The 46,852-nt window shown below is 64.9% G+C and carries 41 protein-coding genes; 16 read left to right on the top strand and 25 right to left on the bottom strand.

Annotated elements, in window-relative coordinates:
• From sthA to QMX85_RS15355, 10 genes are all read right to left on the bottom strand, one after another.
• Positions 1-980 (bottom strand): Si-specific NAD(P)(+) transhydrogenase (sthA, locus tag QMX85_RS15400; protein ID WP_282342264.1); only part of this gene is annotated, 980 nt, incomplete at its 3' end.
• Between the two features lie 171 nt (positions 981-1,151).
• Positions 1,152-1,382 carry a (Na+)-NQR maturation NqrM gene (gene nqrM, locus QMX85_RS15395; RefSeq protein WP_282342262.1) on the bottom strand — a complete coding sequence of 77 codons (231 nt, stop codon included), beginning with the start codon at positions 1,380-1,382 and terminating at the stop codon, positions 1,152-1,154.
• On the bottom strand, positions 1,379-2,305 hold the full coding sequence (locus QMX85_RS15390) for an FAD:protein FMN transferase (RefSeq protein WP_282342270.1): 927 nt from the start codon (positions 2,303-2,305) through the stop codon (positions 1,379-1,381). Before QMX85_RS15390 ends, nqrM begins: the two co-directional genes overlap by 4 nt.
• Before the next feature lie 88 nt (positions 2,306-2,393).
• Positions 2,394-3,617: an NADH:ubiquinone reductase (Na(+)-transporting) subunit F gene (gene nqrF / locus QMX85_RS15385; RefSeq protein WP_282342260.1), complete on the bottom strand. Its 1,224-nt coding sequence runs from the start codon at positions 3,615-3,617 to the stop codon at positions 2,394-2,396.
• A 16-nt stretch (positions 3,618-3,633) separates the two neighbouring features.
• Positions 3,634-4,242 carry an NADH:ubiquinone reductase (Na(+)-transporting) subunit E gene (nqrE, locus tag QMX85_RS15380; RefSeq protein ID WP_273233035.1) on the bottom strand — a complete coding sequence of 203 codons (609 nt, stop codon included), beginning with the start codon at positions 4,240-4,242 and terminating at the stop codon, positions 3,634-3,636.
• Positions 4,242-4,916 carry an NADH:ubiquinone reductase (Na(+)-transporting) subunit D gene (locus QMX85_RS15375; protein WP_273233138.1) on the bottom strand — a complete coding sequence of 225 codons (675 nt, stop codon included), beginning with the start codon at positions 4,914-4,916 and terminating at the stop codon, positions 4,242-4,244. The genes nqrE and QMX85_RS15375 overlap by 1 nt, the downstream gene beginning before the upstream one ends.
• A complete protein-coding gene (locus QMX85_RS15370) occupies positions 4,913-5,701 on the bottom strand; it encodes a Na(+)-translocating NADH-quinone reductase subunit C (protein ID WP_282342256.1) in 789 nt (262 codons plus the stop codon). The genes QMX85_RS15375 and QMX85_RS15370 overlap by 4 nt, the downstream gene beginning before the upstream one ends.
• Entirely contained in the window at positions 5,694-6,902 is a 1,209-nt protein-coding gene (locus QMX85_RS15365; RefSeq protein ID WP_282342254.1) for an NADH:ubiquinone reductase (Na(+)-transporting) subunit B, read from the bottom strand. The genes QMX85_RS15370 and QMX85_RS15365 overlap by 8 nt, the downstream gene beginning before the upstream one ends.
• Positions 6,903-6,906: 4 nt before the next feature.
• Positions 6,907-8,244, bottom strand: coding sequence for a Na(+)-translocating NADH-quinone reductase subunit A (locus QMX85_RS15360; protein WP_282342252.1), 1,338 nt, complete (start codon positions 8,242-8,244; stop codon positions 6,907-6,909).
• A gap of 290 nt (positions 8,245-8,534) precedes the next feature.
• The gene (locus QMX85_RS15355; RefSeq protein ID WP_282342250.1) at positions 8,535-9,983 is read right to left on the bottom strand and encodes a glyceraldehyde-3-phosphate dehydrogenase; all 1,449 of its coding nucleotides are present in this window, start codon (positions 9,981-9,983) and stop codon (positions 8,535-8,537) included.
• 156 nt (positions 9,984-10,139) lie between these two features.
• On the opposite strand from QMX85_RS15355, the gene mfd reads away from it, so the two are divergent.
• Both mfd and QMX85_RS15345 read left to right on the top strand, forming a co-directional pair.
• Positions 10,140-13,583, top strand: coding sequence for a transcription-repair coupling factor (gene mfd / locus QMX85_RS15350; RefSeq protein ID WP_282342248.1), 3,444 nt, complete (start codon positions 10,140-10,142; stop codon positions 13,581-13,583).
• A gap of 47 nt (positions 13,584-13,630) precedes the next feature.
• Positions 13,631-14,146, top strand: a complete 516-nt coding sequence (locus QMX85_RS15345) for a CsiV family protein (protein WP_282342246.1) — start codon at positions 13,631-13,633, stop codon at positions 14,144-14,146.
• Positions 14,147-14,214: 68 nt separating this feature from the next.
• On the opposite strand, the gene QMX85_RS15340 is transcribed toward QMX85_RS15345, so the two are convergent.
• The 4 genes from QMX85_RS15340 to QMX85_RS15325 are packed head-to-tail and all read right to left on the bottom strand — an operon-like array spanning position 14,215 to position 17,263.
• Positions 14,215-14,958, bottom strand: a complete 744-nt coding sequence (locus tag QMX85_RS15340; RefSeq protein WP_282342245.1) for an S-methyl-5'-thioinosine phosphorylase — start codon at positions 14,956-14,958, stop codon at positions 14,215-14,217.
• A 9-nt stretch (positions 14,959-14,967) separates the two neighbouring features.
• Positions 14,968-15,966, bottom strand: a complete 999-nt coding sequence (nagZ, locus tag QMX85_RS15335; RefSeq protein ID WP_282342268.1) for a beta-N-acetylhexosaminidase — start codon at positions 15,964-15,966, stop codon at positions 14,968-14,970.
• Positions 15,967-15,988: 22 nt separating this feature from the next.
• Positions 15,989-16,513 carry a L,D-transpeptidase gene (locus QMX85_RS15330; protein ID WP_282342243.1) on the bottom strand — a complete coding sequence of 175 codons (525 nt, stop codon included), beginning with the start codon at positions 16,511-16,513 and terminating at the stop codon, positions 15,989-15,991.
• 42 nt (positions 16,514-16,555) lie between these two features.
• On the bottom strand, positions 16,556-17,263 hold the full coding sequence (locus QMX85_RS15325; protein ID WP_282342241.1) for a TetR/AcrR family transcriptional regulator: 708 nt from the start codon (positions 17,261-17,263) through the stop codon (positions 16,556-16,558).
• A gap of 231 nt (positions 17,264-17,494) precedes the next feature.
• Between QMX85_RS15325 and lexA the strand changes: the two genes are divergently transcribed.
• Both lexA and sulA read left to right on the top strand, forming a co-directional pair.
• The gene (gene lexA, locus QMX85_RS15320) at positions 17,495-18,103 is read left to right on the top strand and encodes a transcriptional repressor LexA (RefSeq protein WP_282342239.1); all 609 of its coding nucleotides are present in this window, start codon (positions 17,495-17,497) and stop codon (positions 18,101-18,103) included.
• Positions 18,104-18,115: 12 nt separating this feature from the next.
• Positions 18,116-18,586 carry an SOS-induced cell division inhibitor SulA gene (sulA, locus tag QMX85_RS15315; RefSeq protein WP_282342238.1) on the top strand — a complete coding sequence of 157 codons (471 nt, stop codon included), beginning with the start codon at positions 18,116-18,118 and terminating at the stop codon, positions 18,584-18,586.
• Between the two features lie 101 nt (positions 18,587-18,687).
• Here the strand turns inward: sulA and QMX85_RS15310 are convergent, their stop codons facing one another.
• From QMX85_RS15310 to QMX85_RS15280, 7 genes are all read right to left on the bottom strand, one after another.
• Positions 18,688-18,921, bottom strand: a complete 234-nt coding sequence (locus QMX85_RS15310; protein ID WP_090231356.1) for a hypothetical protein — start codon at positions 18,919-18,921, stop codon at positions 18,688-18,690.
• Positions 18,922-19,217: 296 nt separating this feature from the next.
• Positions 19,218-19,742 carry a DUF6586 family protein gene (locus QMX85_RS15305; protein ID WP_282342235.1) on the bottom strand — a complete coding sequence of 175 codons (525 nt, stop codon included), beginning with the start codon at positions 19,740-19,742 and terminating at the stop codon, positions 19,218-19,220.
• Positions 19,743-19,848: 106 nt separating this feature from the next.
• Positions 19,849-22,470, bottom strand: a complete 2,622-nt coding sequence (topA, locus tag QMX85_RS15300; protein WP_282342233.1) for a type I DNA topoisomerase — start codon at positions 22,468-22,470, stop codon at positions 19,849-19,851.
• A gap of 119 nt (positions 22,471-22,589) precedes the next feature.
• Positions 22,590-22,823 (bottom strand): DUF1653 domain-containing protein, encoded by a 234-nt coding sequence (locus QMX85_RS15295; RefSeq protein ID WP_090231292.1) that lies wholly within the window; start codon positions 22,821-22,823, stop codon positions 22,590-22,592.
• A gap of 90 nt (positions 22,824-22,913) precedes the next feature.
• Positions 22,914-24,089, bottom strand: coding sequence for an acetyl-CoA C-acyltransferase FadA (gene fadA, locus QMX85_RS15290; RefSeq protein WP_273233011.1), 1,176 nt, complete (start codon positions 24,087-24,089; stop codon positions 22,914-22,916).
• An 18-nt stretch (positions 24,090-24,107) separates the two neighbouring features.
• The gene (gene fadB, locus QMX85_RS15285; protein WP_090231294.1) at positions 24,108-26,255 is read right to left on the bottom strand and encodes a fatty acid oxidation complex subunit alpha FadB; all 2,148 of its coding nucleotides are present in this window, start codon (positions 26,253-26,255) and stop codon (positions 24,108-24,110) included.
• A 356-nt stretch (positions 26,256-26,611) separates the two neighbouring features.
• Positions 26,612-27,046, bottom strand: a complete 435-nt coding sequence (locus QMX85_RS15280) for a hypothetical protein (protein WP_282342227.1) — start codon at positions 27,044-27,046, stop codon at positions 26,612-26,614.
• Positions 27,047-27,130: 84 nt separating this feature from the next.
• Between QMX85_RS15280 and QMX85_RS15275 the strand changes: the two genes are divergently transcribed.
• Positions 27,131-27,571 (top strand): universal stress protein, encoded by a 441-nt coding sequence (locus QMX85_RS15275; RefSeq protein ID WP_090231296.1) that lies wholly within the window; start codon positions 27,131-27,133, stop codon positions 27,569-27,571.
• 37 nt (positions 27,572-27,608) lie between these two features.
• Here QMX85_RS15275 and QMX85_RS15270 read toward each other — a convergent pair whose 3' ends face one another.
• Both QMX85_RS15270 and QMX85_RS15265 read right to left on the bottom strand, forming a co-directional pair.
• Positions 27,609-28,325, bottom strand: a complete 717-nt coding sequence (locus QMX85_RS15270; RefSeq protein WP_282342223.1) for a hypothetical protein — start codon at positions 28,323-28,325, stop codon at positions 27,609-27,611.
• 20 nt (positions 28,326-28,345) lie between these two features.
• A complete protein-coding gene (locus QMX85_RS15265; RefSeq protein ID WP_282342222.1) occupies positions 28,346-30,247 on the bottom strand; it encodes an ATP-binding cassette domain-containing protein in 1,902 nt (633 codons plus the stop codon).
• Between the two features lie 162 nt (positions 30,248-30,409).
• Between QMX85_RS15265 and QMX85_RS15260 the strand changes: the two genes are divergently transcribed.
• Complete coding sequence (locus QMX85_RS15260) at positions 30,410-32,338, top strand: transglycosylase SLT domain-containing protein (protein ID WP_282342220.1); 1,929 nt, start codon at positions 30,410-30,412, stop codon at positions 32,336-32,338.
• A 48-nt stretch (positions 32,339-32,386) separates the two neighbouring features.
• Here QMX85_RS15260 and QMX85_RS15255 read toward each other — a convergent pair whose 3' ends face one another.
• Entirely contained in the window at positions 32,387-33,190 is an 804-nt protein-coding gene (locus QMX85_RS15255; protein ID WP_282342219.1) for an MOSC domain-containing protein, read from the bottom strand.
• Positions 33,191-33,318: 128 nt separating this feature from the next.
• Complete coding sequence (locus tag QMX85_RS15250) at positions 33,319-34,251, bottom strand: chemotaxis protein CheV (protein WP_273233004.1); 933 nt, start codon at positions 34,249-34,251, stop codon at positions 33,319-33,321.
• 228 nt (positions 34,252-34,479) lie between these two features.
• Between QMX85_RS15250 and QMX85_RS15245 the strand changes: the two genes are divergently transcribed.
• The 10 genes from QMX85_RS15245 to xdhB all read left to right on the top strand — a co-directional run bounded on the left by QMX85_RS15245 (position 34,480) and on the right by xdhB (position 46,705).
• Entirely contained in the window at positions 34,480-35,553 is a 1,074-nt protein-coding gene (locus QMX85_RS15245; protein WP_282342216.1) for a methyl-accepting chemotaxis protein, read from the top strand.
• A 24-nt stretch (positions 35,554-35,577) separates the two neighbouring features.
• Positions 35,578-35,943, top strand: a complete 366-nt coding sequence (locus QMX85_RS15240) for a response regulator (RefSeq protein ID WP_090231302.1) — start codon at positions 35,578-35,580, stop codon at positions 35,941-35,943.
• A 1-nt stretch (position 35,944) separates the two neighbouring features.
• Positions 35,945-36,262 (top strand): STAS domain-containing protein, encoded by a 318-nt coding sequence (locus tag QMX85_RS15235; protein ID WP_273233002.1) that lies wholly within the window; start codon positions 35,945-35,947, stop codon positions 36,260-36,262.
• A 13-nt stretch (positions 36,263-36,275) separates the two neighbouring features.
• A complete protein-coding gene (locus QMX85_RS15230) occupies positions 36,276-38,468 on the top strand; it encodes a chemotaxis protein CheA (RefSeq protein ID WP_282342212.1) in 2,193 nt (730 codons plus the stop codon).
• A 10-nt stretch (positions 38,469-38,478) separates the two neighbouring features.
• A complete protein-coding gene (locus QMX85_RS15225; RefSeq protein ID WP_282342210.1) occupies positions 38,479-40,122 on the top strand; it encodes a methyl-accepting chemotaxis protein in 1,644 nt (547 codons plus the stop codon).
• A gap of 12 nt (positions 40,123-40,134) precedes the next feature.
• Positions 40,135-40,641, top strand: coding sequence for a chemotaxis protein CheW (locus QMX85_RS15220; RefSeq protein ID WP_090231306.1), 507 nt, complete (start codon positions 40,135-40,137; stop codon positions 40,639-40,641).
• On the top strand, positions 40,641-41,450 hold the full coding sequence (locus QMX85_RS15215) for a CheR family methyltransferase (protein WP_282342208.1): 810 nt from the start codon (positions 40,641-40,643) through the stop codon (positions 41,448-41,450). The genes QMX85_RS15220 and QMX85_RS15215 overlap by 1 nt, the downstream gene beginning before the upstream one ends.
• A 21-nt stretch (positions 41,451-41,471) precedes the next feature.
• A complete protein-coding gene (locus QMX85_RS15210) occupies positions 41,472-42,584 on the top strand; it encodes a chemotaxis response regulator protein-glutamate methylesterase (RefSeq protein ID WP_282342207.1) in 1,113 nt (370 codons plus the stop codon).
• Between the two features lie 283 nt (positions 42,585-42,867).
• Positions 42,868-44,325, top strand: a complete 1,458-nt coding sequence (xdhA, locus tag QMX85_RS15205; RefSeq protein WP_282342205.1) for a xanthine dehydrogenase small subunit — start codon at positions 42,868-42,870, stop codon at positions 44,323-44,325.
• Complete coding sequence (xdhB, locus tag QMX85_RS15200) at positions 44,318-46,705, top strand: xanthine dehydrogenase molybdopterin binding subunit (RefSeq protein WP_282342204.1); 2,388 nt, start codon at positions 44,318-44,320, stop codon at positions 46,703-46,705. Before xdhA ends, xdhB begins: the two co-directional genes overlap by 8 nt.
• The last annotated feature ends 147 nt before the right edge of the window (positions 46,706-46,852 follow it).

Below are 46,852 nucleotides of genomic sequence, written 5' to 3'. Positions count from 1 at the left end.
GAGCGGCCCTGGTCGTAGGCGGCGCTGGCCAGCGCCGGCCAGCCGATCACGTCGCCCGCGGCATAGACGTTGGAAGCGCTGGTGCGGTAGTGCTCGTCGACGTCGATCTGCCCGCGGCTGTTGACCTTCACGCCGATGTTCTGCAGGCCGAGACGGTCGGTGTTGCCGGTCCGCCCGTTGCACCAGAGCAAGGCGTCGGCCTTGATCTTCTTGCCGGACTTCAGGTGCAGGATCACCCCGTTGTCCAGCCCCTCGATGCGCTCGTACTCCTCGTTATGGCGAATCAGCACGTTGTTGTTGCGCAGGTGATAACTCAGCGCATCGGAGATTTCGTCGTCGAGGAAGCTGAGCAACTGGTCGCGGTTGTCGATCAGGTCGACCAGCACGCCAAGGCCGCTGAAGATCGAGGCGTATTCGCTGCCGATCACCCCAGCGCCGTAGATGATCAAGCGCCGCGGCGTGTGGTTCAGCTGCAGGATGGTGTCGCTGTCGTAGACCCGCGGGTGGCTGAAGTCGATGTCCACCGGGCGATAGGGTCGCGAGCCGGTGGCGATGACGATCTGCTTGGCCACCAGCCTTTCCACCACGCCGTTCAGGCAGACCACTTCGACGGTCTGCTCGTCGGCGAAGCTGGCGGTGCCGAAGAAGGTGTCGATGCGGTTGCGCGCATAGTAGCCGGTCCGCGAGGCGACCTGCTTGGCGATGACGCGCTCGGCGTCCTTGAGTACGTCGGGGAAAGAGAACCAGCGCGGCTCGCCGATCTGGCGAAAGATCGGGTTGGTGTTGAACTGCATGATCTGCCGGACGGAGTGACGCAGCGCCTTGGAGGGTATGGTGCCGAGGTGGGTGCAGTTGCCGCCGACCAGGGGACGGTCGTCGATCACCGCGACCTTGCGCCCTGCCTTCGAAGCATTCATCGCCGCGCCTTCACCCGCGGGACCGGAACCCAGTACCACCACGTCGTAGCTGTAGACCGCCATATTTACTCCTTGAACGAGTCGGAACGCGTCACGCCTCCCGACAGGGTCGCGGCGCCAGGGGCTACCGCTTCTTTCGATGCCCGCTCCCCCGGCGACCACATCGCAATGCCCGCTGGCAGCAGGTTCACGAGCGTCAGGCTGGAACGTAGGCGAATCGATTCGCGCAGCACATTAGCGCTTGGTGGCGTCGTAGGCGAGCGTCGCGTCCACTACATCGTCGGCGCCGCGGTTGACCTCTTCGCAGATCTGCCGGTCACCGCTACAGATCGAGCACTCTTTCTCGATACCTAGCGCGGCGATGCCGCCGCAGGAGCCGGCGAGCGGCTTGCGCCCGGCCATCACGCCGATCGCCATGCCGCCCACGACCAGCAACATGACGGTGAATGCAGCGAGCCAGATCATGGTTCGTCCCCCTGCTCCACCAGCAAACGATCGAAGGCGGAGCTGCTATGGGTAACGAAGCCGTCACCCTGGTGAGTCACGAAGAACGCGGCGATCTGCTCGCGTTCGGCGAAAGCGGCGCCGGCTTCGGGACCGAGCACCATGAGCAGGGTAGACAAGCCGTCGGCACGCAATGCTGCACGGTCGATGACGGTCACCGCGGCCAGCGAATGGCGAATCGGTGCCGCGCTGCGGGGGTCCATGGTGTGCGAGTAGCGCTGGCCGTCCTGTTCGAAGTAGTTGCGGTAGTCCCCGGAGGTGGAAACGCCGTAACCATCCAGCGCAAGGATCTTCTGCGCGACCCGGGCATCGGTCTGCGGCGCCTCGATCGCGATGCGCCAGGGCGAGCCGTCGGGTTTGCGACCAACCGCCTTGAGCTCGCCGGTGGCCTCCACCAGGTAACTCTTCACACCCAGCTGCTGCAACCGCGCCGCGATGCGGTCCACGGCAAAACCGGCGGCGATACTGTTGAAGTCGACCTGGATCGGGCCGTCCTTGCATAACCGGTCATCCCGGATGTTCAGCCGCTGGTGGCCGAACTGCGCACGCACCGCCTGCAGCTCGTCTGCGCTCGGCACCCGGTCACCCTTCGCCCGCGGGCCGAACCCCCACAGGTTGAGCAAGGGCTCCACGGTCAGGTCGAAGGCACCGTCGCTGGCTTGGGACAGCGTCTCGCCAAAGCGCACCAGTTGAAGTACGTCGTCCGGCATCTTCTGGCAGGTGCCAGCCGGTGCATCGTTGAACCGCTCGATGTCCGAGTCGTCGCGGTAGGTCGACATTTGCCGATCGACGTCGGCGAGGACGCTCTCCACCAGCGGCTGCAATTCCTGCACCGAGGGCATGCCGCTGCCGCGCACGTACTTCACCGAATAGGTGCTGCCCATGGTCGGCCCGCCGAAACTCTCCAGCGAGCCGCCACAGCCGGCGAGCGCCGTGATCAGCACCAGCAGAACGGCCAGGCGCAACGGCGATCTAGCCACCGAAGTCGTCCAGCAGGATGTTCTCGCGCTCGACACCCAGCTCCGTCAGCATCTTGATCACCGCGGCGTTCATCATCGGCGGGCCGCACATATAGAACTCGCAGTCCTCGGGGGCCGGATGGTCCTTGAGGTACTGCTCGTACAGCACGTTGTGGATGAAGCCGGTGTAGCCACTCCAGTTATCCTCGGGCTGCGGATCGGAAAGCGCCAGGTGCCAGGTGAAGTTCTCGTTCTCCGCCTGCAGCCGGTCGTACTCCTCCACGTAGAACGCCTCGCGCAGCGAGCGCGCGCCGTACCAGAAGCTGATCTTGCGCTTGCTGCCCAGGCGCTTGAGCTGGTCGAAGATGTGCGAACGCATCGGCGCCATGCCGGCACCACCGCCGATGAAGACCATCTCGGCCTCGGTGTCCTTGGCGAAGAACTCGCCGAAGGGCCCGTAGACCGTGACCTTGTCGCCCGGCTTGAGGTTGAACACCCAGGACGACATCTGCCCCGGAGCAATGCCCTGCTTGCCTGGAGGCGGAGAAGCGATACGGATGTTGAACTTGACGATGCCCTTCTCGTCCGGGTAGTTGGCCATGGAATAGGCGCGGATCACCGGTTCTTCGACCTTAGACACGTGCTGCCACTGGTTGAAACGATCCCAGTCGCCGCGATATTCCGGCTGAACGTCGAAGTCCGTGTAGGAAACCTCGTGCGGCGGACACTCTAGTTGCACGTAGCCGCCGGCGCGGAAGTCGACGCTCTCGCCCTCGGGCAGGCGCAAGGTCAGTTCCTTGATGAAGGTGGCGACGTTGGGATTGGACTCGACGGTGCACTCCCACTTCTTCACGCCGAAGACCTCTTCCGAGACCTCGATGCTCATGTCCTGCTTGACGGGGGTCTGGCACGACAGGCGCCAGCCTTCTCGGGCCTGGCGCTTGGAGAAATGCGACTCCTCGGTGGGCAGCATCTCGCCACCGCCGGACTCGACGATGCACTTGCACTGCGCACAGGTGCCGCCGCCGCCGCAGGCCGACGAGAGGAAGATGTTGTTCGCCGCCAGGGTCTGCAGCAGCTTGCCGCCGGCCGGCACGGTGATGGTGCGCTCGCCGTTGATCTGGATACTGACGTCGCCGCTCGATACCAGCTTGGCACGGGCCATCAGGATCACCGCCACCAGCGACAGGACGATGGCGGTGAACATGCCGATGGCGAGGAAAATCTCGTAATTCATCTGTGCGTCCCTTCCGTTACAACTGCACGCCGGAGAACGACATGAAACCCAGCGACATCAGGCCGATGGTGATGAAGGTGATACCCAGCCCCTGCAACCCCTCCGGCACATCGCTGTACTTGAGCTTCTCGCGGATACCGGCGAGCAGCGCGATGGCGAGCGCCCATGACAACCCGGAGCCCACGCCGTAGACGGTGCTTTCGGCGAGGTTGTAGTCACGTTCGACCATGAACAGCGAGCCGGCCATGATCGCGCAGTTCACCGTGATCAGCGGCAGGAACACGCCGAGCGCGTTGTAAAGCGAGGGCACGTACTTGTCCAGGAGCATCTCGAGGATCTGCACGATGGCGGCGATCACCCCGATATAGCTGAGCAACCCGAGGAAGCTGAGGTCCACCTCCGGGAGCCCGGCCCAGGCAAGCGCGCCATCCTTGAGCAGATAGGTGTAGATCAGGTTGTTCGCCGGCACGGTGATGGTCTGCACCAGCACAACGGCGATACCCAGGCCAATGGCGGTTTCCACTTTCTTCGAGATGGCGATGAAGGTGCACATGCCCAGGAAGAAGGCCAGTGCCATGTTCTCGACGAAGATCGAGCGCACCAACAGGCTGACGTAATGTTCCATCAGTACGCCTCCTCGCGGGAAACCTGCGGCGCGATGCGGTAGCTCGGCGCCTCGCGCTGTTCCTTCTTCCAACTACGCAGCGCCCAGATGATCAGCCCGATCAGGAAGAACGCCGACGGCGGTAGCAGCAGCAGGCCGTTGGGCTGGTACCAGCCGCCGTCCTTGACCAGCGGGATGATCTCGATACCGAGCAGCTTGCCGGCGCCGAACAGCTCACGAACCACGCCCAGCACGATGAGCATCGCGCTGTAGCCCAGGCCGTTACCGATGCCGTCGAAGAACGACAGCAGCGGCGGGTTGGCCATGGCGAAGGCTTCGGCGCGACCCATCACGATGCAGTTGGTAATGATCAGCCCGACGAACACCGAGAGCTGCTTGGCCAGGCTGAAGGCATAGGCCTTGAGCACCTGGTCGACCACGATCACCAGCGAGGCGATGATCACCATCTGCACGATCATGCGGATCGAACTGGGAATCTGACGGCGGATCATCGAGATGAACAGGTTGGAAAAACCGGTCACAAGCGTCAATGCGACGGACATTACCAACGCCGTCTTCAGGTTCGAGGTGACCGCCAGGGCCGAGCAGATACCGAGGATCTGCAGGCCGATCGGGTTGTTGTTGAAGACGGGATTAAGCAGGACTTCTTTTATTGTCGGCTGCGCCACGATCAGGCCTCCCCGGCTTTAAGGTTGGTGATGAATGGGCCGAACCCGTTCTTGCCGAGCCAGAAATGTACGAGGTTGTTCACCCCGTTGCTGGTCAGCGTTGCGCCGGCAAGAGCGTCGACCTGGTGAACGGCATTGGGACTCTGCGGGTCCACGCCGCCTTTGATGACCTGGATGGCCAGCTTGCCGTCCTCATCGTAGAGTGTCTTGCCCGTCCATTGGGCACGCCATTTCGGGTTGTCCACCTCCCCGCCGAGGCCCGGCGTTTCGCCATGCTGATAGAAACCCAGGCCCACCAGCGTATCGAGATCGCCCTTGACCGCCATGAAGCCATACAGCGTCGACCACAGGCCATAACCGCGCACCGGAAGCACCAGCGTGTTCAGCTTGCCCTCGTCTTCCACCAGGTACACGGTGCTGTAGCGCTCACGCCGCTTGATCGAAGCGATGTCCGCCGCGCCTTCCAGCGCCTCGGATTCCTGCGGGTCCTTCGCTGCCTTCAGCGGATCGTAGGTGGCAGGGTCCTTCTCGTCGGTGAAGTGCCCGGTTTCCAGATCCACCACTCGCGGGCGGATACGCTCGACGAACAGCGCCTTGACCTCATTAGCCGACATGCCCGCCCGGCCAAGCCCGGCGATGGCAAGGATGCTGCGCTGCTTGTCTAGCTGGCGGTTTTCCACCTGGGTCGGGCGCAACGCCACCGCTGCGCCAGCGACGAACACCGAGCAGACGAGGCACACCAGCACCGCCACGAGCAGTGTCCGCAGCGTAGATTCCTTCTGACTAGACATTACGTGCCAGCCTCCGCTTGATGTTGACCTGAACGACGAAGTGGTCGATCAGCGGCGCACACAGGTTGGCGAACAGGATCGCCAGCATCATGCCTTCGGGGAAGGCGGGGTTGACCACGCGGATCAGCACCACCATCAGTCCGATCACCGCGCCGAAGATCCACTTGCCGGTGTTGGTCATGGACGCCGAAACCGGGTCGGTCGCCATGAAGATCATGCCGAAGGCGAACCCGCCGATCACCAGGTGCCAGTACCAGGGCATGGCAAACATCGGGTTGGTCGCCGAACCAATGGCGTTGAACAGCAGACTGGTGGCAATCATCCCGATCATCACGCCCGCGACGATGCGCCAGGCGGCGATCCGCGTGACCAGCAGCACCGCGCCGCCGATGAGGATCGCCAGGGTGCTGGTTTCGCCGATCGAGCCCTGCATGAAGCCGAGGAAGGCATCGCTCCAGGACAGCTGGCCGGCGAACTGCTCGACACCGCCGCTGGCTGCCTGGCTCAGCGCCGTAGCCCCGGCGAAGCCGTCCACCGCGGTCCACACCGCATCGCCGGACATCTGCGCCGGATAGGCGAAGAAAAGGAAGGCGCGACCGGTCAGCGCCGGGTTGAGGAAGTTCTTGCCGGTGCCGCCGAACACCTCCTTGCCCAGCACCACGCCGAAGCTGATGCCCAGCGCCACCTGCCAGAGCGGAATGCTCGGCGGCAGGATCAGCGCGAAGAGGATCGAGGTGACGAAGAACCCTTCGTTGACCTCATGGCCGCGCATCGAGGCGAACAGTACTTCCCAGAATCCGCCGACGATGAAGGTCACGGCGTAGATCGGCAAGAAATACACCGCGCCCTGGACGAAGTTGTCCCACAGGCTGGCCGGGTCGAAGCCGGCCAGCGCGCCGATCAGGCCGAAGCGCCAGCCCTCCTGGGCAGCGAGCAGCTCGGGGCTGGCGGCGTAGATGCGGTTGGCCTGGTAGCCGAGGTTCCACATGCCGAACAGCATCGCCGGGAAGGTACAGGCCCAGACGATGATCATCATGCGCTTGAGGTCGATGCCGTCGCGCACGTGGGAGGTGCCGAGGGTAACGCTGGCCGGGCTGTAGAAGAAGGTGTCGACGGCTTCGTAGAGCGCGTACCACTTCTCGTACCTGCCGCCTTTTTCGAAGTTGTGCTCGATCTTGTCGAGGAATGCGCGGATACCCATGGGGTCAGCCCTCCTTCTCGATGCGTGTCAGATTATCCCGCAGAATCGGGCCGTACTCGTACTTGCCGGCGCAGACGTAGCTGCACAGGGCCAGGTCTTCTTCATCCAGCTCCAGACAGCCAAGCTTCTGTGCCATCTCGGTATCACCGACGATCAACGAACGCAGCAACTGGGTCGCGAGGATGTCCAGCGGCATCACCTGTTCGTAGTTGCCTACCGGCACCATCGCCCGCGCGCTACCGTTGGTCGAAGTGGTGAACGTGAATTTGCCACTCTTGAACAACCGCGAAACGAAGATATTCAGCACCGAATGGCGATCACGGCCCGGACGCAGGTAATGCAGCAGCTCGCGCTGATGCCCTTCGGCCAGGCAACTGATCTGGTGGTGATAGCGGCCGAGAAAGGCGAAGGCGCCGTGGGCCGTGCGCCCGCCAAACACCGAACCGGAGATCACCCGGCTGACACCAGGATGCAGCTCGCCAGCGGTCAGCTCGTCGAGGTTTGCGCCCAGGCGGGTCCGCAGCAACCGCGGCTGCTCCACGGCCGGGCCACCCAGCGCCACCACGCGCTCCGTCCACAGGCGGCCATCGACGAACAGCTTGCCGATGGCAATGACGTCCTGATAGCCCAGGCTCCAGACGCTCTTCGCGCTGCTCACCGGGTCGAGGAAGTGGATATGCGTGCCGGCCAGTCCAGCCGGGTGCGGACCGGCGAACACCTCTCCACGCACGCCGGGCAGGCTCTCGCCGGGCAACTCGGCACCCGGACGTTTGCACAGATGGACGCCGGCCAGACGGGTCAGAACGACCAGACCATTGGCGAACGCCTCGGGCTGCTCGCCGATCACCAGCAGCGGGTCTGCCGCCAGCGGATGGGTGTCGATGGCCGTGACGAAGATCGAATGCGGCGTCGCGTCGACTGCCGGCACCTTGCTGTACGGGCGGGTTCGCAATGCCGTCCACAAACCGGACTGCTGCAGCAAGCGACGCACTTCCGCGGGCTCGAGCTGCCCGAGCCGCTCGGCCGGATAGGCCTCGAAACGCACCGCATCGTCGCCCTCAACATCGATGACCACCGACTGCAGAACGCGCTTCTCACCACGATGAATGGCGCTGACCACACCAGCTGCCGGGGCGGTGAAACTCACGCCAGGCGATGCCTTGTCCGAAAACAGGACCTGGCCGAGTTGCACCCGGTCCCCAACCTGAACAGCCATGCTCGGCTTCAAGCCGTGATAGTCCGGACCTATCACAGCGACACTGCGTACCGGTCTAGCAGGCTCGATGCGCTGTACTGGCGCGCCACCGATGGGCAGCTCCAACCCTTTCTTTATCGTAATCATGGGAGGCCTGAATTCCATTTTTTTCAAAGCATTACACGCATCGCAGAACGTGCGTTAAAGCGCGGCTGACTCCCCATCGGCGATGGTGACGGTGGGGTTCCAGCCATTAAAAAGCGCCCGATGATAGCTTCGCTCTAACAAAGATGCCGAGAAGAAATGCTACAAAAGCCGCCGAATGGTGTTTTCGATCCTGTCGGAGAGCACGAAAAATCGACGACGGACGCAATTCCGGCTGCAGAAATGCAAAACGGGAGCCAAGGCTCCCGTTTTGTATCAGGCAAGGTGCTGTATCAGCGCGGGAACGCCGGCGGATTGACCCCGGCAATGTCTTCCATCACGCGAACGACCTGGCAGCTGTAGCCGAACTCGTTGTCGTACCAGACGTACAGGACGACACGGTTATCGCTGCAGATGGTGGCTTCGGCATCGACCACGCCGGCGTAGCGCGAACCGACGAAGTCGGTGGAAACCACTTCCGGCGAATTGACGAAGTCGATCTGGTTGTGCAGATCCGAATACAGCGCCATGTAGCGCAGGTACTCGTTCATCTCTTCGCGGCTGGTGCCCTTCTCCAGGTTCAGGTTGAGGATCGCCATGGAGACGTTCGGCGTCGGCACGCGGATCGCGTTGCCGGTCAGCTTGCCGGCCAGTTCCGGCAGCGCCTTGGCCGCAGCGGTGGCGGCACCGGTCTCGGTGATCACCATGTTCAGCGCGGCGCTGCGACCACGGCGGTTGCCCTTGTGGAAGTTGTCGATCAGGTTCTGGTCGTTGGTGTACGAGTGAACCGTTTCGACGTGGCCGTTGACGATGCCGAACTTGTCGTTGACCGCCTTGAGCACCGGCACGATGGCGTTGGTGGTGCAGGACGCCGCGGAGACGATCTTGTCGTCGTCGGTGATCTGGCCATGGTTGATGCCATGGACGACGTTCTTCAGCTTGCCTTTGCCTGGTGCGGTGAGCACCACGCGGTCCACGCCCGGGCACTTGAGGTGCTGGGACAGGCCCTCGGCATCGCGCCATTTGCCGGTGTTGTCGACCAGCAGCGCGTCCTGGATGCCATAGGCGGTGTAGTCGACGGTCGAGGGATCGTTGGAGTAGATCACCTTGATCAGGTTGCCGTTGACGTTGAGCGTGTTGTTCTCTTCGTCGACGATGATGGTGCCGTAGAACGAGCCGTGCACGGAGTCGCGGCGCAGCAGGCTGGCGCGCTTGGCGAGGTCGTTTTCGGCGCCCTTGCGAACGACGATGGCGCGCAGGCGCAGGCCTTCGCCGCCACCAGTCTTCTCGACCAGGATGCGTGCCAGCAGGCGACCGATGCGGCCGAAGCCGTAGAGAACCACGTCCTTGCCCTTGTGCGGGGTTTCATTCTGCTTGCCGATGACATCGGCGAGTTCTTCGCGGACGAACTGCTCGACGCTGCGGTCGCCTTTGCCGTCCTTGAATTTCGCGGCCATCTTGCCCAGATCGACCGAAGCGGCGCCCAGCTTAAGCTCGCTCATGGTCTTCAGGATCGGGAAGGTGTCATGGACCGAAAGTTCGGTCTCGTCTGCCTGGCGGTGGCGCGTGAAGCGATGCGCCTTGAGGATCTCGATGACCGAACGGTTGATCAGGCTGCGGCCATAGATGGAGATCACCACATTGTTGTTGCGGTAGAGCTGGCCGATCAGCGGAATCATGGTTTCCGCAAGAGCCTCACGATCGATCCATTCACCAAGACACTGGTCGGGCTTCTGATTCACGGGCAGTACCTTCCATATGTAGGGGCTGTAAAAAGGGGCTACATTATGCCGACGCTCAGATCGGCCGGCAATCGCAGCGACCATGACACTGACAGCCGTCGCCCCGGATAGTTACAATCCCTGCGCTCAACTTTCTCTCCGGAGCCAAGACCCCACGTGCCTGTATTGCGCCTCCCGCTTCTCCCGTCCGCCGCCGGCAAGCAGTACTGGGGCAACCTGCCTGGTGCCGCGCTCTCCCTGGCAATCGCCGAGGCCGCCAGCGCCGCCAAACGTTTCACCCTGCTGCTGACGAACGACAGCCAGAGCGCCGAACGCCTGCAGGAGGAACTGCGCTTCTTCGCCCCGCAACTGCCGGTGCTGCATTTTCCCGACTGGGAAACCCTGCCCTACGACCTGTTCTCGCCGCACCAGGACATCATTTCCCAGCGCATCGCCGCGCTCTATCGCCTGCCCGAGTTGCAGCACGGCGTCCTGGTAGTACCGATCACCACGGCCCTACATCGGCTGGCACCGACGCGCTTTCTGCTAGGCACCAGCCTGGTGATGGACGTCGGCCAGAAGCTCGACGTCGAGATGCTGCGCGCGCGCCTCGAAGCCGCCGGCTATCGCTACGTCGACACCGTCTACGAGCACGGCGAGTTCACCGTGCGCGGCGCGCTAATCGACCTGTTTCCGATGGGCAGCTCGCTGCCCTACCGCATCGATCTGTTCGATGACGAGATCGAGACGCTGCGCACCTTCGATCCGGAGACCCAGCGCTCGATCGACAAGGTCGAGTCGATCCGCCTGCTGCCGGCGCGCGAATTCCCGCTGGACAAGAAGGCCGTGACCGATTTCCGTGGTCGCTTCCGCGAGCGCTTCGACGTCGACTTCCGCCGCTGCCCGATCTATCAGGACCTGGCCAGCGGCATCACCCCGGCCGGCATCGAGTACTACATTCCGCTGTTCTTCGAGGAAACCGCGACACTGTTCGACTACCTGCCGCAGGACACCCAGGTGTTCTCGCTGCCGGGCATCGAGCAGGCCGCCGAGCAGTTCTGGAACGACGTGCGCAACCGCTACGAGGACCGCCGCGTCGACCCTGAGCGCCCCCTGCTGCCGCCGGCCGACGTGTTCCTGCCGGTGGAGGATTGCTTCGCCCGCCTGAAGAACTGGCCGCGGGTGGTCGCCGGCCAGCAGGATCTGGAAACCGGTGTCGGCCGCGAGCGTCTCCCCGCCTCGGCGCTGCCCGATCTGGCCATCGAGGCCAAAGCCAGCGAGCCGCTGGGCGCGCTGCGGCGCTTCCTCGACGAATTCTCCGGCCGCGTGCTGTTCACTGCCGAGACCGCCGGGCGCCGCGAGGTGCTGCTGGAACTGCTCGCGCGGCTCAAGCTGAAACCACAGCAGGTCGAGGGCTGGGCCGATTTCGTCGCCGGCGAGGAGCGCCTGGCGATCGCCATCGCGCCGCTGGACGAAGGCCTTCTGCTGGAGACGCCGGCGCTCGCGCTGGTCGCCGAAAGCCCGCTGTTCGGCCAGCGGATCATGCAGCGCCGGCGCCGCGACAAGCGGCAGCACGATGGCGACAATGTCATCAAGAACCTCACCGAACTGCGCGAGGGTGCGCCGGTCGTGCACATCGACCACGGCGTCGGCCGCTACCTCGGCCTGATCACCCTGGAGATCGAGGGCCAGGCCGCGGAATTCCTCGCCCTGCAGTACGCCGAGGAAGCCAAGCTCTACGTGCCGGTCGCCAGCCTGCACCTGATCGCCCGCTACACCGGTAGCGACGATGCCCTGGCGCCGTTGCACCGGCTCGGTTCGGAAACCTGGCAGAAGGCCAAGCGCAAGGCCGCCGAGCAGGTCCGCGACGTCGCCGCCGAACTGCTCGACATCTATGCCCGCCGCGCCGCCCGCGAAGGTTACGCATTCGACGATCCGAAGATGGATTACGAAACCTTCAGCGCCGGCTTCCCCTTCGAGGAGACGCCCGACCAGCAGACCGCCATCGAGGCGGTGCGCGAGGACATGCTGGCGCCCAAGCCGATGGATCGCCTGGTCTGTGGCGACGTCGGCTTCGGCAAGACCGAAGTGGCCATGCGCGCCGCCTTCATCGCCGTGCACAGCGGCCGTCAGGTGGCGGTTCTGGTGCCGACCACCCTGCTCGCCCAGCAGCACTACAACAGCTTCCGCGACCGCTTCGCCGACTGGCCGGTGAAGGTCGAGGTGATGAGCCGCTTCAAGTCGGCCAAGGAGGTCGGAGAGGCCGTGCAGCAGTTGGGCGAAGGCCAGGTGGACATCGTCATCGGCACGCACAAGCTGCTTTCCGAGGACGTCAAGTTCAAGAACCTCGGCCTGGTGATCATCGACGAGGAACACCGTTTCGGCGTGCGCCAGAAGGAACAGCTCAAGGCGCTGCGCAGCGAGGTGGACATCCTCACCCTCACCGCCACGCCGATCCCGCGCACGCTGAACATGGCGGTGGCCGGGATGCGCGACCTGTCGATCATCGCGACGCCGCCGGCGCGCCGGCTCTCCGTGCGGACCTTCGTCATGGAGCAGAACAAGCCGACGATCAAGGAAGCGCTGCTGCGCGAGCTGCTGCGTGGCGGCCAAGTCTACTACCTGCACAACGACGTGAAGACCATCGAGAAGTGCGCCGCCGATCTGGCCGAACTGGTGCCCGAGGCGCGCATCGGCATCGGCCACGGGCAGATGCACGAGCGCGAGCTGGAACAGGTGATGGGCGACTTCTACCACAAGCGCTTCAACGTGCTGGTGGCCTCGACCATCATCGAGACCGGCATCGACGTGCCCAATGCCAACACCATCATCATCGAGCGCGCCGACAAATTCGGCCTGGCCCAGCTGCACCAGTTGCGCGGGCGCGTCGGGCGCAGCCACCACCAGGCCTACGCCTACCTGCTCACGCCGCCGCGCAAGCAGATGACCGACGATGCGCAGAAGCGCCTGGAAGCCATCGCCAACGCCCAGGACCTCGGCGCGGGCTTCGTCCTGGCGACCCACGACCTGGAAATCCGCGGCGCCGGCGAACTGCTCGGCGACGGCCAGAGCGGGCAGATCCAGGCGGTCGGTTTCACCCTCTACATGGAAATGCTCGAGCGCGCGGTGAAAGCCATCCGCAAGGGTGAGCAGCCGAACCTCGACCAGCCGCTGGGCGGCGGCCCGGAGATCAACCTGCGTCTGCCGGCGCTGATCCCCGAGGATTATCTGCCCGACGTGCATGCGCGGCTGATCCTCTACAAACGCATCGCCAACGCCGCCGACGAGGATGGCCTGAAGGAGTTGCAGGTGGAGATGATCGACCGTTTCGGCCTGCTTCCGGAACCGACTAAGAACCTGGTGCGTCTGACGCTGCTGAAGCTGCAGGCCGAGAAGCTCGGGATCAAGAAGGTCGACGCCGGTCCGCAAGGCGGGCGCATCGAGTTCGCGGCAGACACCGCGGTCGATCCGCTGGTGTTGATCAAGCTGATCCAGAGCCAGCCCAAACGCTACAAGTTCGAAGGGGCCACCCTGTTCAAGTTCCAGGTACCGATGGAGCGACCGGAAGAGCGCTTCAACACCCTGGAGGCGCTGTTCGAGCGCCTCGCCCCGAACGCCTGAAGACCCGGCCCGCCGCATGCGGGCCTCTCGCCATGAAGGATTTCGCAATGCCGCTGCTTCGCCTGCTCCCGCTGCTGCTCGCCCTCCTCGCCCCGGCGGCCTTCGCCGACGGCACCTATCAGGTCGAGGTGATCTTGTTCCGCCAGGCGCCGGCGGTGGATGCCAGCCAACCGGCCCCGGACGACTGGGCGGCCGGAGCCACGCCACTGAGCAGCGAGGCCGCGCGTGCGCTGGATAGCCAGGCGGCCAAGCTGACCGCCGGCAAGGGCTACCAGGTGCTGATGCACAAGGCCTGGCAGCAGAACATCGGCGCGACCCCGAGCAAGGTGGCCGTGAGCGCCGGCAGCGAACAGCTTGGGCATTTCCCGGTCGAGGGCACCCTGAGCCTGTCGCAGGTGCGCTTCGTCGATGTCGAGGCGGATTTCTGGGTCAATCAGTTCGATGGGCAGAACCTGATCGCCGCCAGTGAACACCTCAAGCAGACCAGCCGGCTGAAGATCGGCGAACTGACCTACCTGGACCACTCCAGCCTGGGCCTGCTGGTGCGCGTCAGCCCGCTCTGATCGCCCTGCCGAGTGGCGCAACGAAAAAGGCCGATGCAGTGCATCGGCCTTTTCATTGCGGCACCGGCTCAGGCATCGCTCGCCAGCACCCGGCCGATCACCTCGCGCACGCGGTCGATGCTCTCGGCCAGCGCCGCCTCGATGTCGGCCATGGTGATGATCTCGACACTCTTTCCCGCCGCCGGATTCACCACCAGCGCCAGGCAGGCGTAGGGCAGCGCGAGTTCGCGCGAGAGGGCGGCTTCAGGCATTCCGGTCATGCCGACCAGATCGCAACCGTCGCGCTCCATGCGCAGTATTTCGCCCGCGGTTTCCAGGCGTGGCCCCTGGGTGCAGCCGTAGACGCCAAGGTTGCTGTACGCGTATCCGCTGGCCTGCAGCGCCTCCAGTAGCCGCATGCGCAGCAGCTCATCGTAGGGATTGCTGAAATCGATGTGGGTCACCGGTTGCGGTTCGCCATCGAAGAAGGTGTGCTCGCGGCCCCAGGTGTAGTCGATCAGCTGATGCGGCACGCACAGGTGCCCGGTACCCATGCCGGGGTTGATGCCCCCCACCGCGTTGACCGCGATGATCGCCTCGGCGCCGGCCTGCTTGAGCGCCCACAGGTTGGCCCGGTAGTTCACCTTGTGCGGCGGCAGCCGGTGCGGATGCCCGTGGCGGGCGAGGAACAGCACCTCCCGACCGCCATACTCGCCGCGCAGGACCGGCGCCGAGGCCGCGCCGTAGGGCGTCTGTTCATCCAGCGACACGCTCAGGTCGAGGCCCTCGAGCTGGGTCAGGCCAGTTCCACCGATGATGGCGTAAACGGTCATGCGTGCTCCTTAGTCGATCAATTGGGCGCTGCGCAACGCGGCGGTAGCCTGCAACCAGCGCGGGTGCTGGCGATAGCTGGTATCGGGCCAGCTGCGCGCGCGCGTCCGCGAAAGGTTGCCCGGCCGGCCGACGCGCAGACGTTGCAGACGGCTCAGCGCCAGCTCGGCAGCCGCGCGGTCATTGCATACGAGCCCCATGTCGCAACCGGCGTTCAATGCCGCCTCGATGCGCTCGCCGGCATCGCCGACCACATGCGCACCGGCCATCGACAGGTCGTCGCTGAAAATTACTCCGGAGAACCCCAGTTCGCCGCGCAGGATGTCCTGCAACCAGCGCCGGGAGAAGCCGGCCGGCTGCGCATCGACCTGGGGGTAGATGACGTGTGCCGGCATCATCCCGTCCAGCTCACCGGCCAACCGCGCGAACGGCTGCAGATCGCAGGCGCGGATCTGTTCGAGGCTGCGTTCGTCGATCGGGATCGCCACATGGGAATCCGCTTCGGCCCAACCGTGCCCGGGGAAATGCTTTCCGGTGGCGGCCATCCCGGCTGCGCGCAGGCCGCGAATGAACGCGCCGGCGAGGTCCGCGGCGCGCAGCGGATCGCTCTCGAACGCGCGTGCACCGATCACCTGGCTGCGCTGGTGATCCAGATCGAGCACCGGAGCGAAACTGATATCCAGCCCCACCGCCAGCACTTCGGTCGCCATCAACCAGCCACAGTGCTCGGCAAGCGCTTCGGCATCCGCCTGCGCAGCCAGCGCACGCATCGCCGGCAGCCGTACGAAACCCTCACGCAGGCGCTGGACGCGGCCGCCTTCCTGGTCGACGGCGAGGATCAGATCGGGACGAAGGGCGCGAATCGAGCGACTCAGCTCGAGCACCTGACGCGGGTGCTCGATGTTGCGGGCGAAGATGATCAGGCCGCCGACCTCCGGCTGACGCAGCAACTGGCGGTCCTCGGCAGTCAGCCAGTAGCCGCCGACATCGAGCATCAGCGAACCTTGCAGGGTAATGGTCACGGGAAAATCCTTAATCGAGCTCGGCCGACATCCACTCGGGACGGGCAGCCTCTTCGATACGAACGGGGCAATGCAGCGGCACACGCGGATACAGCGCCAGCAGGTCGCTGTTGCGCAGCCTTATGCAGCCATGGGAACCGGGCACACCGAGGACGACGCTGTCCGGTGTGCCGTGCAGATAGATGTAGCGGCGGAAGGTATCGACCGGCCCCAGGCGGTTGAAGCCCGGCTCGCAGCCGGACAACCAGAGAATCCGCGTGAGAATCCAGTCACGCCCGGGGAACTGCTCATGCAGCTCCGCCGACCAGATCTCGCCGGTCCAGCGTCGGCCCCGCAATACCGCACCGAGGGGCAGACCGTCCCCAATCCTGGCGCGAACCTGGTGCAGGCCGCGCGGCGTGCAATTGGAGCCGTTGCGCTCGCCGGCGCCATTGGCAGCGGTGGAAACCGGCAGACGCAGCACGAGACGCCCTTCGGCAAACCCGAAGAGCGTCTGATCGTCGATGGAGATGTGCAGCAGATCGAGGTTTGGCATGCGCGCTAGCTTAGCCGATCGGCCCTCGCCCGCCCACCGCGGTCAGGCCTGAGCGGAGAGCGCCGCGGTCTTGGTACGCGGGCGCATCTGCGCGGCAGCCAGGGCTTCGTCGGAGATACCGGTTTCCGCGCGCATGCCCGCGGCGAGGAACGGCACCATCATGCGCATGACCTGCTCGATCGAGGTATTCACCGCGAAATCGGCTTCGGCCATCGCCCGCAAGGCCTTGATCCCCGACATGCTGAACGCGGCGGCGCCCAGCATGAAGTGCACGCGCCAGAACAGTTCCAGCGGCGGAATCCGCGGCGCGGTCTCGTTGACCAGCTGCATGTAACGGCGGAAGACCTTGCCGTATACCTCTTCCAGATACTTGCGCAGGTGGCCCTGGCTCTGGCTGAACGCAAGACCGAGCAGACGCATGAATATGGAGAGGTCGTTGCCGCTGCGGGGCTTGACCGCAAGCGCCTGATCGACCAGCAGTTCGAGAAGCTCCTCGAGGCTGGCCTTCTCTTCAGGCTTGGTCTGGCGTCGCTCCAGCTCGCGCTCGAGGCTGCTGCAGAAGGGACCGAGGAAACGCGAGAAGACCGCCTGGATCAGCGCCTTCTTAGAGCCGAAGTGATAGTTCACCGCGGCCAGGTTGACGCCCGCTTTACTGGTGATGAGCCGCAGGGACGTTTCGGCGAAGCCCTTTTCTGCAAAAAGCTGTTCCGCGGCATCGAGGATGCGTTCAACGGTTTCGGACTGGGCCATGATTCAAATCGCCTGACAAACACTTGTTTGAAACATACGTTTTCAGCCCGTCCACTGTCAAGTCGCATCGCGCCTGGCCTGACGCGCCGGTCACATTTGGCCGTGCCCGTCGCGCTTTTGCAATATCCAGGCATCGCCAGGCGGGCTCGACAGGGATGCAAATGAAAGATTGCCACAGGGGATTCACTGTATATAATTCCAGTCACTGTACAAAAACCCAGAGCGCTGACCATGCTGAAACTGACGCCACGCCAAGCCGAGATCCTCGCTTTCATCAAGCAGTGCCTGGAAGACAACGGCTACCCGCCGACTCGCGCGGAAATCGCCCAGGCCCTGGGCTTCAAGTCGCCAAACGCCGCCGAGGAACATCTCAAGGCGCTGGCCCGCAAGGGCGCGATCGAAATGACGCCGGGTGCCTCGCGCGGCATCCGCATTCCCGGCAGCGAAGCCGTGGCGGACGAAGACTCGCTGCCGATCATCGGTCGCGTTGCCGCCGGGGCTCCGATACTCGCCGAACAGAACGTCGAGGAGTCCTGCAAGATCAACCCGGCCTTCTTCCACCCGCGCGCCGACTACCTGCTGCGCGTGCACGGAATGAGCATGAAGGACATCGGCATCCTCGACGGCGACCTGCTGGCCGTGCACACGGTTCGCGAAGCGCGCAATGGCCAGGTGGTCGTTGCGCGGCTGGATGACGAGGTCACCGTCAAACGCTTCAAGCGCCAGGGCAACAAGGTCTGGTTGATCGCGGAAAACCCCGACTTCGCGCCCATCGAAGTGGATCTCGAACAACAGAGCCTGGTGATCGAAGGCTTGAGTGTCGGCGTCATTCGCCGCTAAAGGAGACGTTCCATGCAGTTCCCGCAGACGCTTGACCTCCCGCAACTGCCGCTGTTCGAGGCGTTTCTCGCACAGCCGGCCATCCCCCTGCTGACCCAGGCGCTGGATTCCCCCTGGTTGGACGAAGCGGAAGCCTTCAGCGAGATATCGCTGCGCGGAGCTGCCAATCACTGCCTCAACCTGCTGGCGCCGATGCTGCGCGAACTCAGCGAGGAGACCGACGCACGCTGGCTCACGCTGATCGCACCGCCTGGCAGCCTCACGCAAGCCTGGCTGCGCGATGCGGGGCTCAACCGCGAACGGATTCTGCTGCTCCAGCCACGCGGCGAGCAGAGCGCGCTGGAGTTGACCTGCGAGGCTCTGCGTCTGGGGCGCAGTCATACCGTGGTCAGTTGGCTCCAGCTGGACCGTTCGGCGCGCGCGAGCCTTGCTGCTGCGGCTCGCCAAGGTGGCGCGCAGAGCCTGAACATTCGTCTGGGTTGAGGTTTCGCCGACACAGGGACGTGTCGTGATCCGACGTACTCGCTTAACTGCCGGCGCCCGCTTAGGCAGCTTCTACCAAAACCGAACAGCGCTCGCCCTTCTCAATGAAGAACGCGGGGCTCTTGGTCTCGCTCGAAATCCCCTTCGGCCATCTTCCCGGCCATTTGCACGCCAACATTCAGCATCGCCTTGGCCACTTCCACGTGGTGGCCCTGCAGGAACGCTTTGGCATCCTCGGAGAAATCCAGAACCACCAGCGCCTCCTCATCCTCGGCGCGGCGCAGCGCAATGCGCCCATCGGGCAGTTCGACGATTTCCAGGAAGGAGGTAGGCATGAAAGGGGTCTCGATGGAAGGCGCGTCATTGTAGCAGTGGAAACCATGGCTCCCTAGTGCTAAGGCGACGTTCATCACGCCCGTACCTGCAGTTATGGCTTGTAGATGACCGCCGCTCATTGCGCTCAAGCGGGGCCCCGATCGCCGCCGCCTACAGGAACCGTTAAGTACCGCAAGCCTCGACTCCAGTGCTGAGCCCACGATAACAGACCTGACCGCTTGCCAGCAGCAGAGCGGTGCGCACCCGCTTCCGGAACCCCGTCTGCTCGACGGCGCAGATGCCCTACCGGCTTACCTCAGCTTTCGGTGAGGCTGGCACGAAAGCGCAAGGCGAGTAGCTTGAGTTGCTGGCGCCAGGCTTCCAATTCCTCGCGAGGCAGCGCCGGCTCGGGTTCTTCCTCATCCAGCGTGACCGCCTGGATCAGGGGAGTCGACGGATCGACCTTGGCTTTGCGAGGCGCCTCCGGTGGCCGGAACAGTTGCGCGTAGGCCGCCAATAACTGGCCAAGCCAGGTCTCCGGGTACTGCGCCATTTCCACCAGCTCGGCCATTTCCGGGCTCGGCGCAGCCTCAAGAAGCGCGCGATCGAGCAGCGTCTCCGCACGCGGAGCCTGGGCGTTCGGCAGGCGATAGAACCCTGCAATCTCGTGGCATAGGCCGAGCAAGGCGCCATACAGATGGAACAGCGCCGCTTCACGCTCGGCCTGGATCAGCGCCAGCGCGTTCATCACGCCGCCTTCTTCGGCCTTGCGCCATCCGTCCAGCGCCAGTCCGGCGAAGTAGACTTTCTGGTTGGTGCGGGTATAGAGCTCATGGGACATGCTGCTGCTCCACGCTGGCGCCGGCGAACAACGAGCCGGCGAATGGGACCACGCTAGCGCTGCGCAGGCGCGTGGGCAATCGCCCGCGCGCCCGAAGGCAAGGGCATCAGCGTTTGTCTTCGACCTTCCACTTGCCGCCGTCGTAGAACGCGCGCCAGCCGGTCGGCTTGCCGTCGACTTCCGACTGCACGTACTGCTCCTTGGTCTTGCGGCTGAACCGGATCACTGCCGGACGGCCTTCGGGGTCCTTCGTCGGTGCATCGAGAATGAAGTGATACTTCTCGTCCAGTTCATCCTTGTGCGGGATCAGCTCCAGCACCAGAGGCGCGCGGGTTTCGCGGTTCTTCGGGAACTGGCTGGCGGCGAGGAACAGGCCCGAAGCGCCATCACGCAGCACGTAGGTGTCGTTCACCTTCTCGCACTTGAGCTCCGGCATCTTGATCGGATCGATCTTGGGCGGCGCGGCCTCACCGCTCTTGAGCAGCTTGCGGGTATTCTTGCAGGTCGGATTGGTGCAACCGAAGAACTTGCCGAAACGGCCGGTCTTCAACTGCATCTCGCTGCCGCACTTGTCGCATTCCAGGCTCGGGCCTTCGTAGCCCTTGATCCGATAGGTGCCCTGCTCGATCTCGTAACCGGTGCAATCCGGATTGTTGCCGCAGATGTGCAGCTTGCGGTGCTCGTCCAGCAGGTACGCGTCCATTGCCGTGCTGCAGATCGGGCAGCGGTGCTTGCCTCGCAACACGCGGGACTCGGACTCACCCTCGTCATCCTCGGCGATCTCGTCGCCGGGGATCAGGTTCAAGGTCGCCTTGCAGCGTTCCTTCGGCGGCAGGCTGTAACCGGAGCAACCGAGGAACACCCCGGTGGACGCGGTGCGGATCATCATCGGACGGCCACACAGCTGGCAGGGAATGTCGGTCGGCGTCGGCTGGTTGGCACGCATGCCGCCGGCCTCGCTCTTGCCACCGGTCTCGGCCGCTTCGAGCTTGTGCTTGAAGTCGCCGTAGAACTCGTCGAGCACGTTCTTCCAGTCGCGTTCGCCCTGCGCCACGTCATCGAGGTTCTCCTCCATGCCGGCGGTGAAGCCGTAGTCCATCAGGTTGGAGAAACTCTCGGACAGCCGGTCGGTGACGATGTCGCCCATCTTCTCGGAATAGAAACGGCGGTTGTGCACGGTGACGTAACCGCGGTCCTGGATGGTCGAGATGATCGCGGCATAGGTGGATGGACGGCCGATCCCGCGTTTTTCCAACTCCTTGACCAGGCTGGCTTCGGAGAAGCGCGCCGGCGGCTTGGTGAAGTGCTGACTGGGGTCGAGCTTGACCAGTTTCAGCGCCTCGCCTTCCTTCATGTCCGGCAACACGGCGTCTTCGCCGGGCTTGCTCTGCTGCGGTTGCACGCGGGTGTAACCGTCGAACTTGAGGATGCGACCCTTGGCGCGCAGCTCGAAGTCACCGGCCTTGACGCTAACGGTGGTCGACAGGTATTCCGCGGGCGGCATCTGGCAGGCCACGAACTGGCGCCAAATGAGGTCGTACAGGCGCTCGGCGTCGCGTTCCATGCCGGAGAGCTGGGTCGGGCGCATGTTCACGTCGGAAGGACGAATCGCTTCGTGCGCCTCCTGGGCGCCCTCCTTGCTCGAATAGGAATTCGGCTTGGCGGGCAGGTACTTGGCGCCGAACTCGCCGTCGATGAAACCACGCACCATCTCGATGGCGTCGTTCGACAGGTTGGTGGAGTCGGTACGCATGTAGGTGATGTAGCCCGCCTCGTAGAGACGCTGGGCCATCATCATCGTTTTCTTCACGCCGAAGCCGAGGCGGTTGCTGGCCGCCTGCTGCAGGGTCGAGGTGATGAACGGGGCCGTCGGCTTGCTGCTCGTCGGCTTGTCCTCGCGCTTGATCACGCTGTAGCTGGAAGACTTGAGCTTGGCCACGGCGGCCATCGCCTGCGCCTCGTTGACCGGCTTGAAGGCTTCGCCCTTCTCGCGAGCGACCTCGAAGCGGACCTTGGCATCCTTGGCGGTACCGAGGTCGGCATGGATTTCCCAGTATTCCTCGGGAACGAAGGCGCGGATTTCACGCTCGCGCTCCACCACCAGCTTCACCGCCACCGACTGCACGCGCCCGGCGGACAGGCCACGGGCGATCTTCGCCCAGAGCAGCGGCGAGACCATGTAGCCCACCACGCGATCGAGGAAGCGCCGCGCCTGCTGGGCATTGACGCGGTCGATGTCCAGTTCGCCAGGCTTGGAGAAGGCTTCCTGGATCGCCTTCTTGGTGATTTCGTTGAACACCACGCGCTTGTAGCGGCTGTCGTCGCCGCCGATGGCTTCGCGCAGGTGCCAGGCGATGGCTTCCCCCTCGCGGTCCAAGTCGGTTGCGAGATAGATGGTGTCGGCATCCTTGGCGAGACGGCGCAGCTCTTCGATCACCTTCTCCTTGCCGGGAAGGATTTCGTACTTGGCTTTCCAGCCGTGCTCCGGGTCGACGCCCATGCGGGTGAACAACTGGCGCTTGGCTTTTTCCTTGGGCGACAGCGCGGGCGCTTCGGCCGCGGCGGCCTTGCCGCGCTTGGCCGGCTCCTTGGCGGCATTCCCCGAACCACTGGTGGGCAGGTCACGGATGTGGCCGATGCTCGACTTCACCACGTACTGGTTGCCCAGGTACTTGTTGATGGTCTTGGCCTTGGCCGGGGATTCCACGATGACCAGCGATTTGCCCATGGATCGGAAAATTCCTGAATTGGATGAGTAAAAAACGAGGGGGCCGCCGTTGCGGCACCGCTATATATAGTGGCGAGAGAGCCAAGGTCAAGCGCCGGTCTTGCTCGGCGCTTCGCTTGCTAAAGCTCGAAAGAGGCTGCGTCGGCGCGAATCAGCGCGAAGCGCGGAACCTGTTCGCCGTCCACGTCGACCGTCTCGCAGAACAGGCTCAGGGGGCGTACCCAGAAGCCGAACTCGCCGTACAGCGCCTGGTACACGACCATCTCCTCTTCCGTTTCGGAATGCCGCGCGACACCGATCACTCGGTACTCGGGCCCCTTGTAATGACGGTACAGGCCGGGTTGTAGAGTCATGTCGCCTCGCTGCTCGATCAGCACGGAAAAACCGCAGCCGAGAAAATAAAAAGCCGGGGCACCTGGCCCCGGCTTCACGTGCCGAGCGAGTTAGACGCGTTCGAACACGGTGGTGATGCCCTGACCAAGGCCGATGCACATGGTAGACACACCGAAGGTACCGCCGTTCTGTTTCATTACGTTCAACAGGGTGCCGGAAATCCGCGCACCGGAACAGCCGAACGGGTGACCGAGGGCGATGGCACCGCCATGCAGGTTGACCTTCTGCTCCATCTTGTCGAGGAGTTTCAGGTCCTTGAGCACCGGCAGCGCCTGGGCCGCGAAGGCCTCGTTGAGTTCGACGAAATCGATGTCGTCCATACTCAGGCCAGCACGCGCCAGCGCCTTCTTGGTCGCCGGAACCGGGCCGTAGCCCATGATCGCCGGATCCACGCCCGCCACCGCCATCGCACGCACTACCGCCAGCGGCTGGATGCCGAGGTCCTGCGCGCGCTGGGCCGACATGACGATCATGCAGGATGCGCCGTCGGTGATCTGCGAGGACGTCCCCGCGGTCACGGTACCGCCTTTCGGGTTGAACGCCGGCTTCAGCGCCGCCAGGCTTTCCAGGGTGGTCTCCGGACGAATGGTTTCGTCGTAATCGAAGACTTTCAGGAAGCCGTTCTCGTCGTAGCCCTGCATCGGGATGATCTCATCCTTGAACTTGCCTTCGACGGTGGCCTTGTGGGCCAGCTGGTGCGAACGCACACCGAACTGGTCCTGGGCTTCGCGGCTGATGCCGTGCATCTTGCCGAGCATTTCGGCAGTCAGGCCCATCATCCCCGAGGCCTTGGCGGCATACAGGGACAGGTGCGGGTTCGGGTCTACGCCGTGCATCATGCCGACGTGGCCCATGTGCTCCACGCCGCCGACGACGAAGACGTCGCCGTTGCCGGTCTGAATCGCCTGCACGGCGGTGTGCAGCGCGCTCATCGACGAACCGCACAGGCGGCTGACGGTCTGCCCGGCACTGGTGTGCGGGATCTGGGTCATCAGCGAGGCCATGCGCGCGATGTTCCAGCCCTGCTCCAGGGTCTGGTTGACGCAGCCCCAGATCACGTCCTCGACTTCGGCCGGATCGACCTTGCCATTACGTTCCAGCAACTTGCTGATCAGGTGCGCGGACATGTCTTCGGCGCGGGTGTTGCGGTGCATGCCACCCTTGGATCGGCCCATCGGCGTGCGGCCGAAGTCGACAATGACGGCGTCTCTCGGATTCAGGCTCATAAATAGTCTCTCGCTCTCTTAACCAAAGAACTTCTGGCCGCTCTTGGCCATTTCGCGAAGCTTTTCAGTCGGGTGATACAGCGGACCCAGGTCGGCGTACTTGTCGGCCAGCGCGACGAATTCGGCGACACCGATGGAATCGACATAGCGCAGCGCGCCCCCACGGAAGGGCGGGAAGCCGATGCCGTAGATCAGGCCCATGTCGGCCTCGGCGGCGGTTTCGACGATGCCGTCTTCCAGGCAGCGCACGGTCTCCAGGCACAGCGGGATCATCATGAAGTTGACGATGTCCTCGTCGGTCACTTCACGCTGCTCGGTAACGATCGGCTTGAGGATTTCGTAAGCCTGCGGGTCGACGACCTTCTTCGGCTTGCCCTTCTTGTCGGTCTCGTAGGCGTAGAAGCCCTTGCCGTTCTTCTGGCCGAGGCGATTGGCTTCGTACATGACGTCGACGGCGGTCTTGCCTTCCACCGCCATGCGGTCCGGGAAACCCTCGGCCATCACGTCGCGGCCGTGGTGGCCGGTGTCGATGCCGACCACGTCGGAGAGGTACGCCGGGCCCATCGGCCAGCCGAACTTCTCCATCACCTTGTCGATGCGGACGAAATCGACGCCGAAGCTGAGCAGCTTGGCGAAACCGCCGAAGTACGGGAACAGCACGCGGTTGACCAGGAAGCCCGGGCAGTCGTTGACCACGATCGGGCTCTTGCCCATCTTCTTGGCGTAGGCGACGGTGGTGGCGATGGCCGTTTCACCGGTCTTCTCGCCACGGATCACTTCCACCAGCGGCATCATGTGCACCGGGTTGAAGAAGTGCATGCCGCAGAAGTTCTCGGGGCGCTTGAGCGCCTGGGCCAGCAGGCTGATGGAGATGGTCGAGGTGTTCGACGCGATGATCGCGTCTTCCTTGACCTGGCCTTCCACTTCGGCGAGCACGGACTGCTTGATCTTCGGGTTCTCGACCACGGCCTCGACGACGATGTCGACGTTGCCGAAGTCGCCGTAGGACAGGGTCGGACGGATGGCGCTCAGCGCGGTAGCCATCTTCGCCGGCGTCAGACGGCCCTTCTCGACCTGCTTGCCGAGCAGCTTCGAGGCCTCACCCAGACCGAGCTGAATGGCTTCCTCGCGGATGTCCTTCATCAGGATCGGCGTGCCTTTGGACGCCGACTGGTAGGCGATGCCGCCGCCCATGATGCCGGCGCCGAGTACGGCGGCCAGTTTCACGTCCTTGGCGACTTCGTCGTACTGCTTGGCTTTCTTCTTCAGTTCCTGATCGTTCAGGAACAGGCCGATGAGGCTCGCGGCAACCGGCGTCTTGGCCAGTTTGACGAAGCCGGCGGCCTCGACTTCCAGCGCCTTCTCGCGACCGAAGTTCGCGGCCTTCTGGATGGTCTTGATCGCCTCGACCGGCGCCGGGTAGTTCGGGCCGGCCTGGCCGGCGACGAAACCCTTGGCGGTTTCGAAGGCCATCATCTGCTCGATGGCGTTGAGCTTGATCTTCTCGAGCTTGGGTTGACGCTTGGCCTTGAAGTCCAGCTCGCCGGAGATGGCTCGCTTGACCAGGTCCAGAGCCGCTTCCTTGAGCTTGTCGGCCTTGACCACGGCGTCGACGGCGCCGACCTTCAGCGCGTCTTCGGCACGGTTTTCCTTGCCCGAGGCGATCCACTCGATGGCGTTGTCGGTGCCGACGATGCGCGGCAGGCGCACGGTGCCGCCGAAGCCTGGGTAGATGCCCAGCTTGACTTCCGGCAGGCCGATCTTCGCGGTCTCGGAGGCGACGCGGTAGTCGGCGGCCAGGCACATTTCCAGGCCGCCGCCGAGGGCGATGCCGTTGATGGCGACGACGGTCGGCACCGCGAGGTCTTCGAAATCGCTGAAGATCTTGTTGGCTTCGAGGTTGCCGGCAATCAGCTCCTCGTCGGACAACTTGAAGTTGTCGACGAACTCGGTGATGTCGGCGCCGACGATGAACACGTCCTTGCCGCTGGTGACGACGACGCCCTTGATCGAGCCGTCTGCCTTGATGGCGTCCACGGACTGGCGCAATTCGCTCAGCGTGACGCGGTTGAATTTGTTGACGGACTCACCCTTGAGGTCGAAATTCAATTCGACGATGCCACCCTCAAGAGCCTTAACCGTGATGGCTTTACCTTCGTAAATCATCAACTGATCTCCACGAAATGGAAGCTGAACAGTACACATCGGACACCGACACTGGATTTCCCGCGGCTTGGCCGTCGAGTGAAATCCGACGCTGCTGGCACACCCTCCGACGCGATCTTCGGGTTGTTGTTCTAGAGCGCCGCAAGGCAAACGCTCAATTCATACGCCCGTTTGATTTGGGTAGCACACCTTCTCGGAAAAGCGTGTGCTTGTCAATTGGCTATCGGTTTGACCGCCGCCGCCAGACTTTTGCTGGGCGATAGCTCGCCGCACACCCTCTGCTACGGTGGCACGCAGAGCGTAGAAGATCGGGGAAGAGGCCGCGAACAGGTTCGGCGAAGAGAAGAAATCGGCCGTCAGGCCAGGGCGTCCAAGACCGCCGCGAGCCGGTTCAGCTCCTCACCACCGCCGCGCTCGCCCCAGCAGATACCGATCATCTGCACGCCCGCCTCGATCCGGTAGGCATCCGCAGGCAAGCTGGCGAACTGCGCGAGCAGTCGCTCGTCCTTGCAGGGCTCACGCCACTGGTTCAACCATTCACCAGATGGGTTCTGCCAGTACGACCAGGTATCGCTGCGCCCGGGACGGCGGGCACGGTGATACTGTGCGCACGGACTTGGCGGCGTGCGCTCCAGCCAGTGCGGCCAGTCCTGCCGCGACAGGTTCATGGCGAGCCCGCGGCGCCGGGCAGCCAGGCGAACGTCCATCTGCCCGCGCTGACGGTGCGAAGGCAGCAGCCACACCAGCGGGCTGAGCAGCACGGCAAGCAGCAATATGATCCACAGCGTCACAAACGACATCCTGATAAAAAAGCATGGCAAGGCGCCCGACAGCGGCATCTAATAAGAGACAAACATCCAAGGAGGAAACACCTCATGACGTACCAGCACATCCTGGTGGCCATCGACCTGGCCGACGAGTGTCATCCGGTCATGCGCCGCGCCCAGGCACTGGCGGCGAGCAGTGGAGCGCAGCTTTCCCTGGTGCACATCGTCGAACCCATGGCCATGGCGTTCGGCGGCGACGTACCGATGGACCTGTCGATGCTCCAGCAGCAGCAGTTCGATCAGGCCCGCGAACGCCTCGACGGCTTCGCCAGCCGCTATCCGGAGCTCACCCCGGAGCATCGCCACCTCGCCTACGGCCAGCCGCGTCAGGAGATCCACCGTCTCGCCGCCGAGCAAAAGTGCGACCTCATCGTGGTCGGCAGCCATGGCCGCCATGGTCTTGCGCTGCTGCTGGGCTCCACCGCCAACGATGTCCTGCATGGCGCGCCCTGCGACGTGCTGGCGGTCCGCCTGACCAAGGACCAGTGAGTTCCGCGCGGGCGCGCCGGCCGGGCCCGCCCCCCTCTCAGTCGCCGCGCCGCCCGGTGTACGGCAACGCCTCGATGCCGTCTCCGGCACTCATCACCTGCGGACGAATCTTCTGCAACTGGGTTTCCAGCGAGTAGGTCATGCTCGACGCCATGGAGAAGAACGTCAGGAACGCCTTGAGGTTGGAGTCGCCCTCGCAGGTGTCATGGATGCGCTGCCAGAACGCCTGGTTGACCAGTTGCAGCTGCTGGAACACCCGCACCAGCCCCTTGAGTTCCCAATCCGCGTGGCGCCCTTCGCGCAGGTTGAAATACTGCCGGGTCAGGTACAGCGAAACGGCGCGCAGGGCGAATTCCTGGTTGCTGGCGAAGGGCAGGTGCTGCTGGGCCATCGGCTTGAGGCTGGCGAGGATCGGGCAGGCGCTGGTCGCCATGATCACTCCGAGCAGCGCACGCAGGCCCTCCTCCAGACCGACCAGCTTGCTGTACTCGCGCTCCGGCGTGCGTACCCAGACGTGCGCCTTGGTAAACGCCGGCAGGCCGTGGAAATCCTCGATCACCCGATGGATGTCGACCGCCGCCGGGCAATGGCTGAAGCGCTCAGGCTCCAGCGGGCAGTTGCTGCAACGTTCGTGAGCGAGGCACGTCCACTTCGGCGCGGCGGCGGCACGCTCGTCGTCGTAGTCGCGATCGAGCTGAATCAGGTAACTGAACGAATGCTCATCATCCAGGCTGACGCGGTATTCGATGGCCATGCTGACTGCTTACTCCCGGCTCATTCTTCCAGTTCGGCCCAGCGCTCGAGCAAGGTATCGAGTTCTGCCTGCAGGCTGTCGACCTGCGCCAGCACGTCGCGGGTTTCCTCCGCCGGGCGCTGGTAGAACGCCGGATCGGCAATCTGTGCCTGCACCGCGGCGATGCGCTGCTCCACGGCGTCGATCTGGCCCGGCAGCGCCTCCAGCTCGCGCTGCAGTTTATAGCTGAGCTTCTTCTTCGCCGGCGCGGGTGCGGCAGTTTCGACCGGTGCGGCGGCTTTCACCGGCTCGGCCTTCTCCGGGCGGCTGTCGCCGACCCCCAGCAGGCGCGGCGAACCGCCTTGGCGCAGCCAGTCCAGGTAACCGCCGACGTACTCGCGCACCACGCCGTTGCCCTGGAACACCAGCGTGCTGGTGACCACGTTGTCAAGGAAAGCCCGGTCGTGGCTGACCATCAGCACAGTGCCCTTGAAGCTCAGCAGCACTTCCTCGAGCAGCTCGAGGGTTTCCACGTCGAGGTCGTTGGTCGGTTCGTCGAGCACCAGCAGGTTGGCCGGCTTGCTGAACAGCTTGGCCAGCAGCAGCCGCGCGCGCTCGCCGCCGGACAGCGCCTTGACCGGCGTGCGGGCCCGCTGCGGGCTGAACAGGAAATCGCCGAGGTAACTCAGCACGTGGCGGTTCTGCCCGTCGATCTCGATGAAATCGCGCCCTTCGGCGAGGTTGTCGATCACCGTCTTTTCCAGCTCCAGCGCATGGCGCAGCTGGTCGAAATAGGCGACCTCCAGCTTGGTGCCGATGGATACCTTGCCGCTGGTGGGTTGCAGGTCGCCCAGCAGCAGCTTGAGCAGCGTGGTCTTGCCGGTGCCGTTGGCGCCGAGCAGGCCGATGCGGTCGCCGCGTTGCAGGACCATGGAGAAGTCGTCGATCAGCTTCGGGCCGCCGGGATGGGCGAAGCTGACGTGCTCGACGACGATCACCTGTTTGCCGGACTTGTCCGCGGTTTCCACCTGGAAACTGGCCTTGCCCTGGCGTTCGCGGCGCTCGCGGCGCTCGTTGCGCATTTCCTTGAGGGCGCGCACGCGGCCTTCGTTGCGCGTACGGCGGGCCTTGATGCCCTGGCGAATCCAGACTTCCTCCTGGGCGAGCTTCTTGTCGAACAGCGCGTTGGCGGTCTCTTCGGCCGCCAGTTGCTGCTCCTTGTGCACCAGGAAGGAGGCGTAATCGCCGTTCCAGTCGATCAGGTGGCCGCGGTCCAGCTCGAGGATGCGCGTGGCCAGGTTCTGCAGGAATGACCGGTCGTGGGTGATGAACAGCACCGCGCCCGTGAAGCCCATCAACGCCTCTTCCAGCCAGGCGATGGCGCCGATGTCGAGGTGGTTAGTGGGCTCGTCGAGCAGTAGCAGGTCCGGCTCGGCGACCAGCGCCTGGGCCAGCAGCACGCGTCGCCGCCAGCCGCCGGAAAGCTCGGCGAGGGTTTTGTCGGCCGGCAGTTGCAGGCGGCTGAGGGTGCTGTCGACCAGTTGCTGCAGGCGCCAGCCGTCGCGGGCCTCGAGGTCCTGCTGGACATGCATGAGTTTGTCCAGGTCGTCCTGGTCGTTGATGTTCTGGCTCAGGTGGTGGTACTGGGCGAGCAACTCGCCGACGCCGGCCAGCCCCTCGGCGACCACATCGAAAACGGTCCGCTCGTCGGCACGCGGCAGTTCCTGCGGCAGCTCGCCGATCTTCAGGCCCGGCGCGCGCCAGACATCGCCATCATCGACCGACTGCTCGCCCTTGATTACCCGCAGCATGCTCGACTTGCCGGTGCCGTTGCGGCCGATGATGCAGACCCGCTCACCGGGCGCGATCTGCCAGGAAACCTGGTCCAGCAGCGGCGTGGTGCCATAGGCGAGAGAGACATCGGAGAGCTTGAGCAGGGTCATGACGATCTTCTTCAAAAACGGGCCGCGCATGATATCAGCAGCGCACCCTGCCAGGCGCTCCCGCCGGCGAAGTTATTCCCTTCATCGGCTGTTACAGCCCTGCGTTTAACTGCCTGACGCATCAGGCTAAGCTAGGCACTTGGTTTTCTGCCCGGAAGTGTCATGCGCGGTCGTCTGTTCAGTCTTTTGTCCTGTTTGCTCATCACTGCCACCACGCTCGACGTCGCACAGGCCGCCTCGCTCCCCGAGCAACGGCAGATGTACGACCAGGCGAAGGCCGCCCTGGCGAAGGGCGACAGCGGTCCTTACCAGCGCTATGCCAGCGCGCTGAAGGATTACCCGCTGGAACCCTATCTGGCCTACGACGAACTCACCGCGCGGTTGAAATGGGCCAGCAACGAGGAAATCGAGCGCTTCCTCGACGACCACGGCGACCTGCCCCAGGCCAACTGGATGAAGCTGCGCTGGTTGCGCTGGCTGGCCGAGCGTGGCGACTGGAAGACCTTCGTCGCCCATTACGACAAGTCGATGAACTTCACCGAGCTGGACTGCCTGAACGGCCAGTACCAGCTCGCCCACGGCCTGACCGCCGAAGGCTATGCGACCGCCGAGAAGCTCTGGCTGGTGGGCAAATCCCAGCCGACCGCCTGCGATGTGCTGTTCGACCAATGGGCAGCCGCCGGCCAGCTCACCGAGGCCAAGCGCTGGCAGCGCACCAAGCTGGCGGCCGAGGCGCGCAACTACGGGCTCGCCAGCCACCTGGCGAAAACCCTGCCGACCCTGCAGAACCAGGCGCAATTGCTGATCGATGTGTCGCAGAAGCCGCAGATGCTCACCCAGACCGGCCGCTTCGTTCCGGCCGACGAGGCCATGGGCGATGTCGTCGGCCTCGGCCTGCGCCGGCTGGCGCGCCAGGACCCGGAAAAGGCCCTCGCCCTGCTCGACGGCTACGCCCGGCAGATGGCCTTCTCCAAGGAAGAGAAGGTTTCCATCGCCCGCGAGATCGGCCTGACCCTGGCGAAGAGCTTCGACCCCCGCGCCCTCGGCGTGATGACCCAGTACGACCCCGACCTGCGCGACCCGACCGTCGCCGAGTGGCGCCTGCGCCTGCTGCTGCGCCTGGGCCGCTGGGACGAGGCCTACCAGCTGACCCGCCGGTTGCCCAAGGAACTCGCCGAGACCAACCGCTGGCGCTACTGGCAGGCGCGCAGCCTGCAACTGGCGCAGCCACAGAGCGCGCTGCTGCAGACGTTGTACAAACCGGTGGCGGCCGAACGTGACTTCTACGGCTTCCTCGCCGCCGACCGTATCCAGGCGCCGTACAAGCTGAACAACAAGCCGCTGCTGCTGGATCCGAAGCTGGTGAAGAAAGTGCAGAACACTCCCGGCATCCGCCGTGCGCTGGAGTTCTACGCGCGCGGCCAGGTAGTGGATGCGCGGCGCGAGTGGTACCACGTCAGCCGCCACTTCAATCAGGCGGAAATGGTCGCCCAGGCGAAACTCGCCTACGACATGCAGTGGTATTTCCCGGCGATCCGCACCATCAGCCAGGCGCAGTACTGGGACGACCTGGACATCCGCTTCCCGATGGCCTATCGCGCCGACCTGGTGCAACAGGCCAGGGTCCGCGGCCTGCATTCGAGCTGGGTATTCGCCATCACCCGTCAGGAAAGCGCCTTCATGGCCGACGCCCGCTCGGGCGTCGGCGCCATGGGCCTGATGCAGCTGATGCCGGCCACCGCCAAGGAAACCGCGCGCAAGTTCGGCATTCCGCTGGCCAACCCTAACAACGTACTGACCCCGACCACCAACATCCAGCTCGGCGCCGCCTACCTGAGCCAGGTGCATGCGCAGTTCAACGGCAACCGGGTACTGGCATCGGCGGCCTACAATGCCGGCGCCGGCCGCGTGCGCCAATGGCTGCGCGGCGCCAATCACCTGGCGTTCGACGTCTGGGTGGAGAGCATTCCGTTCGACGAGACCCGCCAGTACGTGCAGAACGTGCTGACCTACGCGGTGATCTACGGGCAGAAGCTCAACGCGCCGCAGCCCCTGGTGGACTGGCACGAACGCTTCTTCGACGACCAGTGATGCCGGTCTGAAGGGCGCGGCGGACCGGCTCCGCCGCGCGCAGCGGCCTTACTCCAGGAGTTCCAGCGGCATGCCCACTTCCAGCACGCCACGGCCGTCGCAGATCAGGTTCTGCCCGAAGTACACCTCGCCATCGCGCTCGCGATAGGTTTTCAGCGTGGCCAACGGTTCCCGGTCGGCGCTGCGTTCGCCGCTGCGCGGATCGAGGGTGGTCATGATGCAACGGGAGCAGCCCTTGGCCACGCGGAAATCCAGGCCGCCGATACGGATGCGCTTCCAGCCATCCTCGGCGTAGGCCGCACTGCCGTCGACCACCAGGTTGGGTCGGAACCGCAGCATTTCCAGCGGCCGGCCAACACGCGTGGAAAGATCTTCCAGCGATGCCTGCCCAATCAGCAGCAGGGGAAATCCGTCGGCGAACGCCACCCTGTCCTGCGTCGCGCCGGAGCCGGCGTTCACCTGGCGGGCGCGCTCGACCGGCAGGTAGACCAGGCGGCAGGCGCGCCCGAGCAACTGGCTGAGCCAGGCCGCGGCCTCGTCGCCGGCATCCGGCACGCGCAGGCTGTCGCTCCAGACGGTGACGCCGCGCAGCTCGGCATCGGCGGCCGGCACCGCCACCTGAATCTCGCCGAGGCCCGGCGCGCTCAAGGTCAACGCGTCGTCCGCGGCATAGCGCGCCAGCAACTGGGTCATCTGCGGCAACAGGCGCTGGGTGAGGAAGCGCCCGTTGCTTGCGTCCACCACCAGCCAGCGGCGGTCGCCGTGCAGCCCGAGGCTGTCCACGGGCGACACCGACAAGGCTTCGCCGATGGCGGATTTCAGCGGGAAACGATAGAGCGCGGAGAGGTGCATGGGCGGCATCCTGGGCGACGTGAAAAAGGCCGTCGAGGATAACCCGTGAAGCGCCGCCGCGGCAGCTGCATCGCGTCAGGCGCGGGCGGCTTCCGGCCCACGCGAAAAGGCGATGCGAACGCCCGTAGTCAGGCCGGGCCGTCCAGCAGCAGGCGTTCGCGGATCACGTCGACCAGCTTGTCGGGCTGGAACTTGGAGAGGAAGTTGTCGCAGCCGACCTTCTTCACCATGGCTTCGTTGAAGCTGCCGGACAGCGAGGTGTGCAGCACCACGTAGAGGTCCTTCAGACGCGGATCGGTGCGGATTTCCGTGGTCAGGCGGTAGCCATCCATCTCCGGCATTTCCGCGTCGGTGAAGACCATCAGCAGTTTGTCGGTCATCACATGGCCTTCATCGGCCCACTTCTTCAGCGCCTGCAGGCCCTTGAGGCCGTCGCTCGCGGTGTGCAGCTTGAGGCCGAGCTGCGACAGGGTTTCCTTGAGCTGCGAGAGCGCCACGTTGGAGTCGTCCACCAGCAGCACCTCGCGACCGCGGGCACGCTCGAAGATCGGATCGGCCAGGCGGTCGCCGGAGACCTTGGCGCTGTACGGGACGATCTCGGCGAGGACCTTTTCCACATCGATGATCTCGACCAACTGATCGTCGGCCTTGGTGATCGCCGTCAGGTAGTGCTGGCGCCCCGCTCCGCCGGGCGGCGGCAGGATCGACTCCCAGTTGAGGTTGAGGATGCGTTCGACGCCGCCGACCAGGAAGGCCTGCACCGAGCGGTTGTACTCGGTGACGATGATGGTGCTCTTCTCGTTCGGCACCAGCGGGCGCATGCCGATTGCCTGGGACAGGTCGATCACCGGCAGGGTCTGCCCGCGCAGGTTGATCACCCCGCAGACGCAGCGGTGGCGCTGCGGCATCAGCGTCAGGCGTGGCAGTTGCAGCACTTCCTGCACCTTGAACACGTTGATCGCGAAGAGCTGCCGCCCCGCCAGGCGGAACATGAGGATTTCCAGGCGGTTCTCGCCCACCAACTGCGTGCGTTGATCCACTGAATCGAGGATGCCGGCCATGATGCGCTCCTGAAAGGGTTGCCTGGTAGTGCTAGCCCGTGGGCCTTGGTTCACCGGTTATCGGCCGGGCTGGCGGGTTCTGAACGTAGCGGTTTGCCATCATGCCTGCGGTGCCCTGTCGAAGCCACAGCGGATCACCCTTAGGCGACATAGGGGATTCCCTGATTTCGCTGGCTGCGATGGCTGTCTATCGTTCGAGCCTGACAACGCCAACCGGGAATCGCCCTCTTGCTCGCCTATCTCACCCTCTGGATCGGACTCGCCATCAGCCTCGCCGGCCTGCTGCTCTCACCGTGGATCAGCGTAGCCGGTAGCGTACTGGTGGCAATAGCCGCCTGGCCGATGCGCCCGCGCCAGCCGAAGGTACAGGAGCAGTTCGCCACACCGATCGTCGAGCCCGAGCGCGTCGATGTGGAGCCCCTGCTGAATGCCGTGCTGCCCGCCTGGGAACAGAACCTCAGCCAGGTGCGCAGCCTGCTGCAGACCAACATCAACCAGTTGTTCGGACGCTTCTCCGGCCTCACCCAGCGCCTCGACCAGACCCTGTCCAGCTCCGACGAGGTGATCGGCGGTGGTGGTGTCACCAACAGCCTGCGTCAGGCACACGCCCGTCTCGACCAGGTGGTGGAAGCGTTTCACGGGGCCAACGGGCGCAAGCGCGAGTTGCTCGGCACCATCGGCCACCTGAACGCCTACGCCAGCGAATTGCAGGCGATGTCCAAGCGCGTGCAGGACATCGCCAGCCAGACCAACCTGCTGGCGCTCAACGCCGCCATCGAGGCCGCCCGCGCCGGCGAATACGGCCGCGGCTTCTCGGTGGTCGCCGACGAAGTGCGCAAGCTCTCCACCCTCTCCGCCGAAACCGGCCAGCGCATGGTCGAGAAAGTCGGCGAGATCAACCAGGCGATCCGCTCCACGGTGACCGCCGCCGACGAACTCTCGAGCAGCGAAGAGGCGAACCTGCGCTACCTCGACGAGGTGGCCGGCGAGGTCATGCAGGGCCTGAGCGCCAACCTGCATGAACTCACCCTCACCTCGGACCAGCTGCAGCAGGACGCACGCATGGTCCAGGGCGACATCCGCGAAATCATCGTCGGCCTGCAGTTCCAGGACCGCTCGGACCAGATGCTCGATCACCTGCAGCTCGACCTGCAGCGCCTGCAGCAGGCGCTGCGCGACCAGGATGGCAGCCTCGCCCAGCCGCAGCATTGGCTCGACGAGCTGCGCCAGCAGTTCACCACCGACGAAGAGCGCCACGGCGCAAAGAGCCGCGCGACGCAAAACGACGTCACCTTTTTCTGACCGCTTCCGCCAGGTAACCACCCAATGGCCAAGACCATCCTCATCGTCGACGACTCTCTCTCCATGCGCCAACTGGTGAAGATGACCCTGTCCGGGGCCGGGCACACCGTGATCGAGGCCGTGGATGGACGCGATGCGCTGACCAAGCTCGACGGGCGCAAGATCAACCTGATCATCAGCGACGTGAACATGCCCAACCTCGACGGTATCGGCCTGGTGAAGGCCGTCAAGGCGCTCGGCGACTACCGCTTCACCCCGATCGTGATGCTCACCACCGAGAGCGAGCAGAACAAGAAAGCCGAAGGCCAGGCCGCCGGAGCCAAGGCCTGGATCGTCAAACCCTTCCAGCCGCAGCAACTGCTCGCGGCCGTCGACAAGCTGGTCGGCTGAGATGTTCCAGCTCACGGCGGACCTCGACAGCCAACCTGCGTGCCTGCACATGAGCGGCGCGCTGACCATCTACGAAGTGCGCGACGCCCACGCCGCGCTGCTCGACGTGCTGCTCCGGCAACCGCCACGCGACTGGCAGCTGGACCTCGCCGGGCTGGAGGAAGTCGACAGCGCCGGCGTGCAACTGCTGATCGCGGTGCAACGCCATCAACAGCGCGCCAACGTCGGCCTGAGCCTGTGCAACCCGGCCGAAAGCGTCATCGAGCTGTTCCAGCTGCTGCGCCTGCAGTCGCTCTACCCCGCCGCCGTGGCGAGCTGATCCGGAGACGATGATGCTCAACGAGAACCAGTGGAGCCAACTGCTGCAGGGATTCATCGAAGAGGGCCGCGACCTGATCAAGCAGGCCGAGGAATACCTGCTGCTGCTCGACGACACGCCCCACGACGAAGAGGCGATCAACGGCCTGTTCCGCGCCATGCACACGCTCAAGGGCTCGGCCGGGCTGTTCTCGCTGACGCCGATCACGCATTTCACCCATCACCTGGAAAGCCTGCTGATGGAGGTCCGCGACGGCCTGCGTACGCTCAGCCCGGCGGCGATTTCGGTGATGTTGCGTTGCCTCGACGAAATCGCCTCGATGGTCGAGCTGATCGACGTTTCCAACGGCACCCTCGACGTGGACGACGCGCACCAGGCGCAACTGCTGGCGGCACTCGCCGAGCACGGCGGCCAGGCGCCGGCGGTCGGCGCCAGCGCCGAACCGGCTGCCGAGTCGGGCGCCCCGCGCGAAGGCAACTGGCACATTTCCCTGCGTTTCCATGCCGACCTGCTGCGCAACGGTTTCGACCTCGCCTCCTTCGTTCGCTACCTCTCGCGGCTGGGCGAAATCCGCTTTCTCGAGGTCATCGACGATGCCCTGCCGGAACTCGCCGAGCTGGACCCGGAGAGCTGCCACCTCGGCCTGGAAATCGACCTGCAGACCCAGGCGAGCAAGGCCGAGATCGAGGAGGTCTTCGAGTTCATCCTGGACTTCTGCACCCTGCGCATCCTCCCGCCGGACAGCGCGCTGAGCGATTACCTCGCACTGATCCAGGCGCTTCCGGAAACCGACGAGCGTGTCGGCCAGATCCTCGTCGCCAGCGGCCTGCTCACCGAGCACGAGCTGGCCGAGAGCCTCTCCGCCCAGGCGCACGTCGCCGAGGGCGCGCCCAAGCAGGCACTCGGTGAACTGCTCGTGGAAAGCGGCCGCGTGGCGCCGCAGGTGGTGGATGCCGCGCTGGCCAAGCAGCACTCGTCGCGCGAGCGCAAGGCCAGCGAAAGCAGCCAGATTCGCGTCGCTGCCAACAAGCTCGACGAGCTGATCAACCTGGTCGGCGAACTGGTGATCAGCGCCGCCGGCGCGCAACTGCACGCCCAGGCCCAGGGCAATGCGATCTGCATCGAGAGCACCCAGGTGGTCAACCAGCACGTCGAGCAGATCCGCGAAGCCGCGCTTAAGCTGCGCATGATCGAGATCGGCGACACCTTCAACCGCTTCCACCGGGTGGTTCGCGACGTCAGCCAGAAGCTGGGCAAGGACATCCACCTGGACATCCATGGCGCCGACACCGAACTGGACAAGTCGGTGATCGACAAGCTCGCCGACCCGCTCACCCACCTGGTGCGCAACGCTATCGATCACGGCATCGAACCCGCCGAGGAACGCGCCGCCGCCGGCAAGCCGGCGCAGGGCAACCTGCGCCTGAACGCCTACCACGAGTCGGGGATGATCGTCATCGAGATCTCCGACGACGGCCACGGCCTGAACACCGAGCGCATCCGCGAGAAGGCCATCGCCCGCGGGCTGATCGAGGAACAGAGCAACCTCGACGAACACGCCATCCACATGCTGATCTTCGCCGCCGGCTTCTCCACCGCAGACGCCGTTTCCGACCTTTCCGGGCGTGGCGTCGGGATGGACGTGGTGCGCAGCGCCATCGATGCCCTGCGCGGCAGCGTCGAGATCGACTCCACGCGCGGCGTCGGCTGCACCTTCCGCATCCGCCTGCCGCTGACCCTGGCGATCATCGACGGCTTCCTGGTCAACCTCGGCGAAGAGTTCTTCGTGGTGCCGCTGGACATGGTCACCGAATGCCTGGAACTCGACGACGTCCAGTTGGCCGGCTGCAAATACGGTTACCTGAACCTGCGCGGCAAGCCGCTGCCGTGCATCGACCTGGGCGCGCATTTCGAGCTTCCGGCCAGCAACAGCAAGCGGCGCAACATCGTCGTCGTCAACTTCGGCCGGCAACAGGCTGGCCTGGTGGTCGACAACCTGCACGGTGAGCTGCAGACCGTGATCAAGCCTCTCGGGCTGCTGTTCCAGCACCTGCAAGGCATCAGCGGCTCGACGATCCTGGGCTCCGGGCAGATCGCCCTGATCCTCGACATCGCCAGCCTGTTCCGCCAGCTGCAGCAGAACGTCGACAGCAATCCGGGCGAACTCCGCTCAGCCAAGCCTCACCAAGACTCCCTCGGCTCCTAGGAGAACCACCATGAATTTCATCCGCAACATGAAGATCGGCGTACGCCTGATCGCCGGCTTTACCCTGGTGGTGATCCTGACCGCTCTGGTCGGCGCTCTGGGCATCGTCAACCTGGGCAAGGTCAACGACCTGTCGGACCGCATGTACGAGCGCGAGCTGTTCGCCCTCGAAGCCATGCAGAACGCCAACTTGCAACTGATCTATGCCGGTCGCCATATGCGCAGCAGCCTGCTGGCCACCTCTGTCGAAGAGCGCGAGGCGACCATGGCTCAGGTACAGGAAGCCTTCAAGGCGCTTCACGAGAACCTCGAGAAAGCCCGCAGCAGCTTCGAAAGCGACGAGAGCAAGGCCAAGCTGCAGAAGCTGGCTACTCAATTGGAGACCTACGAGAAGACCGCTCAGCAGATGCTGCTGATGAACAAGAACTCCGGGCGCCTGGCCGAAGCCACCGAGTTCAGCGCGCTGATGCCGCAACTGCGCAGCGAGGGTAATGCTGCCGACAATACTATTAGCGATCTGGTAGCGATGAAGAAGACCCGCGCCGGCGAAGCTAACGAGGCAATCAGCAGCATCTATCTGGATTCGCGTACGCAGATGATTGCCCTGGTGATCATCGCCTCGCTGATCGGCTTCGGCATCGGCATCCTCGTCACCCGCAGCATCACCCGCCCGCTGAACCGCGCCGTCAGCGCCTCCAACTCGCTGGCCGAGGGCGATCTGAACATCGACATCCAGGTCGACAGCAAGGACGAGACCGGAGCCCTGCTCGCCTCCATGCAGAACATGGCCGAACGCCTGCGCGCGGTGATGAGCGACGTGCGCAGCGCCGCCGACTCGCTGTCCTCGGCTTCCGAGGAGGTCAGCGCCACCTCGCAGTCGTTGAGCCAGGCCGCCACCGAACAGGCCGCCAGCGTCGAGGAAACCGGCGCCTCGGTGGAGCAGATGTCCGCCTCCATCGCGCAGAACACGGAGAGCGCGAAGATCACCGACGGCATCGCCGGCAAGGCCGCGAACGACGCGGTCGAGGGCGGCCGCGCCGTGCGCGACATGGTCCTGGCAATGAAGCAGATCGCCGACAAGATCGGCATCATCGACGACATCGCCTACCAGACCAACCTGCTGGCGCTGAACGCCGCCATCGAGGCCGCGCGTGCCGGCGACCATGGCAAGGGCTTCGCCGTGGTGGCCGCCGAAGTGCGCAAGTTGGCCGAACGCAGCCAGGTCGCCGCGCAGGAAATCGGTGGCGTGGCGAGCAACAGCGTGAGCCTGGCCGAGCAGGCCGGCGTGCTGCTCGACCAGATCGTGCCGAACATTCAGAAGACTTCCGACCTGGTCCAGGAAATCACCGCGGCGTCGCAGGAGCAGAGCAGCGGCGCGGCGCAGATCAACATCGCCATGAGCCAGATGAACCAGATCACCCAGCAGAACGCCTCGGCCTCCGAGGAACTGGCGGCCACCTCCGAGGAAATGAACGCCCAGGCCAGCCAGTTGCTGGAGCTGATAGGCTACTTCCGCCTGGAAGAAAAGCCGACCGCGCCCGCCCGCCGCAACGAGCCGCCGAAGAACGTGCGCGAACTGCGTCGTCCGCAGCGTGTCGAGCACAAGGTCGCCCGCTTGCAGAATGATGACGGCCATTTCGTCAGCTTCAACTGACAGGAGCCCCGCATGAATCCGTCGATCCTCGCCCACGAGAGCCCGCAGGGCGCCGTGCAGCACCTCTCGTTCCGCGTGCGCCAGGCGCGCTACGCGCTGCCCATCGAGCTGGTCAGGGAGATCATCGAGTACGGCCAGATCACCACCGTACCGATGATGCCCGGCTTCATTCACGGCGTGATCAACCTGCGCGGCAATGTGGTGCCGGTGCTCGACCTGGCCGCGCGCTTCGGCTTCGAGCGCACCGAAGCGGGCAACCGCACCTGCATCGTGATCATCGAGCTGAACCTGGACGACGCCCAGCAGAACATCGGCCTGGTCGTCGATGCGGTGGACGCCGTGCTCGACATCGAACCCGGCGACGTCGAGCAGGCGCCGGCGTTCGGCGCCGGCATCCGCACCGACTTCATCGCCGGCATGGCGCGCGACGAGCGTGGCTTCACCATCGTCCTCGACGTGCGCCGGGTGCTGTCGCTGGACGACATCCTGCAACTCGCGCTGGCGCAGCAGGCCGGCTGATGCCTACCCGTAACCTGCCCAAGCTCAGCGACCAGGATTTCCGCCACCTCCAGCAAATGATGCTGGAGGCGTCGGGCATCCGCATGGCCGAGCAGAAGCGCACGCTGATGGCCGGGCGGCTGATGTGCCGCCTGCGCGCGCGCAGCCTGAGCAGTTACGGCGACTACCTGAAAGTCCTGGAAAACCCAGTGGAAAAAGACGAGCGGCGGATGGTCGTCGATCTGCTGACCACCAACGAAACCTACTTCTTCCGCGAGCCGCAGCACTTCGACGTGCTCGGCGAGTGGGTCGGCCGCCAGCGCCGCCCGCTGCACCTGTGGTCGGCCGCCAGTTCCTCGGGCGAGGAAGCCTTCAGCATGGCGATGTGCGTCGCCGAGAATGCCCGCACGCAGGACTGGTCGATCTTCGCCAGCGACCTCAGCCGCCGCGTGCTGGATCGGGCGCGCTCGGCCACCTACTCCATGGAACAGGCGCAGCAGTTTCCCGCCGGCTGGCTCAAGCGCCATTGCCTGCGCGGCATCGAAGAAAGCGACGGGCTGTTTCGCATCGGCCAGCCGCTGCGCCACCGCGTGACGTTCGCCGAGGTCAACCTGTCGCGCCCGCTGCCACAGGGCGTCGGGCCGTTCGACGTGATCTTCCTGCGCAACGTGCTCATCTACTTCACCGCCAACGAGAAGCTCGCCATGGTCGCGCGGCTTCTGGAGCGCCTGCGCCCCGGCGGCCTTTTGTTCATCGGCCACGCTGAAAGCCTGCACGGTTTCGACTTGCCCGTGCGCAATGTGAGGCCTTCGGTCTTCGAGCGCCTCTGACACCTTTCAAGGAATGCACCGATGATGGTCGCGAAGGTCGATACTGGTAAAAAAATAAAGGTCTTTCTGATCGACGACTCGGCGCTGGTCCGCCAGGTGCTCACCGCCTGCCTTGAAAGCCACCCCAACATCCAGGTGATCGGCCAGGCGTCCGACCCGCTGTTCGCCCTGGAAAAGATGCAGAAGGACTGGCCCGACGTGCTGGTGCTCGACGTCGAGATGCCGCGCATGGACGGCATCACCTTCCTGCGCAAGATCATGGCCGAGCGGCCGACGCCGTCGATCATCTGCTCGACGCTCACCGAGGATGGCGCCGCGATCACGCTCGACGCCCTCGCCGCGGGCGCGGTGGGCGTATTCACCAAGGCCAAGCTGGGCCTGAAGGTGAGCCTGCAGCAGATTTCCGGCGAGCTGATCAAGCAGATCGAACTGGCCGCGCGCAGCCATCCCCACGCCATGCCACGCAAGCCGCCTCCCCGGGAAGCCACGCCGGACACGCTGGCCGATGCCGGGCATCAGGCCGCCAAGGCATTGCTCACCACCACCGACCGCGTGGTCGCGCTGGGCACCTCGACCGGGGGAACCCAGGCGCTGGAAGTGCTGCTGCGGCAATTGCCGGTGGATTGCCCGGGCATCGTCATCGTCCAGCACATGCCGGAGAAATTCACCGCCGCCTTCGCCCAGCGCCTCGACAGCGTCTGCAAGATCGAGGTGCGCGAGGCCAAGCACATGGACCGCGTGCGCCCCGGCCTGGCGCTGGTGGCGCCGGGCGGGCTGCACATGCAGATCAAGCGCAGTGGCGCGCAGTACTTCGTCGAGGTCTTCGACGGCCCGCCGGTCAACCGGCACAAGCCTTCGGTGGACGTGCTGTTCCGCTCGGTCGCCCGCCACGCCGGGCAGAACGCCATCGGCGTGATCATGACCGGCATGGGTGACGATGGCGCCCGCGGGCTGCTGGCCATGCGCGAGGCCGGCTCGCGCACCGTGGCCCAGGACGAAGCCAGTTGCGTGGTCTTCGGCATGCCCAAGGAAGCGCTGCGCCTGGGCGCGGCGCAGAGCAGCGAATCGCTGGCCAACCTGCCGCGGGTGATCGTCCAATACGGCCGCAGCGCCAGCGCGACCGCCGAAGCCTGACGCCCCGCATCGGCGCAGCGCGCACCACAAATCGTCACGACCGGCCAGCGACGGCCTGCGCGCGTGGCCGCCGCCCGACCGCATGACGCGGCCGTATCGCCTGGCCATCGTCACGGGCATTTGGCACAGAATCCGCTATGAATTCAGGGTTCCGCTCCGTGAACAGACACAGTCACGGGATTTTTTCTGACTTTGAAGTCAATTTTTATTGACCTGCAAGTCAAGCGACCCTAGATTCCACGCGTGCAAAACATGCCTGAAAAGAACCTTGCCGGAGGTCGATTTGATCCAGTTTCTGCTCAACCGTGAGCTGCGTAGCGAGCATGACCTCGACCCCAACCTCACCGTGCTGCGCTACCTGCGCGAACGCGTTGGCAAACCCGGCACCAAGGAAGGCTGCGCCTCCGGCGACTGCGGCGCCTGCACCGTGGTGGTCGGCGAGCTGACCCGCACCGATGGCGTCGAGCGCATCCGCTATCGCACCCTGAATTCCTGCCTCACCTTCGTCTCCGCGCTGCACGGCAAGCAACTGATCGCCGTCGAGGACTTGAAGCACCAGGGCCGGTTGCACAGCGTGCAGCAGGCGATGGTCGACCACCACGGCTCGCAGTGCGGGTTCTGCACGCCGGGCTTCGTGATGAGCCTGTTCGCCCTGCAGAAGAACCAGGCCGACAAAGGCCACGACGCGCACCGGGTGCACGAAGCGCTGGCTGGCAACCTGTGCCGCTGCACCGGCTACCGGCCGATCCTCGACGCCGCCGAGCAGAGCTGCTGCCAGGCGCAACCCGACCAGTTCGACGCCGCCGAAGCCGAGACCATCGCCCGCCTCAAGGCCATCGCCCCGCAGGGCATCGCCGAGCTGAGCGACGGCAGCAAGCGCTGCCTGCTGCCGCTGACCGTCGCCGACCTGGCCGATCTGTACCTCGCCAATCCGCAGGCGCGCCTGCTCGCCGGCGGCACCGACCTGGCGCTGGAAGTCACCCAGTTCCACCGCGAGCTGCCGGTGATGATCTACGTCGGCCACGTCGAGGCCATGAAGCGCGTCGAGGTGTTCGACGAGCGCATCGAGATCGGCGCGGCCACCTCGCTCACCGATTGCTTCGAGGTGCTGAACCGCGAGTACGCCGATTTCGGCGAGCTGCTGCAGCGCTTCGCCTCGCTGCAGATCCGCAACCAGGGCACCCTGGGCGGCAACATCGGCAACGCCTCGCCCATCGGCGACGCCCCGCCGCTGCTGATCGCCCTCGGCGCGCGCATCGTCCTGCGCAAGGGCGCGGCGAGCCGCGAGCTGGCGCTGGAGGATTACTTCATCGACTACAAGATCACCGCCCGCGAGGACGGCGAGTTCATCGAGAAGATCATCGTCCCGCGCGCGACGGCCGGGCAGCAGTTCCGTGCCTACAAGGTGTCGAAACGACTGGACGACGACATTTCCGCGGTCTGCGCCGCCTTCGCCCTGAGCCTCGACGGCGGTTTGGTGCGCGAGGCGCGCATCGCCTTCGGTGGCATGGCGGCGATTCCCAGGCGCGCCGCCGCCTGCGAGCGCGTGCTGAACGGCGCCACCTGGGACGCCGACACGGTCGAGCGCGCCTGCGCCGCGCTGGCCGAGGACTTCACCCCGCTCAGCGACTTCCGCGCCAGCCGCGAGTATCGCCTGCTGGTCGCCCAGAACCTGCTGCGCAAGTGCTTCGCCGAGCAGCAGCGCCCCGCCACCGAAACGCGAGTCACCGCTTATGCATAAGCCGACCAAAAGCCAGGAGGAACTGGCCGAACTGTTCCGCGCCGAGCTGACCACCGGTGTCGGTCGCAGCCTCAAGCACGAGAGCGCCGACAAGCACGTATCCGGCGAGGCGGTGTACATCGACGACCGCCTGGAGTTTCCCAACCAGCTGCACGTCTACGCGCGGCTTTCCGACCGCGCCCACGCGCGCATCCTGAAGATCGACACCGCGCCCTGCTACGCGATTCCCGGCGTGGCCATCGCCATCACCAGCAAGGACGTGCCCGGCCAGTTGGACATCGGTCCGGTACTGCCGGGCGATCCGCTGCTGGCCGAGGACATCGTCCAGTACGTCGGGCAGATCGTCGTCGCAGTGGCGGCCGACAGCCTGGAAACCGCACGCAAGGCGGCGATGGCGGCGATCATCGAGTACGAAGACCTGGAGCCGGTGCTCGATGTGGTCGAGGCGCTGCGCAACAAGCATTTCGTCCTCGACAGCCACCAGCACAAGCGCGGCGACTCCGCCGCCGCGTTGGCCAGCGCACCGCGCCGACTGCAGGGCAGCCTGCACATCGGCGGCCAGGAGCACTTCTACCTGGAGACGCAGATTTCCTCGGTGATGCCCGCCGAAGATGGCGGGATGATCGTCTACACCTCGACGCAGAACCCCACCGAAGTGCAGAAGCTGGTGGCCGAGGTGCTCGGCGTGCCGATGCACAAGATCGTCATCGACATGCGCCGCATGGGCGGCGGTTTCGGCGGCAAGGAAACCCAGGCGGCGGCGCCGGCGTGCCTCTGCGCGGTGATCGCGCGGCTCACCGGGCGGCCGACCAAGATGCGCCTGCCGCGTGTGGACGACATGCAGATCACCGGCAAGCGCCACCCGTTCTACGTCGAGTACGACGTCGGTTTCGACGACGATGGCCTGCTGCACGGCATTCGCATCGAGCTGGCCGGCAACTGCGGCTATTCGCCAGACCTCTCCGGGGCGATCGTCGACCGCGCCATGTTCCATGCCGACAACGCCTATTACCTGGGCGATGCCGAGATCAACGGCCACCGCTGCAAGACTAACCTGGCCTCGAACACCGCCTACCGCGGCTTCGGTGGCCCGCAGGGAATGGTCGCCATCGAGGAAATCATGGACGCCGTCGCGCGCCAGCTGGGCAAGGATCCGCTGGCCGTGCGCAAGCTCAACTACTACGGCAAGGACGAGCGCAACGTCACCCATTACTACCAGACGGTCGAACACAACCTGGTGGCGGAAATGACCGCCGAGCTGGAAGCCAGCGCCGACTACGCCGAACGCCGCGAGGCGATCCGCGCCTTCAACGCGCAGAGCCCGTACCTGAAGAAGGGTCTGGCACTGACCCCGGTGAAGTTCGGCATCAGCTTCACCTCCAGCTTTCTCAACCAGGGCGGCGCGCTGGTGCACGTCTACACCGACGGCAGCATCCACCTGAACCACGGCGGCACCGAGATGGGCCAGGGCCTGAACACCAAGGTCGCGCAGGTGGTGGCCGAAGTCTTTCAGGTCGACATTTCGCGCATCCAGATCACCGCCACCAACACCGACAAGGTGCCGAACACCTCGCCGACGGCCGCGTCCAGCGGCGCCGACCTGAACGGCAAGGCCGCGCAGAATGCCGCCGAGACGATCAAGCAGCGCCTGGTGGAGTTCGCCTCGCGGCACTTCGGCATCGGTCCGGAGGAAGTCGAGTTCCGCAATGGCCAGGTGCGTGCCCGCGAGCGCTACCTGTCGTTCGAGGAGCTGATCCAGCTCGCCTACTTCGGCCAGGTGTCGCTGTCGTCCACCGGTTTCTATCGCACGCCGAAGATCTATTACGACCGCAGCCTGGCGCGCGGCCGGCCGTTCTACTACTTCGCCTACGGCGCCGCCTGCACCGAGGTGATCGTCGATACCCTGACCGGCGAGTACAAGATGCTCCGCGCCGACATCCTCCACGACGTCGGCGACTCGCTGAACCCGGCCATCGACATCGGCCAGGTGGAAGGCGCCTTCGTCCAGGGCATGGGCTGGCTGACCACCGAGGAACTGGTGTGGAACGCCAAGGGCAAGCTGATGACCAGCGGACCGGCGAGCTACAAGATTCCCGCCGTGGCCGACATGCCGCTGGACATGCGCGTGAAGCTGGTGGAGAACCGCAAGAACCCCGAGCAGACGGTGTTCCATTCCAAGGCCGTCGGCGAGCCGCCGTTCATGCTCGGCATTTCCGCCTGGTGCGCGATCAAGGATGCCGTGGCGAGTCTCGGCGACTACCGCGTGCAGCCCCGGATCGACGCCCCTGCCACCCCGGAGCGCGTGCTCTGGGGCGTGGAACAGATGCGCACGCTCAAGCAGCAGGCGGCCGCCGAGCCGCAGGCGACGGTCGAGGCGTGATGCAACACACGGTGGGCTGAAGCCCACCCTACCGGGCGGATACGGCGCCCCAGGTCAACGTAGGGTGGGCTTCAGCCCACCGCAGCCCCGCCAACAAGCGGCAGCCGCCGCGGTTAACGACATGAGCAATACCGGCTGGTTCAACGC

Origin of the sequence: Pseudomonas sp. PS02288, from assembly GCF_029959715.1 — a bacterium.
Lineage (GTDB): Bacteria > Pseudomonadota > Gammaproteobacteria > Pseudomonadales > Pseudomonadaceae > Pseudomonas_O > Pseudomonas_O kuykendallii.
The sequence above is the reverse complement of the archived record's forward strand: the minus strand, read 5'-3'. Positions and strand labels throughout refer to the sequence as shown.

Coding starts and splice junctions, on each gene's coding strand:
- QMX85_RS15365 (WP_282342254.1), bottom strand. CDS start 6,902: ATGGGTATCCGCGCATTCCTCGACAAGATCGAGCACAACTTCGAAAAA.
- QMX85_RS15390 (WP_282342270.1), bottom strand. CDS start 2,305: ATGGGCAGCACCTATTCGGTGAAGTACGTGCGCGGCAGCGGCATGCCC.
- nqrM (WP_282342262.1), bottom strand. CDS start 1,382: ATGATCTGGCTCGCTGCATTCACCGTCATGTTGCTGGTCGTGGGCGGC.
- QMX85_RS15230 (WP_282342212.1), top strand. CDS start 36,276: ATGCTCAACGAGAACCAGTGGAGCCAACTGCTGCAGGGATTCATCGAA.
- QMX85_RS15310 (WP_090231356.1), bottom strand. CDS start 18,921: ATGCCTACCTCCTTCCTGGAAATCGTCGAACTGCCCGATGGGCGCATT.
- QMX85_RS15220 (WP_090231306.1), top strand. CDS start 40,135: ATGAATCCGTCGATCCTCGCCCACGAGAGCCCGCAGGGCGCCGTGCAG.
- QMX85_RS15340 (WP_282342245.1), bottom strand. CDS start 14,958: ATGACCGTTTACGCCATCATCGGTGGAACTGGCCTGACCCAGCTCGAG.
- QMX85_RS15325 (WP_282342241.1), bottom strand. CDS start 17,263: ATGGCCCAGTCCGAAACCGTTGAACGCATCCTCGATGCCGCGGAACAG.
- QMX85_RS15250 (WP_273233004.1), bottom strand. CDS start 34,251: ATGGCCGGCATCCTCGATTCAGTGGATCAACGCACGCAGTTGGTGGGC.
- QMX85_RS15330 (WP_282342243.1), bottom strand. CDS start 16,513: ATGCCAAACCTCGATCTGCTGCACATCTCCATCGACGATCAGACGCTC.
- QMX85_RS15265 (WP_282342222.1), bottom strand. CDS start 30,247: ATGACCCTGCTCAAGCTCTCCGATGTCTCTCTCGCCTATGGCACCACG.
- xdhB (WP_282342204.1), top strand. CDS start 44,318: ATGCATAAGCCGACCAAAAGCCAGGAGGAACTGGCCGAACTGTTCCGC.
- QMX85_RS15240 (WP_090231302.1), top strand. CDS start 35,578: ATGGCCAAGACCATCCTCATCGTCGACGACTCTCTCTCCATGCGCCAA.
- nqrF (WP_282342260.1), bottom strand. CDS start 3,617: ATGAATTACGAGATTTTCCTCGCCATCGGCATGTTCACCGCCATCGTC.
- nqrE (WP_273233035.1), bottom strand. CDS start 4,242: ATGGAACATTACGTCAGCCTGTTGGTGCGCTCGATCTTCGTCGAGAAC.
- fadA (WP_273233011.1), bottom strand. CDS start 24,089: ATGAGCCTGAATCCGAGAGACGCCGTCATTGTCGACTTCGGCCGCACG.
- QMX85_RS15225 (WP_282342210.1), top strand. CDS start 38,479: ATGAATTTCATCCGCAACATGAAGATCGGCGTACGCCTGATCGCCGGC.
- QMX85_RS15215 (WP_282342208.1), top strand. CDS start 40,641: ATGCCTACCCGTAACCTGCCCAAGCTCAGCGACCAGGATTTCCGCCAC.
- QMX85_RS15295 (WP_090231292.1), bottom strand. CDS start 22,823: ATGACTCTACAACCCGGCCTGTACCGTCATTACAAGGGGCCCGAGTAC.
- QMX85_RS15270 (WP_282342223.1), bottom strand. CDS start 28,325: ATGGCCATCGAATACCGCGTCAGCCTGGATGATGAGCATTCGTTCAGT.
- lexA (WP_282342239.1), top strand. CDS start 17,495: ATGCTGAAACTGACGCCACGCCAAGCCGAGATCCTCGCTTTCATCAAG.
- QMX85_RS15345 (WP_282342246.1), top strand. CDS start 13,631: ATGCCGCTGCTTCGCCTGCTCCCGCTGCTGCTCGCCCTCCTCGCCCCG.
- fadB (WP_090231294.1), bottom strand. CDS start 26,255: ATGATTTACGAAGGTAAAGCCATCACGGTTAAGGCTCTTGAGGGTGGC.
- QMX85_RS15305 (WP_282342235.1), bottom strand. CDS start 19,742: ATGTCCCATGAGCTCTATACCCGCACCAACCAGAAAGTCTACTTCGCC.
- topA (WP_282342233.1), bottom strand. CDS start 22,470: ATGGGCAAATCGCTGGTCATCGTGGAATCCCCGGCCAAGGCCAAGACC.
- QMX85_RS15210 (WP_282342207.1), top strand. CDS start 41,472: ATGATGGTCGCGAAGGTCGATACTGGTAAAAAAATAAAGGTCTTTCTG.
- QMX85_RS15255 (WP_282342219.1), bottom strand. CDS start 33,190: ATGCACCTCTCCGCGCTCTATCGTTTCCCGCTGAAATCCGCCATCGGC.
- QMX85_RS15235 (WP_273233002.1), top strand. CDS start 35,945: ATGTTCCAGCTCACGGCGGACCTCGACAGCCAACCTGCGTGCCTGCAC.
- QMX85_RS15360 (WP_282342252.1), bottom strand. CDS start 8,244: ATGATTACGATAAAGAAAGGGTTGGAGCTGCCCATCGGTGGCGCGCCA.
- QMX85_RS15260 (WP_282342220.1), top strand. CDS start 30,410: ATGCGCGGTCGTCTGTTCAGTCTTTTGTCCTGTTTGCTCATCACTGCC.
- QMX85_RS15275 (WP_090231296.1), top strand. CDS start 27,131: ATGACGTACCAGCACATCCTGGTGGCCATCGACCTGGCCGACGAGTGT.
- QMX85_RS15370 (WP_282342256.1), bottom strand. CDS start 5,701: ATGTCTAGTCAGAAGGAATCTACGCTGCGGACACTGCTCGTGGCGGTG.
- sulA (WP_282342238.1), top strand. CDS start 18,116: ATGCAGTTCCCGCAGACGCTTGACCTCCCGCAACTGCCGCTGTTCGAG.